This is a genomic window from Haemophilus parainfluenzae, from assembly GCF_014931375.1.
GTDB lineage: Bacteria > Pseudomonadota > Gammaproteobacteria > Enterobacterales > Pasteurellaceae > Haemophilus_D.
Window position 1 is genome coordinate 1,706,199 of the sequence record NZ_CP063117.1, and the last position, 57,671, is coordinate 1,763,869.

General features: G+C 39.7%; 53 protein-coding genes, 2 other RNA genes and 5 pseudogenes (2 of these 60 cut by a window edge). 26 read left to right on the plus strand and 34 right to left on the minus strand.

Annotation, left to right across the window (positions count from 1 at the left end):
- On the plus strand, positions 1-436 hold the 3' portion of the coding sequence (locus tag INP95_RS08245; RefSeq protein ID WP_197560503.1) for a peptide ABC transporter ATP-binding protein. Its footprint begins 368 nt before the window's first position; only the last 436 of its 804 coding nucleotides appear in the window; its start codon lies beyond the left edge, outside the window; its stop codon occupies positions 434-436.
- A gap of 95 nt (positions 437-531) precedes the next feature.
- Positions 532-1,464 (plus strand): bile acid:sodium symporter family protein, encoded by a 933-nt coding sequence (locus INP95_RS08250; protein ID WP_197560504.1) that lies wholly within the window; start codon positions 532-534, stop codon positions 1,462-1,464.
- Positions 1,465-1,525: 61 nt separating this feature from the next.
- Here INP95_RS08250 and sppA read toward each other — a convergent pair whose 3' ends face one another.
- Positions 1,526-3,388, minus strand: a complete 1,863-nt coding sequence (gene sppA, locus INP95_RS08255; RefSeq protein WP_065243705.1) for a signal peptide peptidase SppA — start codon at positions 3,386-3,388, stop codon at positions 1,526-1,528.
- 110 nt (positions 3,389-3,498) lie between these two features.
- Between sppA and INP95_RS08260 the strand changes: the two genes are divergently transcribed.
- The gene (locus INP95_RS08260; protein WP_065243704.1) at positions 3,499-4,053 is read left to right on the plus strand and encodes a nitroreductase family protein; all 555 of its coding nucleotides are present in this window, start codon (positions 3,499-3,501) and stop codon (positions 4,051-4,053) included.
- A 45-nt stretch (positions 4,054-4,098) separates the two neighbouring features.
- Here the strand turns inward: INP95_RS08260 and metX are convergent, their stop codons facing one another.
- The gene (metX, locus tag INP95_RS08265; protein WP_070592250.1) at positions 4,099-5,184 is read right to left on the minus strand and encodes a homoserine O-acetyltransferase MetX; all 1,086 of its coding nucleotides are present in this window, start codon (positions 5,182-5,184) and stop codon (positions 4,099-4,101) included.
- A gap of 156 nt (positions 5,185-5,340) precedes the next feature.
- Between metX and INP95_RS08270 the strand changes: the two genes are divergently transcribed.
- From INP95_RS08270 to yedE, 9 genes are all read left to right on the plus strand, one after another.
- Positions 5,341-6,039, plus strand: a complete 699-nt coding sequence (locus tag INP95_RS08270; RefSeq protein ID WP_083304363.1) for a SanA/YdcF family protein — start codon at positions 5,341-5,343, stop codon at positions 6,037-6,039.
- Positions 6,040-6,205: 166 nt separating this feature from the next.
- A complete protein-coding gene (gene lysC, locus INP95_RS08275; RefSeq protein WP_070592252.1) occupies positions 6,206-7,558 on the plus strand; it encodes a lysine-sensitive aspartokinase 3 in 1,353 nt (450 codons plus the stop codon).
- Between the two features lie 130 nt (positions 7,559-7,688).
- Positions 7,689-8,987: an adenylosuccinate synthase gene (gene purA / locus INP95_RS08280; RefSeq protein ID WP_070592253.1), complete on the plus strand. Its 1,299-nt coding sequence runs from the start codon at positions 7,689-7,691 to the stop codon at positions 8,985-8,987.
- A gap of 64 nt (positions 8,988-9,051) precedes the next feature.
- Positions 9,052-9,717, plus strand: coding sequence for a DUF484 family protein (locus INP95_RS08285; protein ID WP_197560505.1), 666 nt, complete (start codon positions 9,052-9,054; stop codon positions 9,715-9,717).
- A 163-nt stretch (positions 9,718-9,880) separates the two neighbouring features.
- Complete coding sequence (locus INP95_RS08290; RefSeq protein WP_049384949.1) at positions 9,881-10,876, plus strand: ABC transporter substrate-binding protein; 996 nt, start codon at positions 9,881-9,883, stop codon at positions 10,874-10,876.
- A 19-nt stretch (positions 10,877-10,895) separates the two neighbouring features.
- Positions 10,896-11,966, plus strand: coding sequence for an ABC transporter ATP-binding protein (locus INP95_RS08295; RefSeq protein ID WP_049365915.1), 1,071 nt, complete (start codon positions 10,896-10,898; stop codon positions 11,964-11,966).
- Between the two features lie 11 nt (positions 11,967-11,977).
- Positions 11,978-13,672, plus strand: coding sequence for an ABC transporter permease (locus tag INP95_RS08300; protein ID WP_014065220.1), 1,695 nt, complete (start codon positions 11,978-11,980; stop codon positions 13,670-13,672).
- A 17-nt stretch (positions 13,673-13,689) separates the two neighbouring features.
- Positions 13,690-14,748, plus strand: coding sequence for an ABC transporter ATP-binding protein (locus INP95_RS08305; RefSeq protein ID WP_049365916.1), 1,059 nt, complete (start codon positions 13,690-13,692; stop codon positions 14,746-14,748).
- A 208-nt stretch (positions 14,749-14,956) separates the two neighbouring features.
- Entirely contained in the window at positions 14,957-16,018 is a 1,062-nt protein-coding gene (gene yedE, locus INP95_RS08310; RefSeq protein WP_197560506.1) for a YedE family putative selenium transporter, read from the plus strand.
- A gap of 90 nt (positions 16,019-16,108) precedes the next feature.
- On the opposite strand, the gene ilvN is transcribed toward yedE, so the two are convergent.
- The 3 genes from ilvN to fabB all read right to left on the minus strand — a co-directional run bounded on the left by ilvN (position 16,109) and on the right by fabB (position 19,914).
- Complete coding sequence (gene ilvN / locus INP95_RS08315; RefSeq protein ID WP_005695880.1) at positions 16,109-16,600, minus strand: acetolactate synthase small subunit; 492 nt, start codon at positions 16,598-16,600, stop codon at positions 16,109-16,111.
- Positions 16,600-18,324 (minus strand): acetolactate synthase 3 large subunit, encoded by a 1,725-nt coding sequence (locus INP95_RS08320; protein ID WP_049369001.1) that lies wholly within the window; start codon positions 18,322-18,324, stop codon positions 16,600-16,602. Before INP95_RS08320 ends, ilvN begins: the two co-directional genes overlap by 1 nt.
- A gap of 369 nt (positions 18,325-18,693) precedes the next feature.
- On the minus strand, positions 18,694-19,914 hold the full coding sequence (fabB, locus tag INP95_RS08325; RefSeq protein ID WP_049362854.1) for a beta-ketoacyl-ACP synthase I: 1,221 nt from the start codon (positions 19,912-19,914) through the stop codon (positions 18,694-18,696).
- Between the two features lie 182 nt (positions 19,915-20,096).
- Here fabB and mnmC point away from each other — a divergent pair, with 182 nt between their 5' ends.
- On the plus strand, positions 20,097-22,106 hold the full coding sequence (mnmC, locus tag INP95_RS08330; protein WP_197560507.1) for a bifunctional tRNA (5-methylaminomethyl-2-thiouridine)(34)-methyltransferase MnmC2/FAD-dependent 5-carboxymethylaminomethyl-2-thiouridine(34) oxidoreductase MnmC1: 2,010 nt from the start codon (positions 20,097-20,099) through the stop codon (positions 22,104-22,106).
- 32 nt (positions 22,107-22,138) lie between these two features.
- Here mnmC and INP95_RS08335 read toward each other — a convergent pair whose 3' ends face one another.
- Positions 22,139-22,813: a tetratricopeptide repeat protein gene (locus tag INP95_RS08335; RefSeq protein ID WP_197560508.1), complete on the minus strand. Its 675-nt coding sequence runs from the start codon at positions 22,811-22,813 to the stop codon at positions 22,139-22,141.
- A gap of 1 nt (position 22,814) precedes the next feature.
- The gene (locus INP95_RS08340; protein ID WP_005695874.1) at positions 22,815-23,531 is read right to left on the minus strand and encodes a YwiC-like family protein; all 717 of its coding nucleotides are present in this window, start codon (positions 23,529-23,531) and stop codon (positions 22,815-22,817) included.
- Between the two features lie 111 nt (positions 23,532-23,642).
- Here INP95_RS08340 and INP95_RS08345 point away from each other — a divergent pair, with 111 nt between their 5' ends.
- Together INP95_RS08345 and INP95_RS08350 are read left to right on the plus strand one after the other, a co-directional pair.
- A complete protein-coding gene (locus INP95_RS08345) occupies positions 23,643-23,993 on the plus strand; it encodes a RidA family protein (RefSeq protein WP_049367496.1) in 351 nt (116 codons plus the stop codon).
- A 90-nt stretch (positions 23,994-24,083) separates the two neighbouring features.
- Entirely contained in the window at positions 24,084-24,494 is a 411-nt protein-coding gene (locus INP95_RS08350) for a Z-ring associated ZapG family protein (RefSeq protein ID WP_197560509.1), read from the plus strand.
- A 59-nt stretch (positions 24,495-24,553) separates the two neighbouring features.
- Here INP95_RS08350 and lolE read toward each other — a convergent pair whose 3' ends face one another.
- From lolE to INP95_RS08405, 11 genes and pseudogenes are all read right to left on the minus strand, one after another.
- Positions 24,554-25,804 (minus strand): lipoprotein-releasing ABC transporter permease subunit LolE, encoded by a 1,251-nt coding sequence (lolE, locus tag INP95_RS08355; RefSeq protein WP_197560510.1) that lies wholly within the window; start codon positions 25,802-25,804, stop codon positions 24,554-24,556.
- Positions 25,804-26,487, minus strand: coding sequence for a lipoprotein-releasing ABC transporter ATP-binding protein LolD (gene lolD / locus INP95_RS08360; protein WP_014065207.1), 684 nt, complete (start codon positions 26,485-26,487; stop codon positions 25,804-25,806). The genes lolE and lolD overlap by 1 nt, the downstream gene beginning before the upstream one ends.
- Positions 26,488-26,490: 3 nt before the next feature.
- On the minus strand, positions 26,491-27,672 hold the full coding sequence (locus INP95_RS08365) for a lipoprotein-releasing ABC transporter permease subunit (RefSeq protein ID WP_197560511.1): 1,182 nt from the start codon (positions 27,670-27,672) through the stop codon (positions 26,491-26,493).
- Positions 27,672-28,619 carry a 2-hydroxyacid dehydrogenase gene (locus tag INP95_RS08370; RefSeq protein ID WP_197560512.1) on the minus strand — a complete coding sequence of 316 codons (948 nt, stop codon included), beginning with the start codon at positions 28,617-28,619 and terminating at the stop codon, positions 27,672-27,674. The genes INP95_RS08365 and INP95_RS08370 overlap by 1 nt, the downstream gene beginning before the upstream one ends.
- 66 nt (positions 28,620-28,685) lie before the next feature.
- Positions 28,686-29,540 carry a 3-deoxy-8-phosphooctulonate synthase gene (kdsA, locus tag INP95_RS08375; RefSeq protein WP_065285372.1) on the minus strand — a complete coding sequence of 285 codons (855 nt, stop codon included), beginning with the start codon at positions 29,538-29,540 and terminating at the stop codon, positions 28,686-28,688.
- Between the two features lie 12 nt (positions 29,541-29,552).
- The gene (locus INP95_RS08380; RefSeq protein WP_197560513.1) at positions 29,553-30,356 is read right to left on the minus strand and encodes a SirB1 family protein; all 804 of its coding nucleotides are present in this window, start codon (positions 30,354-30,356) and stop codon (positions 29,553-29,555) included.
- Entirely contained in the window at positions 30,356-31,234 is an 879-nt protein-coding gene (gene prmC, locus INP95_RS08385; RefSeq protein WP_197560514.1) for a peptide chain release factor N(5)-glutamine methyltransferase, read from the minus strand. The genes INP95_RS08380 and prmC overlap by 1 nt, the downstream gene beginning before the upstream one ends.
- Positions 31,234-32,316: a peptide chain release factor 1 gene (gene prfA / locus INP95_RS08390; RefSeq protein ID WP_197560515.1), complete on the minus strand. Its 1,083-nt coding sequence runs from the start codon at positions 32,314-32,316 to the stop codon at positions 31,234-31,236. Before prfA ends, prmC begins: the two co-directional genes overlap by 1 nt.
- Positions 32,317-32,469: 153 nt before the next feature.
- Positions 32,470-32,986, minus strand: a pseudogene (locus INP95_RS08395) (tetratricopeptide repeat protein).
- A 202-nt stretch (positions 32,987-33,188) separates the two neighbouring features.
- The gene (locus INP95_RS08400) at positions 33,189-33,725 is read right to left on the minus strand and encodes an elongation factor P hydroxylase (RefSeq protein WP_197560517.1); all 537 of its coding nucleotides are present in this window, start codon (positions 33,723-33,725) and stop codon (positions 33,189-33,191) included.
- 181 nt (positions 33,726-33,906) lie between these two features.
- Positions 33,907-34,770, minus strand: a pseudogene (locus INP95_RS08405) (helix-turn-helix transcriptional regulator).
- A 130-nt stretch (positions 34,771-34,900) separates the two neighbouring features.
- On the opposite strand from INP95_RS08405, the gene INP95_RS08410 reads away from it, so the two are divergent.
- Entirely contained in the window at positions 34,901-35,119 is a 219-nt protein-coding gene (locus tag INP95_RS08410; RefSeq protein ID WP_118843686.1) for an OsmC family protein, read from the plus strand.
- Positions 35,120-35,227: 108 nt separating this feature from the next.
- Here the strand turns inward: INP95_RS08410 and INP95_RS08415 are convergent, their stop codons facing one another.
- The 11 genes and pseudogenes from INP95_RS08415 to INP95_RS08460 form a co-directional block, all read right to left on the minus strand.
- Positions 35,228-35,842 carry a CadD family cadmium resistance transporter gene (locus tag INP95_RS08415; RefSeq protein ID WP_003766668.1) on the minus strand — a complete coding sequence of 205 codons (615 nt, stop codon included), beginning with the start codon at positions 35,840-35,842 and terminating at the stop codon, positions 35,228-35,230.
- A 201-nt stretch (positions 35,843-36,043) separates the two neighbouring features.
- On the minus strand, positions 36,044-36,736 hold the full coding sequence (locus INP95_RS08420) for an ATP-binding cassette domain-containing protein (RefSeq protein ID WP_197560518.1): 693 nt from the start codon (positions 36,734-36,736) through the stop codon (positions 36,044-36,046).
- Positions 36,736-36,864, minus strand: a pseudogene (locus INP95_RS08425) (ABC transporter permease); the annotation flags it as partial. The gene INP95_RS08420 and the pseudogene INP95_RS08425, both read right to left, overlap by 1 nt.
- A gap of 304 nt (positions 36,865-37,168) precedes the next feature.
- Positions 37,169-37,363, minus strand: a complete 195-nt coding sequence (locus INP95_RS09960) for a helix-turn-helix domain-containing protein (RefSeq protein ID WP_197560519.1) — start codon at positions 37,361-37,363, stop codon at positions 37,169-37,171.
- 100 nt (positions 37,364-37,463) lie between these two features.
- Entirely contained in the window at positions 37,464-37,994 is a 531-nt protein-coding gene (locus INP95_RS08435) for a DUF302 domain-containing protein (RefSeq protein ID WP_048952635.1), read from the minus strand.
- A gap of 125 nt (positions 37,995-38,119) precedes the next feature.
- Positions 38,120-38,302: pseudogene (locus tag INP95_RS09970) on the minus strand (carboxymuconolactone decarboxylase family protein); the annotation flags it as partial.
- 12 nt (positions 38,303-38,314) lie between these two features.
- Positions 38,315-38,467 (minus strand): annotated as a pseudogene (locus INP95_RS09975) (RNA methyltransferase substrate-binding domain-containing protein); the annotation flags it as partial.
- Positions 38,468-38,594: 127 nt separating this feature from the next.
- A complete protein-coding gene (locus INP95_RS08445) occupies positions 38,595-38,855 on the minus strand; it encodes a branched-chain amino acid transport AzlD family protein (protein WP_226385942.1) in 261 nt (86 codons plus the stop codon).
- 443 nt (positions 38,856-39,298) lie between these two features.
- Positions 39,299-40,315, minus strand: a complete 1,017-nt coding sequence (locus tag INP95_RS08450; protein ID WP_065244871.1) for a YeiH family protein — start codon at positions 40,313-40,315, stop codon at positions 39,299-39,301.
- Positions 40,316-40,708: 393 nt separating this feature from the next.
- Positions 40,709-41,035: an IS3 family transposase gene (locus tag INP95_RS08455; protein ID WP_133253120.1), complete on the minus strand. Its 327-nt coding sequence runs from the start codon at positions 41,033-41,035 to the stop codon at positions 40,709-40,711.
- A gap of 332 nt (positions 41,036-41,367) precedes the next feature.
- Complete coding sequence (locus INP95_RS08460; protein WP_049371216.1) at positions 41,368-42,240, minus strand: MBL fold metallo-hydrolase; 873 nt, start codon at positions 42,238-42,240, stop codon at positions 41,368-41,370.
- A gap of 142 nt (positions 42,241-42,382) precedes the next feature.
- On the opposite strand from INP95_RS08460, the gene INP95_RS08465 reads away from it, so the two are divergent.
- A complete protein-coding gene (locus tag INP95_RS08465) occupies positions 42,383-43,336 on the plus strand; it encodes a GlxA family transcriptional regulator (RefSeq protein WP_197560521.1) in 954 nt (317 codons plus the stop codon).
- A 177-nt stretch (positions 43,337-43,513) separates the two neighbouring features.
- Here the strand turns inward: INP95_RS08465 and INP95_RS08470 are convergent, their stop codons facing one another.
- Entirely contained in the window at positions 43,514-44,092 is a 579-nt protein-coding gene (locus INP95_RS08470; protein WP_049384966.1) for an NAD(P)H-dependent oxidoreductase, read from the minus strand.
- A 200-nt stretch (positions 44,093-44,292) separates the two neighbouring features.
- Positions 44,293-44,658, minus strand: a transfer-messenger RNA (tmRNA) gene (ssrA, locus tag INP95_RS08475).
- A gap of 107 nt (positions 44,659-44,765) precedes the next feature.
- Between ssrA and INP95_RS08480 the strand changes: the two genes are divergently transcribed.
- Positions 44,766-45,263, plus strand: a complete 498-nt coding sequence (locus tag INP95_RS08480; RefSeq protein ID WP_049384967.1) for a hypothetical protein — start codon at positions 44,766-44,768, stop codon at positions 45,261-45,263.
- A 109-nt stretch (positions 45,264-45,372) separates the two neighbouring features.
- Positions 45,373-46,440 (plus strand): DNA polymerase IV, encoded by a 1,068-nt coding sequence (gene dinB / locus INP95_RS08485; protein ID WP_197561041.1) that lies wholly within the window; start codon positions 45,373-45,375, stop codon positions 46,438-46,440.
- Between the two features lie 84 nt (positions 46,441-46,524).
- Here the strand turns inward: dinB and rnpB are convergent.
- An RNA gene (rnpB, locus tag INP95_RS08490) (RNase P RNA component class A) lies at positions 46,525-46,901 on the minus strand.
- 124 nt (positions 46,902-47,025) lie between these two features.
- Here rnpB and INP95_RS08495 point away from each other — a divergent pair.
- Together INP95_RS08495 and INP95_RS08500 are read left to right on the plus strand one after the other, a co-directional pair.
- Entirely contained in the window at positions 47,026-47,961 is a 936-nt protein-coding gene (locus tag INP95_RS08495; RefSeq protein WP_070775477.1) for a KpsF/GutQ family sugar isomerase, read from the plus strand.
- On the plus strand, positions 47,961-48,506 hold the full coding sequence (locus tag INP95_RS08500; protein ID WP_070592280.1) for a KdsC family phosphatase: 546 nt from the start codon (positions 47,961-47,963) through the stop codon (positions 48,504-48,506). The genes INP95_RS08495 and INP95_RS08500 overlap by 1 nt, the downstream gene beginning before the upstream one ends.
- Positions 48,507-48,577: 71 nt before the next feature.
- On the opposite strand, the gene INP95_RS08505 is transcribed toward INP95_RS08500, so the two are convergent.
- Positions 48,578-51,235: a PqiB family protein gene (locus INP95_RS08505; protein WP_197560522.1), complete on the minus strand. Its 2,658-nt coding sequence runs from the start codon at positions 51,233-51,235 to the stop codon at positions 48,578-48,580.
- The gene (locus INP95_RS08510) at positions 51,219-52,472 is read right to left on the minus strand and encodes a PqiA/YebS family transporter subunit (protein ID WP_197560523.1); all 1,254 of its coding nucleotides are present in this window, start codon (positions 52,470-52,472) and stop codon (positions 51,219-51,221) included. Before INP95_RS08510 ends, INP95_RS08505 begins: the two co-directional genes overlap by 17 nt.
- Positions 52,473-52,641: 169 nt before the next feature.
- On the opposite strand from INP95_RS08510, the gene proQ reads away from it, so the two are divergent.
- The 5 genes from proQ to INP95_RS08535 all read left to right on the plus strand — a co-directional run.
- The gene (proQ, locus tag INP95_RS08515; RefSeq protein WP_049368979.1) at positions 52,642-53,289 is read left to right on the plus strand and encodes an RNA chaperone ProQ; all 648 of its coding nucleotides are present in this window, start codon (positions 52,642-52,644) and stop codon (positions 53,287-53,289) included.
- A 28-nt stretch (positions 53,290-53,317) separates the two neighbouring features.
- Positions 53,318-55,387, plus strand: a complete 2,070-nt coding sequence (gene prc / locus INP95_RS08520) for a carboxy terminal-processing peptidase (RefSeq protein WP_005698539.1) — start codon at positions 53,318-53,320, stop codon at positions 55,385-55,387.
- A gap of 79 nt (positions 55,388-55,466) precedes the next feature.
- Positions 55,467-56,936: a L,D-transpeptidase family protein gene (locus tag INP95_RS08525; RefSeq protein WP_197560524.1), complete on the plus strand. Its 1,470-nt coding sequence runs from the start codon at positions 55,467-55,469 to the stop codon at positions 56,934-56,936.
- Between the two features lie 74 nt (positions 56,937-57,010).
- Positions 57,011-57,571 (plus strand): peptidoglycan L,D-endopeptidase MepK, encoded by a 561-nt coding sequence (mepK, locus tag INP95_RS08530; RefSeq protein ID WP_049365945.1) that lies wholly within the window; start codon positions 57,011-57,013, stop codon positions 57,569-57,571.
- 64 nt (positions 57,572-57,635) lie between these two features.
- A protein-coding gene (locus INP95_RS08535) for an MBL fold metallo-hydrolase (protein WP_197560525.1) crosses the window boundary here: on the plus strand, positions 57,636-57,671 show its 5' portion. 594 nt of this gene lie beyond the right edge of the window; the window shows 36 of its 630 coding nt (coding positions 1-36); the start codon lies at positions 57,636-57,638; its stop codon lies beyond the right edge, outside the window.

Below are 57,671 nucleotides of genomic sequence, written 5' to 3' on the forward strand. Positions count from 1 at the left end.
GCGTAATGAAAAAATCTTTGAAACGCTTTCATTAGTCGGACTTTATCCTGATTATACGAATCTTAAAATCAAGCATTTATCTGTCAGTCAAAAACAACGGATCGCCTTGGCTCGTGCGCTGATTCTTCAACCTGAGATCATTATTATTGATGATGCATTGAGTACATTAGATGCCTCTGTGCGTATTCAATTGCTTAATCTGATTTTAGATTTACAAGAACATTTAGGGATTTCCTATATTTATGTTGGACAACATTTAGGCATTATCAAACATATTGCAGATCAAGTTTTGGTGATGGATGATGGTGAAATTATCGAATCTGGTAAACCAAGAGAGATCTTTTCTAATCCTCAAAACAATATTACTCGCTTACTTGTAGAAAGCCATTTTGGTCAATTGCTTGATGAAAATGCTTGGCAAACAACGACTTCCTAATTCTCTTTAAAATAAGTTAGGCATAGACATCTCAAAAAAACGTCTTTAAAATTGACCGCTCTTTTCACTCTTTTTAACAAAACAGGAAAGCAATTATGCAAGCGTTATTAAAACTCACTAACTTTATGAGCAAAACTTTCGCATTATGGGCGATTGTTTTTGCTCTTCTCGCCTTTCTCTTCCCTGAGCAATTCAAAATTTTTGCACCATGCATTCCTTACCTTTTAGGTTTGGTGATGTTTGGTATGGGAATTACCTTAACTTTTGCTGATTTCACTGAAGTGGCTAAACACCCTAAATCAGTATTCATTGGTGTAGCGGGTCAATTTATCATTATGCCGGCTATTGCCTTTGGATTAGCAAAAGCCTTTGATTTACCGGCTGATTTAGCGGTTGGTGTGATTCTTGTGGGGGCTTGCCCGGGTGGCACCTCGTCAAACGTAATGACCTATTTAGCGAAAGGTAACACCGCACTTTCTGTTGCTTGTACCACAATCTCTACCTTACTTTCACCAGTATTAACCCCTGCTATTTTCTATGTATTAGCAAGCCAATGGTTAGATATTAATGCGGGCGCGATGTTTATGTCTGTATTACAAATGGTATTATTCCCAATTTTCTTAGGTTTAGTCGTTCATGCACTTTTCAAAAAGCAAGTGGAACAAGCTAGCCAAACTATGCCATTAGTCTCTGTTATTTCTATCGTCTTAATCTTGGCAGCGGTAGTGGCAGTAAGCAAAGACAAAATCATAGAATCAGGCCTATTAATTTTCAGCGTGGTAGTTTTACATAACTGCTTAGGCTATTTAATTGGTTACTTTGCGGCAAAATTATTCAAACTTAATACGGCGGATAGTAAAGCGGTGGCAATTGAAGTAGGTATGCAAAACTCAGGTTTAGGTGCTGCATTAGCTGCTGCTCATTTCAACCCAATTGCGGCGGTACCAAGTGCTTTATTCAGTTTCTGGCACAATGTATCGGGTCCAATTTTGGCGAATATTTTCTCTAATATCAAAAATGAAAAATAAGCTATTTGGGTAAAAAAATAAGGGCGGAAATTACATTCCGCCCTTTTTATATTTTACTGTTTTACTTAACCGAACCACAATTTAAACAATACAAATACTGCCCTTTTGGATCATTAAATTTGGTTAACACATTCAGCTGTTTTTTCACTTGATGCACTTCCTGTGGCAGTCCCAACCAATTTGTCAGTAACGCTTGACCTTTTTGTTTAAGCTTGCGATCTAATTTAGCAAAGAAACTATTATCTTCATCCACCAACCATTGCACACTAAAATTATCCATGTATTTATCAGGATGTTGATTGACTAGTGCGACCACTTTATCAATGGCTACATCAATATCGCCTAATTCATCCACTAAGCCATTTTTCTGTGCATCTTGCCCTAACCAAACTTGGCCCTGAGCAATTTTATCCACTTTATCTTTTGATAATTGACGACCACGGCTTACCACATCTAAGAAGCGCTCATAACCATTTTCGATGCTAAGTTGATAAATATCCTGTGTATTTTTACCCAATGGACTTAAAGCTGACGTTTCCGCGAGATCCGTTGTCGCTACGCCATCAGTACTCATTCCCATTTTTTTGATTGTATTTTCAAAGGTTGGGAATAATGCAAAAATCCCGATTGAACCCGTAATCGTATTTTTATCCGCCACGATATAGTCAGCAGTTGAAGAAATCCAATAACCACCAGAAGCTGCCATGCCTCCCATTGATACTACAACAGGTTTGCCTGCTTTTTGAAGATTTTCGGTTTCCTGGCGAATAATTTCAGAGGCAAATGCACTGCCACCCGGTGAGTTAACACGGAGAACAACCGCCTTCACTTTCTCGTTATCGTAGGCTTGTCTCAATAACTTCGCAATGGTATCGCCGCCAGCTGATTCTTCATCGCTTTCACCATCAATAATGGTCCCTTCGACATTCACTACCGCAACAATATTTTTTTCATTTGGCTCAACAGAGAAACGATCGCCTAAATCAGATAAATAATCTTCAAAATCCACTAATTTGGCTTTGCCTTCTTCATCTTGACCGAAAAGTGCGGTCAATTTTTTATCTAAATCCAATCTTGTCGCAAACTGTGTCACCAACTGACGTTTTTTCACATAAGCCGTTTCATCACCTTTTAACGCTTTTAAATCACTAATGTATTTTTGTGCATTCGGTAATACATCATTGGCGGTAATATGACGATTAACCATTAATGTTTGCATATAGTTTTGCCACATGCCACCAAGCCATTTTTGCATATTTGCTTTTGCTTCTGGCGACATATCATCACGCAAGAAAGGTTCTACCGCGGACTTATATGTCCCTACACGGAAAATATGTGGTGTAATTTCAAGTTTTTCGAGCATAGATTTAAAGTAAAGGTTTTCCTGACGCAAACCTTGAATACCGACTTGCCCAATTGGATTGAGATAAATGTCATCCGCAAAACTCGCGAGGAAATATTGTGCCTGTGTGTAATTGTCAGCATAAGCAATAACCGGCTTTTCTGACTCTTTGAAGCTTTGAATCGCTTTCCCTACATATTCTAATGAGGGAAGATCGCCCCCTTCAAAGTCATTTAAATTCAGCACTAAACCACGAATTCGTTCATCATCTTTTGCAGATAAAATACTTTGTACCACATCAAAAGTGGAATATTTATAAGAGACCTTTTCATTATTTAAACGTTGAAATTCCTCTTGCCAACTCAGCATATCTTCCGTGTTATCTGCAAGATAGCCTGTTAAATTTAAATATAATGCGCCTTGATCGCCCGATAAAACTTGGCTTTTCTTACCATCACTAAAAAGGCTGACAAGCACAATCAATGCTAAAACAAACAGTAAGAACACAAAATTCATCACAAGATTTCGGATAAAATTGAGCGCTTTACAACAAAATTTCAATACGCTTAAGATGACATTCATGCGAAATTAAACCTTTAAAACGGAAATAAAAATTGTGCGTAGCCTATCATAAAGTCCCATGAAAAACTATGCTATAATCAACCGCACTTAACTAGAAGAAGGAAAATACTATGGATGCATTAACCCTTTTAACACAACGCAAATCGAATAAAAAATTAACTGCACCTGCACCTAGCCAAGTGCAATTAGAACAAATGTTTCAAGCCGCTTTACATACACCTGATCATGGTAAACTTGAGCCTTATCATTTCGTGGTAATCCAAGGCACAGGTTTAAGTAAATTGGAAAGCTTGCTCAAAGCGGCGGTGACTGAATTTGATTTAGGTGAAGAACGATTAAAAAAAGCAGAGAATTTTGCACGCCGTGCACCGATGGTCATTGCGGTGATTGCTAAAATTAATCATGAAGTGAAAAAAGTACCAGGTTGGGAACAAATGCTTACTGCAGGTGCAGCAACTTATGCGATTCAACTTGCGGGCAATGCATTGGGTTTTGAAAGTTTTTGGGCAACTGGTCCTCTCGTTGAGGGACGTGAATTACGTGAAGCATTTGGTTGTAACAAAAATGATAAGATCGTTGCCTTATTACAAATTGGTACAGCAGCTGAAAAATTAGAAAGAGACTGTAAACCAAAAGATTTATCACGTTTCGTGAGCCATCTATAAAGAAAAAATCAAAAAAGGCGGAAATTTCCGCCTTTTCTATTGTTCTTATTCAGACTCGCCTTCTAATCCACTTCTAATTTTATTTTCAAACGCTGTATAATCGACTAAAAAGGCATCATGTCCATAATCTGATGGGAATTCGTAAAATTTTAAATCGACTCCCGCTTGTTCTAAAAGCTGTTTACTTTTATGTAAATCAATAGATTTAAACAGTTGGTCTGTCGTCACAGAGACTAATGTATAACGTGCTTTAATTCGAGATAAAGCTTCTTTTACATCCGCATAACCAACACTTGGGTCATATAAATCCAGTGCACGTAATAAATGCAAATAAGTGTTGGCATCAAAACGATCTAAGAATTTTTTGCCTTGATAACTCAAATAGGATTCTACTTGAAAGTGATCGCCCCAAAATTGCCCTTCAGATTTAGTTGCACGACCAAATGCCTTAGCTAACTGCACATCGGTACGATAGGTTAACATTCCTAACATTCGTGCAATGGAAAGGCCTTGATTAGGTGGCGTGCCATCATAATAGTCACCATTATTGAAATTCGGATCATTAATCACCGCTTGACGCATGACATGGTTAAAACCTATGGCTTCCGCACTAAAGAAGATAGAAGAACAAAGATTGACAATGTTATCCATAAAATCTGGATAATCAATTGCCCATTGTGTCGCTTGCATACCACCAAAAGAACCACCTACTATCGCTTTCAAATGCCTAATGCCGAGATAGTCAAGTAAAGCTTTTTGTACTTTGATAATATCTTGAACAATAATATTCGGGAACTGGCTACCATAAGGCTTTCCCGTAGTGGGATTAATTGAGCTTGGTCCCGTTGTTCCTTTACAACCGCCTAATACATTTGAACAAATAAAAAAGTATTTAGATGTATCAAATGCGAGGCCATCCCCCATAAAATTTTGCCACCAACCATCTTTATTCGGTTCATCAAAATAAGGTTCTGCATCTCCCGTTAAGGCATGACAAATTAATACAGCATTGCTTTTATCTGCATTTAAAGTCCCGTAAGTTTGATATGCGACATTGATAGGCGAAAGCTTCCCACCCAATGTTAATTGGAGGGGATTGTCTTGAAAAAGCACGACATTTTGCACAGCCATTAAATGATAACCTTTTACGTTGATGATTTAACAATTATCAACAGCTCATGTTTTTTGTCAAGAAATTTTAGACGTTTAGACGTCTAAATATTTCCTTATCAATTTGGTAAACAAATTACACTTGAAATTATTTTGATTTTTCAGTATGTTAGCAATATGCAACTATCCAAAATGCGGTTAAAAATGACCGCACTTTCATGGCTCTCTCGCCTTCCTCTGAAAAAACTCCTCGGCTACGCCTTGGGGTTAGGTTTACTCGTCTTGATTGGTTGCTTCACCATTGATCGTGCTATTAGTTTCTATGTGCAAGATCGCGTTTATGAAGACATTGAAACGCTCCCGCATCGTCACTACGCACTAGTACTAGGTACATCCAAATATGTCGCTAAGGGAAAAACCAATAAATATTATGACTATCGCTTAGAAGCATCAAAATACTTAATCGATCAAAATAAAGTTGATTATCTACTACTAAGTGGCGATAACCGCACGCTTCAATACAACGAGCCGCGTACCATGTTTTTGGATCTACGTAAAATGGGCGTGTCTGAAAGCGTTATGTTTAAAGATTTTGCAGGCTTCCGAACCTTAGACTCTGTTGTGCGAGCAAATAAAGTTTTCCAAGTGCCCTCTTTTACTATTATCAGTCAAAAATTCCATTGTGAACGTGCTCTGCTTATTGCTAAACATTACGATATTGACGCAATTTGTTTCACCGCAAAACAGCCAGAAGTTTATTTTGGAACACGTGTCCGCGAAATGTTTGCTCGCGTGAAAGCCGTATTAGACTTAATTATCGGGGTAAAACCTTATTTTCTTGGCACGCCAGAGCCACTGCCAATGCCTGCTGAATAGTTAATGATTCTTTAATTTTTACCCTGTTAAATCAAAAAATATCTAAATAATTGGTTTTTTACTCTATTTTTTTAGAGTATTTATTTGACAATTTTTGATGAAATCGCTATTTCTAATACTCATCACAAACACAACATCTTACTTTTCATTTTTAGAGGATTATCTTATGTCTCATTTATCGGTAGCAAAATTTGGTGGTACATCCGTCGCGAACTATTCCGCTATGCAAGCTTGTGCCAAAATCGTCATTGCAGATCCTAATACTCGCGTTGTCGTGCTTTCTGCATCAGCTGGTGTAACAAACTTATTAGTTGCCTTAGCCAATGGTGTCGAAGCTGAAGAGCGCGCAAAATTAATTGGTGAAGTCCGACAAATTCAAGAAAACATTTTAAATGAATTAAAAGACGACAGCCGTGTTCGCCCTATCATTGAAAAATATTTAGAAAATATTACCGCACTTTCTGAAGCAGCTAGCCTTGCAACATCACTTGCTTTAACTGATGAGCTCATTAGCCACGGTGAAATGATGTCAACGCAAATTTTCATTGAAGTATTAAGAGAATTACAAACCTCAGCTACTTGGGTCGATGTGCGTACTTTAGTCGCAACCAATGATAACTTTGGTAAAGCGTCACCAGATGATGCTCAAACCCAAGCAAATTGCGATAATTTATTAAAACCATTAATCGACCGAGGTGAATTAGTCATCACCCAAGGTTTTATCGGCCGTGAACCAGGTGGTAAAACGACTACTTTAGGTCGTGGTGGTAGTGACTACTCTGCGGCACTTTTAGCTGAAGTATTAAACGCAAAAGATGTATTAATTTGGACGGATGTGGCGGGAATTTACACCACAGATCCGCGTGTCGTCCCTGAAGCAAAACGTATTGATACCATGAGTTTTGCTGAAGCAGCTGAAATGGCAACTTTCGGCGCTAAAGTATTACACCCTGCAACATTACTTCCAGCTGTACGCAGTAATATTCCAGTTTATGTAGGTTCAAGTAAAGCACCTGATGCAGGCGGTACTTGGGTAACACGCGATCCACAACCACGTCCAACATTCCGTGCAATTGCAGTTCGTCGCGATCAAACTTTATTGACGCTTTCAAGCTTAAGCATGTTACATGCCCAAGGATTCCTTGCAAATGTATTCAATATCTTAGCCAAATATAAAATTTCGGTGGACACGATTACGACTTCAGAAGTGAGTATTGCATTAACGTTAGATAAAACAGGCTCTGCTTCATCTGGTATTGAATTACTTTCACCAGAATTATTAGAAGAATTAAGTCAATATTGTACTGTGAAAGTCGATACAGGCTTATCACTTGTCGCATTAATTGGAAATGACTTACACCTCGCTTCTGGTGTAGCAAAACGTATTTTCGACACACTTGAAGGCTATAACATTCGCATGATTAGCTATGGCGCAAGCACGAATAACATTTGTATGCTAGCGCATAGTGACAAAGCGGATGACGTAGTACGTTCATTACATAAATCGTTGTTTGAATAATAAATTTAGAGAAAGTGCGGTTAAAAATAACCGCACTTTTTTACGTTTTGAATTTGAGATTAAGGCAAAAAAAGAGTAAAGTAATCGTTTGTCTGATTTATAAACTTACGCAAAACTTAAGGCGGAAATTATGGGAAAAAGTGTTGTTGTTCTTGGCGCTCAATGGGGCGATGAAGGGAAAGGCAAGATCGTTGATTTATTAACGGATCGAGTCAAATATGTGGTGCGTTACCAAGGTGGTCACAACGCAGGTCACACATTAATTATTAATGGTGAAAAAACTGTATTACGCTTAATTCCATCTGGTATTTTACGTGATAACGTGACCTGTTTAATCGGTAACGGTGTGGTACTTTCTCCTGCTGCATTAATGCAAGAAATGGGCGAATTAGAAAACCGTGGCGTAAAAGTACGTGAACGTTTATTAATTTCAGAAGCTTGTCCATTAATCCTACCTTATCACGTTGCAATGGATCACGCACGTGAAGCCGCATTAGGTAAAAAAGCCATTGGTACAACCGGTCGTGGTATCGGCCCCGCTTATGAAGATAAAGTCGCACGCCGCGGTTTGCGCGTAGGTGATTTATTCAATCGTGAAGCCTTTGCTGAAAAATTAAAAAATCTGCTTGAATACTATAATTTCCAATTGGTGAACTACTACAAAGTAGAACCTGTTGATTATCAAAAAACATTAGACGATGTGTTCGCGGTAGCTGATATCATCACTGGCATGGTAGCAGATGTGACAACCATCTTAGATACTGCTCGCAAAAATGGCGACAACATTTTATTTGAAGGTGCCCAAGGTACCATGCTTGATATCGACCACGGCACCTATCCGTATGTAACCAGTTCTAACACTACAGCAGGCGGTGTAGCAACAGGTTCAGGTTTTGGCCCTCGTAACCTTGATTATGTCTTAGGTATCATCAAAGCATACTGTACACGTGTTGGTGGCGGTCCATTCACCACAGAATTATTCGATGAAACTGGTGCTGAAATTGCTCGTAAAGGTAATGAATTTGGTGCAGTAACCGGTCGTCCACGTCGTTGTGGTTGGTTTGATGCTGTAGCGATTCGCCGTGCGATTCAACTTAACTCAATTTCTGGTTTCTGTATGACCAAATTAGACGTATTAGATGGCTTTGATGAAGTAAAAATCTGTACGGCTTACAAAATGCCAAATGGCGAAATTGTTGAATATGCACCATTAGCAGCAAAAGATTGGGAAGGCGTAGAGCCAATTTACGAAACCCTACCTGGTTGGAAAGAAAACACCTTTGGTGTGACTGATGTAAATAAACTACCGCAAACTTGCCGTGATTACATCAAACGTATCGAAGAAGTAACTGGCGTACCAGTGGCTATCCTTTCAACGGGCCCAGATCGTGTTCAAACAATGATTTTACGCGATCCATTTGCGGCCTAAAACAGCATAAAAATAAACCGCACTTTGGTACAACCAAGTGCGGTTATTTTTTAAGGAGTTTTTGATGACTGAACAAGATATTGCTGACTACCTAAAAAATCACCCAGATTTTTTTACTCATCACCCAGAACTACTTCAACAGCTTACCATTCCACATAGCCATGAAGAAGGGACAATTTCATTAGTCGAAGCACAACTTGCTCAGCAACGAGAACAGATCAAAAAGCTTACTCAACTCCTCGAAAAATTTCATCAACTTGCTCATCAAGAAGCAGATATCTTCTTTGCTCTCTTACCTTTGCAGAAAAAACTGTTTCAAGCAGAAGACTTCATTGCCATCAATGAAAAGCTTGATGACTGGGCAAAAGGCTATGAGCTAGAAGGTGTCAAAATCTTACTTTTCACTGACAGCTGGCAAAAAAAAGACACCACTCCTGAACAATATTGGCTAGACAGAAAAGCCTTTGAACTCATTCGCCTAGAGCGCATGGGCTTACGCCAATTCTATTTAGGCGATCTCTCCAATAAAGAAAAAGCCCTTATCTTCCTCCCTGAAGAACTCCCTATCGGCTCTGTGGCGATTTGCCGCTTAGGCGGAACACCACAAAAACCAACCGCACTTTTACTCTTCAAATCTCGAGACACAGACCGTTTCCACAACGACCAAGACACCACATTTCTTCGACATTTAGTTGATATTGTGGAATTGCATTTGGGAAGATGGATTTAGACATTATTAAGTGATCTCTATCACAAATCTGAAAATTATTTAAATTTAGACTTTTATATTCAAATATTTAAGCGTATTTTGTAGGTTAGATGTTTTGGTATAAATGTCGATCGTAGTTTGATCTCATTTACTGATTTTATCCCTATCTCAGTGAGGTTTCATTATGAATAAAAAAATGTCTTTAACATTGATTGCTATTGGACTAGGTATGTCACTTAGTAATATTGCTGCAGCACAAGAAAAATTAATTGTGTACACATCAATGAAGGAATCATTAATTGGAGCATTAAAAGCTAAGTTTACTGAAAAATATCCAGATGTTGAAATGGATTATCAGTCTGCTGGTGCCGGAAAATTGATGGCTAAAATTGCAACGGAAAAAGAATCCGGGAAAATTATGGCTGATGTAATTTGGACAAGTGAAGTACCTGACTTCTTCCAAATGAAAAAGAACGGCATGCTCGAAGCTTATGTTTCCCCTGAAACAAACAATATCGTTAATCCTATCCCTAATTTCGATGGTTCTTTTACCCCAATCCGCCTCGGCACACTAGCAATCGCCTACAATACGCGTTTCGTTAAAGATAATCCACCTGCTGAATGGGCTGATATCTTAAAACCTGAATATAAAGGTGCATTTGGTATTGCAAACCCTGCATTATCAGGTACGTCATATATGAGTGTTTCTCTATTAAAAGATAAATTTGGTTGGGAATTCTTTGAAAAATTAAAATCAAATAAAGCTAAAGTAGGTAAAGGCGCAGGACAAGTTATCGATGATACTGCATCAGGTGATTTGTTAGCTTCCTTAGCGGTTGACTATATTACCAATGATAAAATCAAAAAAGGTGCGCAATTAAAATTGGTCTATCCAAAAGAAATGCTTGTCATTCCTAGCCCTGCTGCAATCTTAAAAGGCACTGAACACCTTGCAGCTTCACAAAAATTTATTGACTTCTTACTTTCTGAAGATGGACAAAAAATCATTGCTAACGAAGGGACATTACCAGTTAGAAAAGGCGTTGAACTTGATGCTAAATTTGGTATGCCATCTCTAGAAGATGCTGTATCAAGAGCAATTCCTATTGACTATGAAAAATTAATGTCAGAAAAAGAAGAAACAATTAAACATTTCACTCAAATTCTTCAAGGTCGTTAATCAGTAAGGAGTTGTGATTATGGCAACAATTACATTTGAAAACATATGTAAAAAATTCGGTTCAAATGAAGTGTTAAAAGATCTTTCTCTAGTTGTAAAAGATGGAGAGTGCTTTACGCTTCTTGGCCCATCCGGCTGTGGAAAAACTGTCTTATTACGCCTGCTTGCAGGATTTGATGTGCCAGATAGTGGCCGTATTTTAATTGACGATGTGGTTGTTGCCGATCCCGCTACAAACACGGATGTTCCACCAGATCAACGTGGTCTAGGTGTCGTCTTCCAAGATTATGCTGTTTGGCCACATATGACTGTCTTTGACAATATCGCCTATCCTCTTAAATTAAAAAATATTGAAAAACAAGCTCTCCATAAACAAGTGATGGAAGTTGTCGAATTAGTCAATTTAACTGGCTTAGAAGAACGTTTACCTTCTCAATTATCAGGAGGACAACAACAGCGTGTTGCTCTCGCAAGGGCATTAGTTGCTAAACCATCTTTAATGCTCTTAGACGAACCTCTCAATAACCTAGATGCTAATCTTCGAGAAGAAATGCGTTTCGAAATTAAAGAGTTACAGAAAAAACTCGGCATTACTATTCTGTACGTAACACATGACCAAGAAATTGCCCTAGCAATATCAGACCGTTTGGCCATTATGAATGAGCATGGCGATATCCAACAAATTGGCACACCATGGGACATTTACGAACGTTCAGAAAATGAGATGGTGTTTAAATTTATGGGGCTCGCAAATTTCATTCCTGTGAGATACCAAAATAATCATCATTATATTGGAGAAGGTAATCAAATTTTAAACTGGAAAAACTTGCCACCTAACTCAGGGAAATTAGGATGTCGACCTTCCGATATCATACTAAGCAAAAACAATGAAGGTTTACTAGGAAAAATATCAAGAGCCAGTTTTCTTGGCGCGGTAATGGATTATATGGTAGAGATTGATGGTGTAACACTACGAACAGAAATCCCAACTAATAAAGCATTACGTAATAATTTAATGTTCAATGAAGGTGAAAATTGCTTTATCAGTTTTCATGATTTGCTTTGGTTTGATTCTGCTAAAGAAATCTAGAGGGGTTTATTATGGCTACAACTATTCAAAATAATCATCCATTCAATATTGCTAACGTTATTCTAGCCTTATCTATCGGTATCTTAGTTATCGTTGTTGCGGTTCCTGTTTTACTTATTTTCCTCAATTCTTTTTGGGTTGATGGACAATTTAATATCACCGATGTGGTGAATATTCTTAAGCAAGAAGAAACCTATGAAGCATTACTCAATTCACTTTTCATCGCATCTGGCGTAACAGTGATGAGTACGATCATTGGTACATTTTTTGCTTGGTTAGTAACTCGAACAGATCTACCTTATAAAGGTTTTATGAAAGTGATGTTCCTTGTACCTTTTATGCTTCCTTCTTTCATTGGAGCCTTAGCTTGGAAAATGTTACTTTCACCACGTTCTGGTTATATTAACCAATTCTTCATGGATTTAGGATTTGATGGACCTATTTTTAATATCTATAGCTACGCTGGTATTATGGCTGTAGAAACAATGTATCTTTTCCCATTCGTCTTTATCCAAGTCTGTGGTGCATTAGAGCGCATGGACCCGACATTAGAAGAATCAGCGAGAATCTCAGGCGCAAGCCTCTTTACCATTACACGTAAAATTACCATTCCACTCGTCATGCCTAGTATTCTTTCTGGTGCATTACTCATTATGCTCTATTCTATGGCTCACTTTGGTACTGTTGCCGTACTGGGCGTAGAAAATGGTATTTTTAACATTCCAACCCTCATTTATGAACGTATTCACCAAAGTGCGGGTAGCTTTGAAGCAATTCGTACCGGTACTGTACTTGCAACTGTTTTAGTATTCACTGCGGCACTTATTATTTGGTTACAAAACAAAATCTTAAATAAAGGCCGATTCCAAATTATTGCCGGTAAAAGCTTTAGACCTATTGAAGTAAAACTTCGTGGTTTGAGAAAACCGTTGCTTGTTATTTGCTTACTCTACATCGCCTTTACAATCGTATTGCCTACGGTCACGATTTTCCTTGTTGGTGGATTAAAAACCTATGGATTACCAATTACATGGGAAAACCTCACATTAGATAACTATAAATTCATCTTATTTGAATGGCAGTTAACAAAAGATGCAATTCGCAATAGTGTGACTCTCGGTCTCGCGGCAGCACTTATTACCATGTTTGCAGGGGTAATGATTTCTTATGTTATCGTTAAAATGCGTGTTCGCGGAAAAGGTATTCTTGAGTTCTTAGGGATGTTACCATTCTCCGTACCTGGCTCTGTAATTGCTCTTGGGGTGATCCTTGCCTGGAGTGGTAAATTTGGCATCAATCTCTACAATACAGTTTGGATTATTTTAATTGCTTACATTGCGCGTTATATGGCTTTCTCACTCAAAGCTAACTCTGCAGCACTTGAGCAAGTACATGATTCATTAGTTGAAGCTTCTCGAGCATGTGGAGCAAGTATGTGGCAATCCTTAAAAGATATTGTTATCCCACTCGTAAGACCAGGGATGATTGCTGCTTTCTTCCTGATTTTCCTTCCAGCCCTACGTGAATTGACTGTTTCTGTTATGTTATATGGTCCTTCTACACGAACCATCGGTGTCGCAATTTATACTCTAAATGAAGACGGTGAAACGGTTTATTCTGCAGCATTAGCGGGTATTGCCCTAATAATCATTGTGTTAGGCCAAACTGTTATTAAACGTTATGCTGAAAAGAAAACTCAAAAATAGAAGGTTAGGAGTAAAAGATGAGCTATATTCAATTAAATCATGTCATGAAAAAATTTGGTGATGTTATTGCCATTGAAGATCTTAACCTTTCTATCGAAAAAGGCGAATGTTTCTCTATGCTAGGGCCATCAGGTTGTGGAAAAACAACTACCCTACGAATGATTGCAGGCTTTGAAGACTTAGATGGTGGGGAAATTAAAGTCGGTGATAAATTACTGTCATCGAAGAAAAACAATTTCTATCTCCCGCCAGAGAAACGCAATTTTGGCATGGTCTTTCAGGCCTTTGCGGTATGGCCACATATGACGGTATATGATAACGTTGCCTTTCCGTTAAAACTCAAAAATATTTCAGCCCAAGAAATTGAAAAACGAACAACCGATGCGCTAAGACACACTAATTTACTTAGTGTTGCCAAGAAAAGCCCTGATGATTTATCTGGTGGTGGAAAACAACGTGTGGCACTTGCTAGAGCATTAGCAATTAACCCAGACGTCATGTTACTAGACGAACCATTATCAAGCTTAGACCCACATCTTCGTGAAGAAATGCGGTTTGAAATTAAGGCATTACAGAAAAAATTTGGGTTCTCAATTATTTATGTGACTCATGACCAATCTGAAGCGATGGCACTTTCAGATCGTATTATGGTTATGAAGAAAGGGGCGGTACAACAAATTGATACCCCATTAAATATTTATAACAACCCAGCTAACAAGTTTGTCTTCAATTTTATCGGGTTATCAAATCAATTAAATGTAAACCTGTCATCACAAGGTATTCATATTGATAAAGTTGATGGTATTTTCAATCTTCCAGAAATGCCAAATAATGACTTACTTTCACAAGGGAAAGCCATATTAGCAAGCCGTCCATCCGACATTGAATTTGTTCAACAAGGTGGAATCCCAGGTGTTGTAAAACGTCGTTCCTATCTTGGTGAAGTGACGGATTATAATATCCAAGTTGGAGATCAAGATATTCGTGTTCAAATTGGACGACGAGATTCTGGCCCGAAAGAAGGGGAAACATGTCAGATAGCCTTTGAACATCTGCATTGGTACCCTGCTGAATAACATATCTTAAGTGCGGTTAAATTTAACCGCACTTTTATTTTTTATGATAATTAAACAAGCTTTTCTCATTATCAACTAATCTTTGATCCCGCTCACAATTTCAAAAAAATAAACTTTCTTTATTTTTCAACTCTTTCTACAATACCTTTGTTTTTATTATTAAAAACACACAATTCAATTTAACTTCAGATATCACAAGGGTCTAATTATGAAAATTTTAACTTGGCCTGTGGTTGCAGGTGCTGCACTTGGTATCGTTGCGCCACTTCTCACTTACAATGGCAATCCTGGTAATATGGGATTTTGTGCGGCTTGTTTCTTACGCGATACAGCCGGATCGCTTGGATTACATCACGCTGCCCCATTGCAATACCTTCGCCCAGAACTCATTGGATTAGTTTTAGGAGCACTCGCCAGTGCATTATTATCTAAGGAATTTAAACCTCGTGGTGGATCTGCCCCACTTGCTCGTATTAGCTTAGGCTTTTTTGCGATGCTTGGTGCACTCATTTTCTTAGGTTGTCCATGGCGTGCTTATTTACGATTAGGTGGCGGTGATCTCACTGCAATTGCAGGTATCGTAGGATTGTTTGCCGGTGTATTAGGCGGCATTTTCTTCGCTAATCGAGGATTCTCATTAGGTAAATCTAAGGAACAAAGCCAATCTTCAGGTTTAATTGGTCCAATCTTTGCCGTAATTTTGCTTGTTTTAGCCTTAACCCAATTTAAATTTGGTGAAAATCTAGCGATTTACACCTCTGAAAAAGGCCCGGGTGCACAACATGCGGCTATTTGGATGTCGCTTACGGGCGGATTACTTCTCGGTGTACTGATGCAAAAATCGCGTTTTTGCACAATTGGGGCATTCCGAAACTTTGTCCTCTTCCGTGATGCGCATTTATTAAATGGCGTGATTGCATTGATTGTCTTTGCGGCAATAACCAATGCCTTATTAGGTCAATTCCATTTAGGCTTTGAAAAACAACCTATCGCACATAATGACTATCTCTACAATTTCCTTTCTATGGCGCTTTGCGGACTTTGCTTTGCATTAGGCGGTGGTTGCCCAGGCAAACAATTAGTCAATATTGGTGAAGGAAATAATGACTCAGCATTATTTGTGCTCGGTATGTTACTGGGCGCAGCAGCGGCACATAACTTTGGTTTCGCGGCTGCCCCTACTGGCGTTCCAACCTTTACACCTTATGTTTTAATTGCCGGTTTTGCAGTTTGTTTATATATCGCATTCACTAATAAATCGGAAGCTTAATATTTATTCAGAATAAACAAAAAGGAAGTCAATCATGACTTCCTTTTTGTTTCAAAAGTGCGGTCATTTTTAACCGCACTTTTCACAGCATTAGAGAATATTTTTCTCGCCACGGGAAAGACTAATTAAGCCTGAACGAACAATCTCAAGTAATGTACTTTCTTCCTTCACCGCCTCAACAAAAGCATCTAATTTGTCTTTTGTACCCGTTAATTGAATCGTGTAGGATTTTGTTGTTACATCCACAATCTGACCACGGAAGATGTCTGCTAAACGTTTTAGCTCATCGCGTGATGAACCCGTTGCTCGCACTTTCACTAACAACACTTCACGCTCAACGTGCTCATGTTCACTCAAGTTAATAACTTTAAACACATCCACTAATTTGTGAAGTTGTTTTTCGATTTGTTCGAGCACTTGCTCATCACCCACAGCTTCAATCGTCATACGAGAAAGGGTTGGATCATCGGTTGGTGCCACAGTTAAGCTTTCAATGTTAAATGCACGTTGGGAAAATAAGCCGACCACACGAGATAATGCACCGGATTCATTTTCTAATAAAACAGATAAAATTCTACGCATTATTCTTTCTCCTCTTGTGGTTTGCTTAAAATCATCTCATTCATCGCCCCGCCGCGAACTTGCATTGGGTAAACGTGTTCGGTTTCATCAACGTTAATATCAACAAAGACCAATTTATTTTTAATGCTGAAGGCTTCTTGTAATTTGCTTTCTAATTCATCTGGTGTTGAAATTTGAATTCCCACATGCCCATAAGATTCTGCTAACTTCACGAAATCTGGTAAAGAATTCATATAAGTTTGAGAATGGCGGCCTGAGTAAATCAAATCTTGCCATTGTTTCACCATTCCTAAGAAGTGGTTGTTCAAACAAATCACCACTACTGGAATACCATATTGCGTTGCTGTTGAAAGCTCTTGGATATTCATTTGAATACTGCCATCACCCGTTACACAAACCACGGTTGCTTCAGGATGCGCAAGTTTTACCCCTAATGCAGCCGGTAAACCGAAGCCCATCGTACCTGCACCACCTGAGTTGATCCAACGACGCGGTAAATCAAATGGATAATGTAATGCGGCAAACATTTGATGTTGGCCTACATCCGATGCCACATAAGCTTGGCCTTTTGTAATACGATATACCGCTTCCATCACTTGTTGCGGTTTAATTACGCCTGAAGTGCGGTCGAAATCCAAGCATTTTTTCGCTTTCCATTCATCAATTTGTTTCCACCAATCTTCTAATTGGTTTTGAGGACGTGAACCAATTTCTTCACCTAATAAGCTTAAGAACTCATCCAATACATTTTTCGCGTTACCTACAATTGGAATCGCAACAGGGACGTTTTTAGAAATAGAGGTTGGATCAATATCAATCTGAATCACTTTTGCATTCGGGCAATATTTATCTAAGTTGTTAGTGGTTCGGTCATCAAAACGAACGCCAACACCAAGGATTAAATCACTTTCATGCATGGCTGTATTGGCTTCATAAGTTCCGTGCATCCCAAGCATACCTAAGAATTGTTTATCGGTACTTGGATATACACCTAAACCCATTAACGATGAAGTTACCGGTAAATTTAAACGTTGTGCAAATTGTGTTAATTCTTCATGACAGCCTGCAGCAACTGCACCACCACCGACAAATAAAACTGGTTTTTTAGCCACTAATAATGCTTTTAATGCTTTCTTAATTTGACCTTTGTGACCATTTACCGTTGGATTATAAGAACGAAGCTCAACAGATTTTGGATATTCGTAAGGATATTTTAAAGTTGGATTTACGGTATCTTTTGGAATGTCTACGACAACGGGACCTGGACGGCCTGTTGAAGCAATATAAAAGGCTTTTTTCAAGATACCTGGAATGTCTTCTGCTTTCTTAACAATAAAGCTATGTTTAACCACTGGGCGAGAAATCCCCACCATATCACATTCTTGGAACGCATCACGGCCGATTAAGCTACTCATTACCTGACCAGAAATGATCACCATTGGTACTGAATCAGTATAAGCGGTTAAAATACCCGTAATCGCATTGGTTGCACCTGGTCCTGATGTCACTAACACACAACCTACTTTACCGGTCGCTCGTGCATAACCATCAGCCATATGCACCGCAGCTTGCTCATGACGAACTAAAATATGTTCAATCCCACCAAGAGTATGGATTGCATCATAAATATCCAATACGGCACCGCCTGGATAACCAAATAAATACTCAACGCCTTCGTCACGCAAAGACTGAACCACCATTTCCGCACCGGATAATTTCTTCATATTTTACTCCTAAAACTGACCGCACTTTTATTACTACGATTCGTTGTCAAAACAATGGAACCATCATACCGAAAGAAAACAACTTGTCTAGCATTGCAAAAGTCTAAAAAAACAAATTTAAAAGAATTAAAATCCAGAAAAATATAAAAATAAAGTTTTAAATAAAGATTAAATTCAAAAAACAAAGAGAATTGCATTTTTATATAGAGTTTTATAAAAATAAAAAAATTTTATTCTTTTGTTCAGAAATTTGAACTAGATCACATTTTAAATGTTGTTTTCTCTTATGAGTGAAAGGAAAAGAATCGATGACAAGAAAAAACCGCACTTGGAAGATCCAAAGTGCGGTTAGATTTTAAAACGTTTTAATTAGCCGTTATAGCGTTTGAACACTAAAGTTGCGTTTGTACCACCAAAACCAAAGCTATTTGACATCACAGTTTGTAAGCCTGCATTTTCTTTTGTTTCAGTCACGATATTGCAGCCTTTTGCCGCTTCGTCTAATGTTTCGATATTAATGCTTGGTGCAATGAAGTCATTATGTAACATTAATAAGGTATAGATTGCTTCGTGTGCACCTGCTGCACCTAAAGAGTGACCGGTCATTGATTTGGTTGAAGAAATCGCGGGGATTTTGTCACCAAATACATTTTTGATTGCACCTAATTCTTTCACGTCACCAACTGGTGTTGATGTACCGTGTACGTTGATGTAATCAATTGGGGTATCTACCGTTGCCATTGCTTGTTTCATGCAACGCTCTGCACCTTCACCACTTGGCGCTACCATGTCGTAACCATCAGAGGTTGCACCGTAGCCCACGATTTCTGCGTAGATTTTTGCGCCACGTGCTAATGCGTGTTCTAATTCTTCAACCACTACAACTGCACCACCACCTGCGATAACGAAACCATCACGGTCAGCATCGTAAGCACGAGACGCTTTTTCTGGGGTATCATTGTATTTAGTTGAAACCGCACCCATTGCATCGAATTCAGTTGCGCATTCCCAAGATAATTCTTCCGCACCACCAGCGAAAACCACATCTTGTTTACCTAATTGAATTAATTCAACTGCGTGACCGATACAGTGTGCAGACGTTGCACAAGCAGAGCTGATTGAGTAGTTCACACCACGGATTTTGTAAGGGGTGGCTAAACAAGCTGACACACTTGAAGCCATGGTTTTAGTTACTGCATAAGGACCAATTGCTTTCACACCGCGTGGACCACGCACTGCATCACAAGCCACTAATTGGTTATGTGCTGAACCAGTACCTGCACCGATTACAAGACCTGTACGGTCATTTGAAACTTGATCTTCTGTTAAACCTGAATCTTCAATCGCTTCACGCATAGAAAGGTATGCATAAGCTGCCGCATCACCCATAAAACGATACACTTTACGATCGATATGCTCGCTTGGATCAAGTTTGATTGTGCCGGCAACATGGCTACGCATTTTCATTTCAATAAACTCAGGCACGACTTCAATACCAGATTTACCTGCTTTTAATGAAGCCAAAACTTCTTCTTTGTTGTTACCGATACTTGAAATAATACCAAAACCAGTAATTACAGCTCTTTTCATTCTTTATTCCTTATGAGTTAGGGGAAATTTAATTCAACTTACAGTTGTTAGCTGAACGCAATTTACTATGAAATGAAAATATTGCAAGCAATAATTCATTTGTTCGACCAGTTAAGTTTTAACCGACTCAAAATTTCCGTGCTATTATAAAAGAATTTGATAAGGCAAAAAAGGGCTAACACATGTTCACCATTCAGCACGCAAAAATTCATTTTAACCAAGAGAATACGCCTGTTTCGGATAAATTTGATGATGTGTATTTTTCTAATCAAGATGGTTTAGCGGAAACGCATTATGTGTTTTTAGAAGGTAATCAGTTGTGGGAACGTTGGGTTAATTATCAAGAAGCCCACTTTGTTATTGCTGAAACGGGGTTTGGCACAGGATTAAATTTCTTTGCGGTGACTACGCTATTCCGTGAATTTCGTCAAAAATACCCTGATTTGCCTTTAAAACGCCTTTATTTTATCTCTTTTGAAAAATACCCTTTGCTACTTGATGCATTACAACAAGCCCATTTAGCTTATCCGCAATTTTCTCATCTTGCTCAGCATTTACAACAGCATTGGCTTAATTCTATTCAAGGTTGCTATCGTTTTCATTTTGATGAAACCACGTTAGATCTTTGGTTTGGCGATGTGGCTGAAAATCTGCCACAACTGGGCGATTATATGAATAGCAAAATTGATGCCTGGTTTTTAGATGGTTTTGCACCAAGTAAAAACCCCGACATGTGGAATGATCAGCTTTATCAGCAAATGTTTCGTTTTACCAAGCTACAAGGCACCTTTGCGACCTTTACTGCGGCAAGTGCAGTGAGAAAAGGCTTAGAAAATGCGGGCTTTAATATTAAGAAACGCAAAGGCTTTGGTAAAAAACGGGAATGTCTTTCTGGTCAAAAAACGCACGAAAAACTGACCTCACTTTTTACGCCCTGGTTTCATAGTCAGCCAGCCAATCTAAACAAACAAGATATTGCCATTATTGGTGGTGGGATAGCCTCGCTTTGTACAGCCATTTTATTGGTTAAACGTGGGGCTAAAATCACGATTTATTGCGAAGATGAGCAAACCGCTCTCAATGCATCTGGCAATAAACAGGGTGCCTTTTATCCGCAACTGAGCGATGATAACGATCGCAATATTCGTTTTTATATTCATGCCTTTGCCTATGGCCATCAATTTCTACAATGGGCAATTCAACAACAAATCGAATTTGAACATGAGTTCTGTGGTGTCGCACTTTGTGCTTACAATGAGAAAGCTGAAAGTAAATTAAATAAAATCGCTGAGCTGAATTTGCCTTCTGATTTATATCAGCCATTAAGCCAATCTGAATTAAGTGAAAAAGTGGGCTTACCGTTACCTTTTGGTGGTGCTTTTATCCCTCAAGGCGCTTGGCTTGCACCTCGTCAGTTAGTTCAACACACTTTTGCCTTTTTAGAAAAACAGGGGGTCCATATTAAAACCTCACAAAAAGCAACCGCACTTTCGCAAACAGAAAATGGTTGGCAAATCACCACTGCTGAAAATGAAACTTTCTGCCATGAAGTGGTTGTTTTAGCAAACGGACATAAACTCACTGAGTTTGAACAAACACAAAAACTGCCACTCTATCCTGTTCGAGGACAAGTGAGCCAAATTCCAACATCCGCAAACTTGCTTAAACTCAAAACTGTGTTGTGCTATGACGGCTACCTGACGCCAGTCGATCAAGCGAAAACCAGTCATTGTATTGGTGCCAGTCATGTTCGTGATAATGCGACTCGTGAATTTAGCCTAACTGAACAACAAGAGAATCAACAAAAAATTCAGCAAAATATACCTGAAGAGTGGACAAAAGAAGTGGATACATCGGGTAATCTTGCTCGAATCGGTGTGCGTTGTTCGGTGCGTGATCTTACGCCAATGATGGGCGCTGTTCCTCATTTTTCTGCTCAGCAAACACAATATCAGAATTTGTTTAATTTACGCCGCCGTAAACAGCCAATAGAACAAGCTGAAAACTACCCTAATCTCTACTTAATCGGCGCATTAGGCTCTAGAGGATTAACTTCTGCGCCATTTTTGGGTGAAACACTGGCTTCCTTAATTTATGGTGAACCCTTACCGATGAGTGAAGATCTGATTCATAACTTAATGCCAAACCGCAGTTGGGTCAGACGCTGGTTGAAAGGGGCTAAAGTGAAATAAAAAAGTGCGGTTAAAATCAACCGCACTTTTTCTTAATACAAGCTTAAACGTTGTAATCGCTGTCTGGCGATTTCTTTGATTTCATCCTTTTTCGCCGTATTCATAATTTCCAAATAAAGCAATTTGGCCAAACCAATATTGACTTGTGTCCCAATCCCTTCTTCATACAAACGAGCCAAACGGAATCGCCCCTCATTGCTGCCCGCATTCGCCGCTTTTTGGAACCATTCAAAGGCTTTGGTAAATTCTTTCTGATTGGTATAAATTTCCCCTAATGTAAGCATGGCATCAGGATCTTTTGTCGCACTTGTTTCAAATAATTTAATCGCTTGAGCGGTATCTTGTTTTACATAGTTGTTGCCGTTGAAATACATGACCGCCAAATTATTGATAGCTTTAATACTGCCTTGCTCAGCAGCTTCGCTAAACCACCAATAAGCCAACTCTTTATTTTCATCCACTCCGCGGCCTAAATTATAAAGCATCCCTAAATTGCTTTGAGCTTGTAAATTACCTTCCAAAGCTAAAGGATACATAATTTCAAAAACGGCTTTCCAATCTTGTTTCTCAGCCAGTTTTTGTGCCAGATCCATTTTTTGCTGCTCCGTCATTTGCGCTTTATCGACCAAATCAATGGTTTTCATCGCAAATGCTGAACTGCTTAAGGTGAGCATGGTGAGGAGTAAAAGTTTGGCTAATGTCTTCATCTTATAATGTCGCTATCAATAAAATAATCAAAAAAATGGCGGATGTTCCGAATTCTATTAGACCGACTTGCTTAACCGAAAGTTTCTTGGTTGGTAAATAAATGGCACGAATTAACGCCGGCACAAAAGCAAGTGATAAGACATATTGTTGGGTAAACAAGCAACCGAGTACACAAAGCACGTGGAAAATAATAGAGGCTTTGAGATAAAGCGGATTTTTACGTTCACGCATCATTGATTTGACATAAAGCGTCGTGCCTATAAAAAAGAGACTTGGATACAGCGCCACCCACCAGATTTTTTCGTCAAAAGTGCGGTCAGAAAAATAATAGGATCCCATACCTGCAAGGGCAAAAATCGCAATACCCGCTAAATCATTGAGAAGATTACGTTCATCTTTTTTCTTGGTGTAATAGATACTCACCAATACAAAAGGAAACATGGCTGCAATAAAGAAAAGAATTTGCCAGTTATAAAAAATGGCAGGAAGCGCAAATAAAAAAGCTGCGACACCATAGATGATTGTCCACTTTTTATATTCCGCCATATTTTTGCCTTTAAAGAGACTCAGCATTGGATAACTCAGCAAATACATGGTGAACCAAGCTAACAGCAAAAAGAAATGCGCCCAAACAGGTGAAGCTAATAACATACCGTAAACAAAAGGCAATAATGCCATCACAATGGCGCCATATTGATTCGAAATCAGGAGTTTCATAGTTTCCTTTAGTTGATAAAAATTCTCAATTATTTTATCTCACAATTTCTTGATTTACAAAGTCTAAAACCACCTTTAGAATGGAATTATCTTCATCAAAAAGGAGCCATTATGTCGATTCAACGCATTCAACCAAGCAAACGCTTTTCTGAAGTGGTCATTCATAACAATACTGCCTATTTTGCAGGCCAAGTACCGGAAAAAACCGTTAAGCAAAATGCTTACGAACAAACCAAAGAAGTCCTTTCACTGATCGATAAATTATTGGCAGAAATTGGTTCTGAAAAAAGTAAAATCCTTACCTCGCAAATCTTCCTTGCTGATATGGCGGATTATGCTCAACTCAACCAAGCATGGGATGAATGGGTAGATAGCCAAAACCCACCAAGCCGAGCAACGGTAGAAGCGAAACTTGCAGATCCTGATTGGAAAGTTGAGATCGTAATTATTGCAGCTGTGTAAACAATGCTTTTTCAAAATGTGATCAACCGCAAAGAAAGTTTTTCACTTTTCCTTTAAACTAAACATTGAATTCAAAAGAAGGAGTAATGTATGCAATCATGGACACCAGAAATGTGGCAAGCCGCTGTGATTGGGCTTGTGGTTGGCGTAATCTTAGGCTATTTATTATTACGTTTAACGAAAGGCTCAGTTAAAAAACAAGTTCAGACAGAAGCTGAGCTAAAAGAAGTGAAAACACAGTTAAGCGATCAACAAGCACAACTTGAAAAACATTTCGCGGAAAGTGCCGAGTTATTTAAAACCTTAATTGGGGATTATCAAAAACTGTATCGTCATTACGCGGTTTCCTCTGAAGTTTTACTCGGTAACAAACCTGCCAATAAAGGTTTATTTACTCAACAGCTAGTGACTGCCTCATCAGAAAGTAAATCTGAAGAGCCTCCACGTGATTATTCCGAAGGTTCATCTGGCTTATTAAAAACAGATAAAGAAAACCAATAATAATTAACGGTTGAATAATAAAAAAATCAGGGATTAAATACTTAATCCCTGATTTTTTATTAGTGATTACTCAATACTTGAGCCGGTTGTAACTTCGCGGCTCGACTAGCTGGATAAAGACTGGCAAGTAAACTCAATACCAATGCCGCCACGAGAACCAATACAACATCGAACCAATGTAATTCACTTGGTAAGAAATCAACGAAATAGATACCATCTGATAACAATTTTTTACCGAGTAATCTCTCGATGCCTTGAATAATCGGCGTGAGATTCAGTGCGAGTACAACACCTAATACGATACCAATTAGACACCCTTTCATCCCTGCAAGTAAACCATACCAAATAAAGATTTGTTTAATAAAACCATTATTTGCGCCAAGGGTTCGCATAATTGCAATATCACCTTGCTTATCTTTTACCGCCATAATTAAGGTTGAAACGATATTAAAACATGCTACCCCAATTACAAGCACCATCGCGATATACATCACGGTACGGATAAGCTGAATATCTCGATACATATAGCCAAATTTTGCCACCCAGTTTTGAATATAAAGCAGTTGCGGATAATCATTCAGCATCGAATAATCCATTTCTTGTACTTTGAATGGATCATCCACTTTCAATTCAACACCGGTGATTTGATCTTCGCGATACCCCATTAATTCTTGTGCTTGAGGTAATGCCAGTAAGGCATAACTGTGGTCTAGCTGACCATCTAAACGTAAAATAGCAGTCACTTGAACACGCTCACGATTAGGTTGAGCCATTTGATCTTCGCCATTTGGTTGAGAGATTAATAATGACACCCAATCGCCAGCTTTAACATCTAACGCTTTGGCAATACCAGAGCCCAACACCAATCCGCCTTCTTCTGCGAATTTTTGCCAGCCATCCCCTTCCACAAACTTACCAAGAGAACTCACTTGATCTTCAGCTTGTTTATCTACCCCTTTCACTTGCACAACTTTAAGTTTATTGCCATTTTCGACTAAGGCAGTAAAACTCACAAAAGGCGAAAGTGCGGTAATTTTTTTGTTTGTTTTTAGACGTTCCGCTAGGTTCCGCCAATGGTTCAATGTGGCTTCATTGGCATGTGGATTAACGGTGATTTCCGTATGTGGCACCACAGCCAAAATACGTGAATTCAATTCACGCTCAAAACCATTCATCGCACTTAATCCCACAATCAATACTGCCACGCCAAGGGCGATACCGATAGCAGAGAATTTTGAAATTAACGCCACCAACGGATTCTTTTGCTTACCCCGTTGATAACGCCAACTAATGAAAAAAGGCGTATTCATTATGCACCTTCCTTCAAAATACCATCTTGCATGGTTAAACAACGAGACAGTTTTTGCGCTAATGACATATCATGTGTCACCAATAAAAACGCAATGTTTTGTTCCGCATTCAAGGTTTGAATTAATTCAAAAATACTTTCTGTAGTTTTATGATCTAAGTTACCCGTTGGTTCATCGGCCAAGACGAGAGCGGGATTATTCACTAATGCACGAGCAATTGCCACACGTTGACGTTCACCGCCAGAAAGTGCAGATGGACGATGAGTAATGCGATGACTTAAGCCTACTGCGCCCAATATTTTTTCAGCACGATCTTTTGCTTCTGTTTTATTCTGGCGACCAATTAACATCGGCATCATCACATTTTCTAATGCGGTAAAATCTGCCATTAAATGGTGAAATTGATACACAAAACCTAGATTTTGGTTGCGTAATTTGGCCAATTCACTTTCAGACGCTTTTTGCAAAGATTGCCCTTTAATAAAGACTTCCCCACTACTTGGCTGATCTAAACCACCCAAAGTGTGTAATAAAGTACTTTTTCCTGAACCAGAACTCCCCACAATCGCCACTAATTCTTGTGGTTTCATGGCAAAGCTTACGCCTTTTAATACTTGGGTTTGGTTCTCGCCTTCTTGGTAAAATTTATTAATATTTTGGCATTCTAATAAGTAGTTATTCATATTTTACTCATAACGTAATGCTTCCGCCGGCTCTGTTTTTGCCGCGCGATAAGCTGGATAAATGGTTGATAATAAAGATAACAGTAAAGAAAAGGCAATCACAATAATGACTTGCACAAGCTCAATAGATGTCGGCAAGAAAACACCGTTCGGATTGACCGCACTTAAAATTGCCCCAAGGTTCAAGGTGATTAATACGCCCAGTACAGTACCAATCAAGGTGCCCACTAGTCCCACCAGTAAACCTTGATAAATAAAGATCGAACGTACTTGGGATTTAGTGACACCTTGCGTTTGCAAAATAGCAATTTCCCCTTGTTTATCCACCACCATTAAACTTAATGAGGTGACGATATTTGAAATCGCCACAACGATAATTAAGCTAATCAACAAGCCCATCATATTTTTTTCCATACGAACCGCTTGGAAAAACTCCCCTTTTTGGACACGCCAATCGCTGATATGACTCTCTTTGAAATAGGTTGGTAATTCTGTGATTTGGAAAGGATCATCTAGGAATAAACGATAGCCTTGCGCCTCACCTGGTTGAATACGCATTAGACGACCAATATCGGCTAAATTAGCAAAAACTTCATAACCTGATGCTTCACCATAATCATAGTAAATCTCACTCACCGTAAATAAACGCTGAACCGGCACGCGACCAAATGGGGTGTATTGGCTGTTTTCCGTAATCATTAAGCGAACTTTATCGCCCACTGCTAAACCTAATTTTTGAGCCAGATTATCACCAATGATCAACTTAAACTCACCTTGCGGTAAAAGTTGATTAAACTGGCTAGGATCGAAACCTTCCAGTAAAGGATCATCTGAAAAAGACTGAATACCAATTACTTGTCCGGCACTCACGCCTTTTGCTGTTTGAAACACAACATTTGTCGTATTAATTGGCACCGCTTTTTGCACAAAGTGCGGTGTATTTTCAAGCTTTTTTTCTGCCGAAATAGGCGCTTCTTGGCTAACAATTGCGTGCGGAATTGTCGAAAGCACCTGTTGTTTTTGATAGCCTTCTAATCCATTCATGACAGAAAGCACAATAATCAATGCCATCACACCCAGTACGATGCCAAAGCTTGCCAAATTAGCAACAAGTCGCCCAAAACGATCGGCGCTTTTTGCACGCCAATATCGCAGAGCGACATATAAAGAAATAGGTAAATTCATTATTTTTGATTTAATTGTTGAACGAAATCTTCGATATTTTGCGTCACTTTTTTCGTTAGCGTGGTTACCGCGCTATCACTCGCCCAAGCAATATGAGGTGTGATAATTAAATTCGGCATCGTTTTCGCTAATTCAATCAGTGGATTGTTTTTCTCTGGTGGTTCTTTCACTAACACATCTAATGCGGCGCCACCTAATTGTCCTGACTGTAATGCGTCACAAACTGCTTGCTCGTCAATCAATGGACCACGACCAGTATTGATTAAATACACTCCCTTCTTACAAAGTGACAAGGTTTCTTGATTGATTAAATTTTTGGTTGTTTCGGTCAATGCACAATGTAATGTGAGAATATCGGCTTGTTTTAGCACCTCTTCAAAAGGCGTGTAACCTTCACGGCACGTTGTGGCATTTCGATGTTCAGCATAAAGGACTTTCATGCCTAAAAGCTCACCTAAACGCCCTACTTCTGTACCTAAACAGCCTTTTCCAAACACACCTAACGTTGAACCTTTAACATCTGTAATGGGATAATCAAAGTAGCAGAACTGTTTACTCTCAGTCCATTTGCCGGTGATTTGATCGCGTTGCCAGCCAGCCAAGCTGTGTTTTAACGCAAAAATCATGCCTAATACATGTTCAGGTACTGTCGTTGCAGAATAACCTGTCACATTTTTAACTGCCACACCCAATTCTTTTGCTGCGTCTAAATCCACGTTATTGGTGCCCGTTGCAGTGATAGCAATCAATTTTAATTTAGGTAATTGTTGCAACACCTCACGGCTTAAAATCACTTTACTGGTGATAATAATATCTGCGTCTTTTGCTCGCTCAATGGTTTGCTCCGCAGAAGTATATTCATACTCTACCCAGTTATGCGGAAAGCTTGGACGAGGAATAGAAATATGTTTTGGAATTGCCGTGCTGTCTAAAAATACGATATTCATTGTTATCACCTTTTACAGAACAAAAGTGCGGTCAAAAACAACGCTGTTTTCAACCGCACTTCTCCATTAGATAGACGTATCTAATTCAGGGAAAGACTTCACTAAATCATCAATGGCTTTCATCTGTGAGACAAAACCTTCTAATGCTGAAAGTGGCAATGCAGAAGGGCCATCACATTTTGCTTGATTTGGATTTGGGTGCGCTTCTAAGAACAAGCCTGCAATGCCAATTGCTAAGCCAGAACGCGCTAATTCGGTCACTTGTTCACGACGTCCACCTGAAGCAGCACCAAACGGATCACGACATTGTAATGAATGAGTCACGTCAAAAATAATTGGGCTACCTTTAGACACTTTTTTCATTACGCCGAAGCCTAACATGTCCACCACTAAATTATCGTAACCGAAGTTTGAACCACGATCACAAAGGATAATTTTATCGTTACCACATTCTTCAAACTTATCTACAATGTTCCCCATTTGACCTGGGCTTAAGAATTGTGGTTTTTTCACGTTAATTACCGCACCGGTTTTTGCCATGGCTTCGACTAAATCAGTTTGACGAGCTAAGAATGCCGGTAACTGAATCACATCCACCACATCGGCAACAGGCTGACATTGATAAATTTCGTGCACATCGGTAATTACTTTCACGCCAAAGGTTTCTTTTATCTCTTGGAAAATTTTTAAACCTTCTTCCATGCCTGGACCACGGTAAGAATGAATTGAAGAACGGTTAGCTTTATCGAAAGATGCCTTAAAAACATAAGGAACGCCCAACTTTTCAGTCACTTTCACGTAAGCTTCACAAACTTGCATCGCCATATCGCGACTTTCAAGCACGTTCATCCCGCCGAAAAGCACAAAGGGTTTGTCATTTGCGACATCAATATTGCCAATTTTTACAATTTTATTTTGCATAATATTTCCTTTTTAATGGATGGCATTGGCATCTTTCAATGCTTCGCCTTTCAGTTCTAAAAGTTGAGTTTTTAACAGAGAAGAAGTGGGATCATTTGGACATTGATCCACAAAATATTCTAAATCCTCAATGGCTGAAGGATAAGCGCCCATTTGCGCCAACACTAAGCCACGATCGCGAATATCGTAAGGATCTTTTCTTCCCGCTAACAAGAATTGGATATAATTAAAAGCCAAATTGTTTTGTTCTTCACGAATTAAGGCATTCTTGGCGAGCTGACGGAAACGTGCGGTCAGCATCGGAATATCTGCTCGGGCTAAATCTTCAGGTTGAATTTGAGCCCCAAAACCAAAGGCGCCTTCATAGAGCTTTTTCAATTCATCCACTGAAATGTATTTTCCACTCCAAGGATCAATAAACGCCACTTCACCATCGACTTCTGCACGTAAAATCAGTTGGGTCGGGAAATTCACAGGATAAATCGGCAATTTTAAACTTGCGGCCAAATAAAGTATTAAGGCGCCAAGACTCACTGGCATTCCTTCACGTTCTTCTAAAATATACGGAAGGTATAAATTACGAGCATAGAAATAATTATCCGAATCGCAATGAAAGCCCCAATCACCATAAAATAACTGCAAGAGTTGATGAATTTTAGCTTTATCATCCCATTCTTCTGGAATAGCTTGGCGAGCTTTGCGCACCAAGCTTCCAACAAGCCCTCTTATACGAGGCTCATCAAGTTGCTCTTTCTCACAAATGCTCAGATAAAAATGAGTCAGTTCAGCATATAAGGCTTTTTGATCGTATTTCATTACCGCTTCCAATATCCCAATGTTACGCGCTCATTGTCGCCATAATCCCGTATGGTTGCAACCCCTTGCCAATGATTTTGCCAGAAAATTGACCGCACTTCTTCGCCCTGTTTCCAGCCGTGCTCTAACAATAAATAGCCGTTATCTTTTAAATGTCCTGGCGCATACTCAATAAGATGACGTAAATCAGCTAAACCGTTTTCGCCCGCCACCAACGCCGAACGAGGCTCAAAACGCACATCACCTTGGAAAAGATGTTCATCAGCTTCATTAATATAAGGCGGATTACTCACAATAATATCAAACTGCCCTTCAACATTTTCAAACCAACGACTCTGTAAAAATTGCACATTGAGCTGATTTTTTTCTGCATTGGATTGCGCTAATTTGACGACTTCAGACATTAAATCAACACCGATGACATCCAATTGAATATGCTTTTTTTGACAAATAGGAGAAAGCTCAGAAGCCAACGCCAACGCAATGGCGCCAGTGCCTGTACCAAGATCTAAAATACGAAAGTGCGGTGGATTTTCTTCCAGTTTTTCTAACGCAATTTGTAATGCTTTTTCTACGAGAATTTCGGTATCGGGGCGAGGAATTAATGTTCCTTCAGACACATTTAAAGGCAAGGACCAGAATTCCTTTTCGCCGAGGATATAAGCGATAGGTTCGCCTTTTAAACGACGATCTAAAAGTGCGGTCAATTTTAACCGCACTTTTTCATCAATTTCCGTTTCATCGAAAGCTAAAATTTGCGTTCTTGATTTTCCCGTTGCGTGTTGCAATAGCACTAACGCATCCACTTTGCCATTCTCTGTTGGATTTACCTGATTTAAGGCTTGCGCAGCATCGGCAAGCCATTGTTGATAGGTCATTAATTATTCTCAGATAACGCTGCTAATTGATCCGCTTGATATTCAGTGATAATCGGCTGAATAAGCTCGTCAATTTTGCCGTTCATCACTTCATCTAAGCGATAGAGCGTTAAGTTGATACGGTGATCGGTTACACGACCTTGTGGATAGTTATAAGTACGAATTTTATCTGAACGATCGCCTGAGCCTAATAAGTTACGGCGGGTATCCGCTTGCTCTGCCGCTTGACGCTCTTGCTCGGCTTGAACAATACGTGAAGCCAATACAGACATCGCTTTAGCTTTGTTTTTATGTTGTGAACGTTCATCCTGACATTCCACAACAATACCTGTTGGAATGTGAGTAATACGTACTGCAGAGTCTGTTGTATTAACGTGCTGACCACCTGCACCAGATGAACGATAGGTATCAATACGTAAATCTGCTGGATTGATTTCCGGCATTTCAGATTCTGGTAATTCAGGCATTACCGCAACAGTACAAGCAGAGGTATGAATACGACCTTGGCTTTCTGTTTTTGGTACACGTTGTACGCGGTGGCCGCCTGATTCAAATTTCAACTGACCATACACGCCATCACCGCTTACTTTAACGATCACTTCTTTATAACCGCCCTGCTCGCTTTCATTTGCACTGAGCATTTCAACACGCCAGCGTTTACTTTCTGCATAACGGCTGTACATACGGAATAAATCGCCGGCAAAGATACCCGCTTCATCACCACCAGTACCCGCACGAATTTCTAAATAGCAGTTATATTCATCATTTGGATCTTTCGGTAATAAAAGAATTTGAAGTTGTTGCTCCACTTCTTCAATTTCGGCTTTGGATTCTTCAATTTCCATTTCTGCCATTTCTTTCATTTCAGGATCATCTAACATCAATTCTGCCTCAGCAATGTTAGAATTAAGCTGATTCCAACGATTAAAACATTTCACCACATCTTCAAGTTGTGCATATTCTTTAGAATACGCACGGAATTTATCCTGATCTGAAATCACCGACGCATCACCTAGCAATGCCTCTAATTCTTCATAACGTTCTTTTAAACTTTCAAGTTTTGCAATAATAGAATCTTTCATATTTTTATAAAGTTAAAGCCAAAAATAAAATCGGCCTATTCTAGCCGATTTTAAGGAAAATTGACAGCGAAGGAGATTAAGAATCTCAGACGCTTTGTTGGTGACTTACTCACTATTTATGAGTCTCTCCTTTTTAATTGCCAATTTTCATTATTACAATTCCCCTCTATTTTAGCTTACCGTAATATTCACATCCTTTTTGTTCTCCATTATCACAAGCCTTACCAAGCCATTCTTTAGCTAAAGATTTATTTACTTGAACTCCTCGCCCATTATAGTACATCACGCCCAAATTAAATTGGGCCGGTGCAAATCCTTGCTCCGCGGCTTTGCGAAACCATTTCAACGCTTTAACATCATCTTGTTTTACGCCTTGTCCGCTAACATACATATTGCCCAAATTAAATTGGGCCTCTGCAATTCCTTGCTCCGCCGCTCGGCTATACCATTTTACCGCTTTAACATTATCTTGTTTTACGCCAACCCCCTCTTCATACATCCTTCCCAAAAGAGCTTGAGCATTCGCATCACCTTGCTCTGCCAAGGGGGGAACAATTTCCAATATCGCTTTGAAGTCTTTTTGTTGTTCTATTGCCCAAGCAGTAGATTGAAGAGAAAATACAGAAGCACCGAAAAGTGCGGTGGTAAAAAGTGTTTTTGTGAATCGCATAGAAATCGTCCATTTATTAATCAATGATTGAAACAACCAAACATTTTTTGTTTAGCATTATGTTTTGTTGTACTCTCTGTAAAGAGAGTACAACACCCAGTATACTGGGTGTGAAATGATTAAAAATTAGACTATTTAGTTAGGGGAGAATTAGGGGGTATTAAGACTGAAAAAAGTGAGCCATCTTGATCACTTTCTGCTATTAAATACGCGCGACATCAAACTTCACCAAATTAATTTCATCTTCTGTGCCATAAAATGCCACTAACGCCTTGCGTAACGTTTCCGCTCGTTTTGGTAAACCTTTTTCCGCATAGATTTTCACTTGTTCATATACGGCTTGTTTAAAAGGCTGTGTATCGCCTGGATTGCCATTCAAATTATCCGCGCTGGCAAAATAACGGAATCCCGCCGCTGTGGCTAAAATCCATTCCAATGCTTGAGGCTTCACTTCCACCTTTTCAAAATCACGCTGACGCTCTTCAGAACGACCATCCGGCTCATACCAATAGCCAAAATCTTCTAATTTACGGCGCTCTTTCCCTGCCACTAACCAATGGGCAATTTCATGTAATGCACTGCTGTAAAAGCCTCTCGCAAAGTAAATCGCGTGATAAGGCACCTCATCATTTGCAGGAATGTAAATTGGCTCATCCCCACCTTTAACCAATCGCGTATTATATTCTTCTTCAAAACATTGATTAAAAATCGCAATGATATCCTCAAGTTTGTGTTCCATGCTTTCTCCAAATATTTTTATCAATAAAGCCTCTTAAAAGGTTTGAGAATTATCTCATTTTTAATGTTTTTCACAAAATCTTGGTTAAATAAAAAACGTCTGAAATTAACGTTTCAGATTTTTTTCATCATAAAGTGCGGTCAAATTTTTAGGTGTTTTTAAACCTATCTTTAAGCCCCATCTATTTAATATCCCCCTTGGGCGCATGCCCGAAATACCGTTTGTATTCACGGCTGAATTGGCTAGGTGACTCGTAGCCGACTTGGTAAGCGGTTTCGGTTATAGCTCTTCCTTCTTGAGCAATTAGGCGTCTGGCTTCCACCAAACGTAAGGATTTTTGATATTGCAGCGGTGAAAGGCTGGTTATCTTCTTGAAATGGCTATGAAAGCCAGATAATGACATACCACTTAAATTTGCCAAGGTTTCCACGGTGATGGTTTCACTAAAATGTTGTTACAGATAGTAAGTGGCTTGGGCGATTTTTTTGGTGTGAGATCCATTGCTTACCATGGCTTTAAATTTGCCACCTTGTTCGCCTGTAAGGAGTCGATAATATATTTCTTGTTGGATAAGCGGTGCAAGAAACCCAATATCTTTTGGATTTTCGTGCAAGAATAATAAGCGTTCAACAGCATTTTTGAGAGATTCATCCAAATGCCATTGTGCAAAATCTTCGTCGCCCGGTTGAAGAGCATCTGCAAGGTTTGGATTTGCTAATAAAATCTTGCTAACGCTCTCAATATCAATTTTCATCGACATCACTAAAAACGGCTTTTTCGGCTCGGCATATTTAATTTCGCCGCGCATCGGCACATTGACAGGGCAGAACATAAAGTGTTGATTGTCAAAACGGTAGCATTGTTCGCCTAGTTGTATTTCACGTTCCCCACTTAACACGATGCAAATGCTCGGTTCTTGAATAATACCCTCGTAGCAAAACGGCTGATCGGCATGGCGAATCACCAAGCCTTTAATTGGAGATGAATAGGTTTCGTTATGTGGAATAACTTTTAATAAGCGTTCTATCGTTTCAGTTGAGAACATTATTTTGTAGGAATAGGCAAGTAATTTGGATAAGTCATATAACACTTCATATTGCCGTTCAATATAATGAACTCACTTTTAACGGCGGTACGCCAAACCATATTAACCAACATTAAATGAGGAAAACATTATGAAAATTTTCTACAAAACATCAGCAACAGCAACCGGCGGACGTGATGGTCGTACCCAAGTGGACGATGGTTCAATCGACTTTGATTTGGTTTCATTTCAAAATGACGGCACCGGAGCTGATGAAAAACACCAACGCGCCGAGTATGGCAAGCACCGCCGCACCGACGAAAAACGGCCGCATGGGGTGGGTGAAAAACTTATTCATGGTTTGGCTTAATTCTGCATGAAGATGCTTTCGGATATGGATTTATTGGGCGGACAGGGTTGTATCTTGTATTGAAGAAGCAAGCCGAAGGTTTGTCAGATACTCAAATGCCCGTATCATTCATATTATTGATATTATTGTTTGAATTGTATTATTTTCAATAATAATAAATAACCCTAAACCAATATAAATAACAGCCATTATCCAACGACTAAACTTCTCTACAATTTCACCAACACCTGAAATATTAGCCAATCTTTGTGCTGTATATACTAAAACAAAAATCAATATTAAAAATACAAGAAGAGTAACTAATAAGTCGACAAGATCTAAAGTCACAAAGTAAGGAACAAAAAGTCCAATATTATCTGCACCACAACTAGCAACTGTAACCAAAGCAACAATACCGACTAATTTTGACAACCCTTTTTCATCCAATTCTTTTTTAGCTCTTTTTTCGCCCTCACAATCGTCGTAAATAGCAACTTTAATACCTAAGTAAATCGGTATTAAACCTAATAAACCCAACACCCATTTTTCCGGAACATAATTCAAAACAAAAGCTAGAAATAAACTAACTAATATTAAAATTACAGAACCTAAATATTGTCCGATATAAATATCTCGATATTCTTTTCTAGTATTTGCTCTAGCAAAAAATATTAATAGTATTACCAACAAATCTACTGCTGTAGCAATATATAAAACAGCAGCAGTAATCACAGTCGAAAACATAAAGCACCTCATAATGAATCCCCTGCCCCCTTGGCACCACGGCTTTTTCAAAAACCGAATTGCGTTCGGATAACAGATTCGTATCTTTCGCTAAAGAGGCAAGCCTGCGGCTTGCTTACCCTCTCCCTAGCCCTCTCCCACGGGGAGAGGGCTAGGGAGAGGGCAACGAACCGCAAGGTTTGTCAGAAATTTAAATTCCTATCACTCATAATAATGAATCCCCTGAAACTCTCTTGCCACCACGGCTTCTTCAAAAGCCCAATCGCGTTCAGACAGCGGCGTAGGCAGGGTAATCACGTTTTGCACGTTCATGCCCTTAGTGGAAAGCAGCATGATTTCATGGCTCAGGCGTGCGACTTCGAAGCGGTCGTGCGTTACCAGCATACACGCCATGCCCTGCTGCTCGATTTTTTCCACCAGCATGGCGACCAAAATATCGCGCAAATCGCGGTCCAAACCGACGAACGGCTCGTCCAGCAAGGCAAGGTCGCAGCCGCACAGCAGTAGGCGCAAAAATGCTACCCGTTTCGCCATGCCGCCGGACAATTCGGTCGGATATTTGTTCAAATCGCCCGCAGTCAGCCCGACTTTCGCCGCCAGCGCGATGATTTCGCCTTCATCGGGTTTGTCCATAAAAATAGCGATATTCTGCATCGCAGTCAAGTTTTCCGGCAGGCGGTTTTCCTGAAACAGAAAACCCGTTTTGCGGAAAGTATTGCGTATCGTGCCCGATTTCGGCGTTTCCAAGCCCGCAATCAAACGCAAAACCGTCGTCTTGCCACAGCCGCTCGGCCCGAACAAAGCTTTCACTTCGCCATGTTGCAGGTTCAAACTGAAATCGTGCACGATGGGGTCACGGAGAATTTCAAAACGCACGTTTTCAAGACAGAGCATCACCTTCTCCACGGCATAAACAAAATTTCCAAAGGCTTGGTAATCAGGTATTCAAACAGTGACACAAACACGATAACCAACACCACATAAGCCATCACCGTCGAAGTCCCCCTGATAGCGCAAGCGTCCTCGCTTGTGCCATTACAATCTATTGTGGTTTCGGAGTTAGCAAAATCCCGAGGCAAGCTCACGAATAAAGTTTACCGGAAAAGTGATATTTGGCGATAAAGTGATTACCTGTTTAAGTTCTTCAATTTTCTTCTAATGACAAAAAAGTGCGGTTATAAAATCAAAAGGATTCTGAACGTTGGCTTTGCCAACGGCTCCCCAGATAGCCCCTCCTTCTGACGCGTAGTTTTATCTATCTAAAAAATAAGCAAATTGAAGTTATTCATGAAAATAGTAAAAATCTGAATCAAACGAAATTGATTTTCAGGCACGCGTTAGGAAACGCGCGCTATCGCGGGGATGTTCGAGTGCGCCGATGCCGCCTTCTTGATAGGCGCGTATCCATCGTCGCAGGTGGGTTCGGGAGATGCCGTAATGATCTGCGGTACGCTGTTGGCTGCGTATATGCAGGTAGTGGAGTACGGCTTGGTATTTGAAGTGTAATGTATATTTGCTCATAAAAAAACTGCACCTTGTGAGTTGGAGGGGATGTCCAACTTTTGGGGTGCAGTTCAGGGTTTGCTCAGGTTTTCAGACGACCTTCGGATTTGGGCGAACCTTATTCCGTTACCGTTTTACGGATGAGCTTTTCCGCATTGGCGAGTGTGTTTTCCACTTCGGCGAACTCTATTTTGCTGCCCGACACCAGCGCGCGCGTATCGTTGAATACGACTTGGACTGCGCCGTCAGCTTCGGTAACGAGGACGCGCAACGGCAGTTGCAGGGCGAAGGCGGGGTCTTTTTGCATCAGCGGTGTGCCGGCTTTGGGCGTGCCGAAAACGATGACTTTCGCGGGCTGCATGTCCAAACCACTTTGTCGCGCTGCGGCTTGGTGGTCGATGACGGCGAACACGGTCATGCCTTTTTCTTTAACGGCGGTTTCCAAACGGCGGACGGTATCGTCGAAGCTGTATTTGCTGACGGCGGTATGGGTTTGATTCATGGCTGAACTTTGTCGGGAATCGGTTTGTCGGGCGGCATCGCCGCTATGTGAAGCGCTGGCGGCTTTAGCAGCGGGCGCGGCATAGGATACGGCGGCAGGAAGGACGAGTGCGGCGGCAGTCAGCGCAGCAGTCAGTAATTTTTTCATGGTTGTTTCTCCAAACGGTTGAATAAAGACATCAATCTAAACGGTTCGGCGGCAAAAAGCAATGCCCGTCAGCAAAAGGGTCGTCTGAAACGGGAGTGGTTTTCAGACGACCCTTTGAGACAAAATCAACGCTGCGCATCAACCGCTTCCAATGCGCGCAGGGCGTAAGTGTAGGCTGCGCCTGCGTTCAGGGCGATAGCGGTTGCCAGCGCGCCGGCGATTTCGCTTTCAGTCGCGCCCGCTTTGGCGGCTGCGGCGGCATGTACGCTGATGCAGCTTTCGCAACGGGTAGTGATGGCGACGGCGATGACAAAGTATACGCGCACGTTTTCGTTTGCCGCTTTATCCAACACGTCGCGCGTGCGGGCATCGTTTTTGCCTTCTTGGACGTAGAGTTCGGTAATCGATTTCGGGTTTTGCCACAGGCGGGCGTTGACGGCGTGGAAGCCGTAGATGAGTCTTTGGTTTGCCATGATTTTGCTTTATAAAAAATTTCAGACGACATTATAACAAGATAAGGTCGTCTGAAAGAGAAAGGTCGTCTGAAAACAAGTGTAACCGGTATCACGAAAACGCAGTCGACTACCGCATCAAATACCCCTACAGCCCAGAACTGCCGACGCCGATCAACACGGTAACCAACATGGAAAACCTGCTTGCGGCAAGCACGGTCAGTGCAATGGCAATCAATTCGTGCGGTTTGTTGGACACGAAATAAGGCGCGATGACGTAAATCAACATGCAACCCGGCGCAGCTTCCATCACGATTTGTGCGCGGCGGCTTAAGGTACGGTTGCGCAAGGCGAAAAAACCAATAAGGCGGGTGGAATACGTTACCGCCAGCATGCCGGCAAACAGCAGGAACGACTACCAAGAGAGCAAATCCTTCATTCTTTCCCCCTGATAGCGCAAGCGTCCTCGCTTGTGCCATTACAATCTATTGTGGTTTCGGAGTTAGCAAAATCCCGAGGCAAGCTCACGAATAAAGTTTACCGGAAAAGTGATATTTGGCGATAAAGTGATTACCTGTTTAAGTTCTTCATTTTCTTCTAATGACAAAAAAGTGCGGTCATAAAATCAAAAGGATTCTGAACGTTGGCTTTACCAACGGCTCCCCAGATAGCCCCCCCTTCTGACGCGTAGTTTTATCTATCTAAAAAATAAGCAAATTGAAGTTATTCATGAAAATAGTAAAAATCTGAATCAAACGAAATTGATTTTCAGGCACGCGTTAGGAAACGCGCGCTATCGTGGGGTCCAGGTTTTGGGGTGCAGATCAAAGTGCGGTCAATCTTAAGTGAATTTTATATTAATTTTGATATTCCATAATTCACTAAAAATCCACCAACCACTAGCCATAAATAAATTAGTATTCCTAAAATCAGAGGTTTTAATCCTGCTTTCTTGATTGCGCTTGCTTGTGTAGTTAAGCCGAGCGCAGCCATCGCTGAAATTAATAAGAAAGAATCGATTTCAACTAATAAGTTTACAAGTTCTTTTGGTAATAAATCAAAAGAATTAAAAATCGCAACACCAATAAAAAGTACAGCAAACCAAGGAATTGTAATTTTGTGTGATGTATTTTCTGATACTCCATTACTACGTGTTAATAACCAAGAAAGCATTAATAAAAATGGGGCGAGCATCATCACTCGGATCATTTTGGAAATGACGGCAGTATTTGCCACGATAGGATCAATATTTTCCCCAATCGCATAAACTTGAGCCACCTCATGCACGCTAGAGCCAACATAAATACCGAATTGATGAGCATTAATTAAATGTTGTGACCAAGTGTAGAAAAAGGGGTAAGTAAAAATAGCAAGCGTCCCGAAAATGACCACTACGGCAATCGCTACTGAAACTTTATGAGATTCTGCTTTGGTAACAGGCTCTGCCGCCATAACCGCTGCCGCACCACAAATACTACATCCAGCCCCAGTGAGATAAACTAATTGTTTATCCATTTTTAGATAACGAATGCCTAAAAGTGCGGTAAAAAAGAAGGTTGAAATTAGCATAATCGCATCAGTGACAACAGCATTTAATCCTACATCGGCAATATCGCCAAAAGTGAGGCGGAAACCATACAACACAATGCCAGTGCGAAGAAGCGTGCCTTTCGCAAATAACACGCCTTTTTCCACTTGTGTTGAAAATTGCGGATAAATGGTATTGCCGATTGCCATTCCCAGCAAGATGGCAATAATTAAAGCACTGATATGATAATGATGGGAAAAATCAGTGTTTCCTAAATAGTTAGCAAGTATAGCGATAATCGCAATAAATATAAGTCCGAAATAAAAGGGACGAGTGTTCATTTTTCCTTTCCTTAGTGAGTCAAGCGGTTTCATCTAAAATTTTGCCAAAATAGCTTTCGACTAAGCGACGAGTAACATCAGTTTGTGGATTAAATGAAAAACCTGAAGCGTGGGTGCAATAAGTTAAGCCATTTTCAGTTAAAAATGTTGGAATACTTGGCGCAGCCTGTAATTCTACACTTTAGCTTATGCAGAGCAGAAAATATAAAAATCTCAGATTTAGACGTAACATAACAAATGCATTGTAATAAATTATGTGCCAAATTGTAAGGCATATTAGTAAAAATGGCTAGGATATTGAATGTTTAATAGGGTTCAAAAGGAAATCAATCAAATTATTAATCGTGGTTTTGACCGCACTTTGATCTGCCCCCCAAAAGTTAGACAGGTTAGTTAACTTAAATATTGAGCTCGGTATTGCACCGGGCTCAACCCTTTGAAAGCAAGTTTAATTCGTTTTTGGTTGTAATACACTAAATATTCTTCAATTTCAGCCTGTAATTCAGCAATTGAATGATAAGTCCGAGAGTAAAAGCACTCTGATTTTAGTATCGCAAAAAAACTTTCAATCACCGCATTATCGTAGCAATTTCCTCGGCGACTCATACTTTGCACCGCTTTACCCTCCAACATCTTTACCCATTCCGCCGTGCCATACAATACACCTTGGTCGCTGTGAATAATCGGGCATTCTGTCGGTTTAAGAATTGTAGCGTGCAACTTGTTGCACGAAATCGTGAATGCCCGAAAGGGTTAAATAACGTTCCGTGCGTGATTCGGTCGTGCATCAAGATGCACGCTACGAGGGGTAAATAATCCTCCTATATGTTGAATTTTGGTTGTCAGCCTTGTTCATTATATAGCGAGGATTTTTTTCTGTTCATCGCTTAAGCTATTTGTCTCCATACGCATAGCGTATGGTTTTTATAGCCTGACTTTGCCTGGCTATAATCAAAGGCCGTCTGAAAATTCAGACGGCTTTTATATAACGAAGTGCGGTTAAATTTTTAGGTGTTTTTTGTGAATTATCCTAAGAACTCAACCGCTTGTTTTTAAAACTTCACTGTTTCACCATCTTCTGGAATTGCTACATTTTCAAGCTTGTTTGCTTGGACAAATTGGCGTAAATCCTTACGGTAAACGGACATATGGTTTACCGCATCCATGTGCACTGTGATAAGTTTTGTATTTGGTAGCATGTTACGAGCATGAGCAACATCTTGTAACCCCATAATAATGCCGTCATTCGGAAAAGCTAAGGTACGCGCATCACCGGTGTTCATAATCATTACATCTGGTTTATAACGATTAATGGCTTTGTTTACTTCGGCAGTCCAAACTGTGTCACCAACCAAGTACACCGTTGGATGACCTTTCGCTTGGAATGTTACGCCCATCGCCTCATCTAAAATCTCAGCCAATTGTGGCACAGCGTACATTTCCGTTGTGCCGTGAGAACCGCCGGTTTTATTTAAAATAATACCTTCGAACTCCACCGGTTTTTCTAGCGATAAACTGGTTATGTTAGTAAAACCTTGCGCTTTGAGTAAGTCGCCATCCCGTTCATGTTGCACAAAAATTTTGATGGATTTAGGTAAAATTTTTTGTGCAACCTCATCCCAATGATCTTCATGTGTATGAGTCAAAATAATGGCATCAACATCTTTGAAAGTATCTTCTGCTTTCATCGGTAATTCCACAAGTGGATTACGCAAATGGCTATTTAATGTTCCTTCAAAGCCTGCATAACGTCCTTTTTCAGCAAGCATCGGGTCAATTAAAAAAGTTTTCCCTGCATAGTTCAGGCGACCAGTAGCATTGCGGATATGTTGGTAGCTATCAGTGTTTTTAGAGGCAAGATCTACAGCGAAAGTATTTGCGCTAATAGCCAATGCTGTAGTGCTAATTAAGGTTTTTAAGTTCATTGTTTTTCCCTTTCTATATACGTTATTGAATGAATAAACATATTATAGTGAGAACAAAATTGCGTAAAAATAGACAAAAAATCAATAAACATAATAATCAGGTCATTTTGTGCTATGCTCATATCAAAATAGGAGAAATAAAATGAATAAACCCACAGTTGCTTTAATTGTATATGAACAAATGATGCCCATTCATTTTGCGATGGCATATTCCGTTTTTTCTATGTCGGATTTAAACGGCAAGCCGTTATTTGACTGTAAAATCGTTAGCGATTCGGACAACCTGACAAACTCGCTATTTCACATACATTTAGATGGAGGTTTAGAATGGTTGGAGAATGCTGATATTGTTGTGATGACTGGATGGCATAATACTCAAGTAATGCCGTCTGAGGCTTTATTAACAGCATTACGGCAAGCATATCAACGTGGTGCGACAGTAGTGGGTTTATGTTATGGTGCCTATGTGTTAGCGTGCAGTGGTCTACTTAACGGCAAAAAAGCAACCACACATTGGCTAGGAGATAGTGATTTTACTAGTCGCTTTCCGCAGGTGAAATGGGATTTAAATCCTATTTATTTGGAACAAGATCGACTGATTACCTCAGCAGGAACGGCAGCTTCCATGGATTGTTGTCTTTCTATTGTCCGTAAATTATATGGTGTGAAAATTGCCAATCATATTGCCCGAATACTGGTTATCCCTCCTCATCGTGAAGGCGGACAAGCACAATTTATCGAACGCCCTATTTCTCGTTCGACACCTAATCATAATATCAATGCGTTGCTTGCTTATTTAAATGAAAATCTGACCGCACTTCATTCGACTGATAGCCTTGCCGAACGTTTGTCAATGAGCCGTAGCACTTTCACCCGACATTTTCGCAAAGCAACCGGAATGCCATTAAATCAATGGTTAATTGAAGCAAGGCTACAACGAGCAAGAGAGCTTTTGGAAAGCACAGATTTATCTATCACTGACATTGCAGAACAAAGTGGATTTCATAGCGATACCGCCTTGCGTCAGCACTTCTTGAAAAAACATAAGATTTCACCTAATCGCTGGCGTAAGCAGTTTCAAATTGAGGATGTTTAGATCTTTTTATTTTAAAGTGCGGTCAGATTTTTAGATGTTTTTACAAATTCAATTCAAAATTAAAACCGCTTGTTTGATCTAAACTCAGTCTATTCCTCTCCCTATCAAAAAGTTTGATAAGCGTTTGAAATAAAAAGGTGAGCCAAAATGCTCACCTTCTAAACTCATATTTTGTAATTATCCGAACACTTTTTCCAAATGTGCTTGGTAGTCTGCTAAGTATTGTTCTACTTGTGGATTTTTAATCACATCGTTACATAAGAATGTCGGCAGACGGGTCAAACCGATAAACTCGTTGAGTTTGTGAAAGTGCATGTATAACGCATCCACGCCTTTGCCTTCGAAGAAGTCGCCTTCACGGGTGAACGCTTCAATCGGCGCATTCCACGTAAGCGAAAGCATGTGTTTTTTGCCTTGCAACAAGCCACCTGTGCCGTAGCCTTCTGTCGGATTGACACGATGACGGCCGTCACTGTGGTAAAGCTTGCCGTGTCCAGCGGTTAATACTTCGTCTATGTATTTTTTCACTGTCCAAGGTTCGTGCATCCACCAACCTGGCATCTGCCAAATCACGGCATCCATCCACAAGAATTTTTCGATTTCTGCTTCAACATCATAGCCGTCATCAATCACGGTTTCTTTTACATTGTGTCCAAGTGCGGTCAAAACTTCTTTCGCTTTTTTGTGAAGTGTGTGATTTAACTCACCATGTGAATGTCCGAAATCTTTACCACCGTCTAATAATAAAATATTCATTTTTTCTCCTTTAGCTGATAATTTACCGATTACTAAGCACTTTACTAATGCAACAATTTAACCAATCAATAAGCGCCAACTATTAAACGTACTACTCAAATTCGAGAGTTTGATAGAAGTTAAAAGCGCAATAAAAAAGCCTTGAAGTCATTATTTTCAAGGCTTTAAAGTCTTTAATAGGACTTGATAGGTTTATTTTGTGGTGGAGCTGGCGGGAGTTGAACCCGCGTCCGAAATTACTCTACCTTCAGCACTACACGTTTAGTCTCGTCTTTAATTTCACTTAAGCATGCGGACAGACACGCTAAACTTAAGCTAGTTTGATTCAATTTAGTGCTTCGATCCTCAAACAGCGGCTTCCACACGATCTCGTTTTGGTTTGACTCCGCTTTATCCCCGTCTTACGAGCGGAAGCTGGGGAGCGAAGGCTATGAGCAGGTTATTAAGCTGCTAAAGCGTATTGTTCGTCGTTTGCGACTATTTTTTTGCGGTTTATTTACGAGGCCTACCGCACCTCGACGTGCACCTTGGGCTTCGCTAATCCCGTCGAATCCAGAATCAGCCCCAAAATCGTTCGGCAGTTTATCAAAAAATCTAAGAAAGGAAAAGAAGCTATTTATTAACCTGAGAAGTTAGGGTAAAATTTTGCCACTTTTTTATAAGGAATCGAATAATGAAAACATTAAAATCTCTGACCGCACTTTCATTAGGTGCATTATGTTTAGCATTTAACACACAAGTTATTGCAAAAGAAGCAACACCCGCAAAAGCATCACAAGCAACTCAACAAGTGGCAAAAGCGAGTGATAACATCGACAAATATCTTGCCATCAATATTGGTAATCGTGAAATGGTGGTTGACGAAAATGGCCAAGCATTAAGTGCATTCAAACATGAAATCACTAACATTGGTCAAAAACCAATCAAAAATATTCAATGGGTGGGCGTGTATGTGAATAACCGCAAAGTGATTTACAGCCAAGATATGCAAATCAACTTAGAAACCCCATTACAACCGGGTAAATCCATCAATATTAATTTACAAATTCCGTTTGTTCAATTGGCTGAAGACGCACGCAAAGTCTTTATGAACCAACAAGAAAAAATTGATGTTTATCCTATTGAACGCGTTATCCTGTTTGGTGATAAAACCGTTCTCTCTGATCGTTAATTCTCTTATCTAGCCCACGTAATGTGGGCTTTTTAACAACTGTATGCTTGAACAGTTATTTTCTTTTAGATATACTAAAAACACGCCTAATTTTGACCGCACTTACCGCATGAATTCCACCCGAAAAATTATTCACATTGACATGGATTGCTTTTATGCCTCTGTTGAAATCCGTGAAAATCCAACGCTACAGGGCAAACCTGTTGCGGTGGGGGGAAGTTCTCGACAACGTGGTGTGCTTACCACCTGTAATTATGAAGCTCGAAAATTTGGACTACACAGTGCGATGCCTACTGCACAAGCCATCAAAAAATGCCCTAACCTGATTTTAGTGCCAGTCAATATGCCGCTTTATAAACAGGTATCCGCACAAATTCATCAAATCTTTCAACGTTACACTTCTATCATTGAGCCACTTTCCTTAGATGAAGCTTATTTAGATGTCACAGATTGTACACAATGTTCAGGATCCGCCACGTGGATCGCACAAGAAATTCGCCAAGCGATTTTTGATGAATTAAAACTGACCGCCTCTGCCGGTGTAGCGCCCCTTAAATTTCTCGCCAAAATTGCTTCCGATATGAATAAACCGAACGGACAATTTGTGATTCAACCTCATGAAGTGGAGCAATTTGTAAAAACACTGCCATTGAAAAAAATCCCTGGCGTGGGCAAAGTCACCTCTGAGCGTTTATTGAAAATGGGGTTAGAAACTTGCGAAGATGTGCAAAAACTCGATCAATCTATTCTGTTAAATATCTTCGGGAAAATGGGTAAGCGAATTTGGGATTTTAGCCATGGCATTGATGAGCGAGAAATCCAAGCACATCGTGAGCGAAAATCTATCGGCGTAGAACGCACTTTATCCGAAAATATTAGCCATGTTGAACAAGGTATAGCATTGCTAGATAATCTCTATGCCGAGCTTATTCGTCGCATTGAACGAAGCGCGTCGAATATCCCCTTAACCGCTTTTCGCAAAATTGGGGTGAAATTAAAGTTTGAAGATTTTCAGGTCACAACCTTAGAAAAAACTGGCTTCACTTTATCGTTAGAAAGCTTTCAACAATTACTGGAACAAATTTGGCAACGTAGCCATGGGAAGTCTATTCGTCTCGTGGGGTTACACGTGACGTTACCGGAAGAAAGCCATTTAGAACAAATGAGCTTGTGGTAAAACACAAAAGAAAATGACCGCACTTTTATTCATTCCGTTCAAATTAGAATTGAAAAAACAAAAGTGCGGTCATTTTTGATGAATTTGTTGAGTTGGTCGATAAGCCGAGTTCTGTCGTGGACAATCATTCCTCTAGGCGACAAATTACTCTGCCGCTCAAGCAACCTACCCGAACTCTGGACGGGCCACCCATTGAGTTCCTATTTGGTCTTGCTACGAGTGGAGTTTACCTTGCTGCACGTTGTTACCAACGGCACGGTGTGCTCTTACCACACCCTTTCACCCTTACCGTTTTCACGGCGGTCTGCTCTCTGTTGCACTGGTCGTCGGCTCACGCCGCCCGGACGTTATCCGGCACTCTGCCCTTTGTAGCTCGGACTTTCCTCTCGTTTACTTGTCCCACTAGGTCGTGCGAACACGGTTAAGGGCTTCAATAAACCAGCGATTGTCTAACCAACTCGCGGCGTAGTATAGGGGGAATTCAAAGGGCGGTCAAATTTTCATTCTTATTTTTAATAACTTCCGTTAGAATAGCCCCATAAAACACGGTTATTTTCAACCGCACTTCTATCATAAGGATCTCCTATGAATTATTTACAAATCGCACGAGAAACGCTTTCTGTTGAAAGCCAAGCGCTCGCACAATTAAGCCAACGCTTGGATGATGAGTTTTCTCAAGTTGTGGATCTTATCCTTGCTTGTGAAGGTCGTTTAGTCATCGGTGGTATTGGTAAATCAGGGCTAATTGGCAAAAAAATGGTGGCGACTTTTGCCTCAACGGGAACCCCAAGTTTCTTCCTGCACCCGACTGAAGCCTTTCATGGCGATTTAGGTATGTTAAAACCCATCGACATTGTGATGCTGATTTCTTATAGTGGTGAAACCGATGATGTAAATAAACTCATTCCAAGTTTGAAAAACTTTGGCAATAAAATTATTGCCCTAACTAGCAATAAAAACTCAACGCTTGCTCGCCATGCTGATTATGTTTTGGATATTACTGTTGAACGCGAAGTCTGTCCAAATAACCTCGCCCCAACCACTTCTGCGTTAGTGACTTTAGCCTTAGGCGATGCCCTTGCGGTTTCATTGATTACTGCTCGCCATTTCCAACCAGCTGATTTTGCGAAATTCCATCCGGGTGGAAGTCTTGGTCGTCGTTTGTTATGCAAAGTAAAAGATCAAATGCAAACTCGCCTACCAATTACGACACCAGAGACCAGCTTCACTGATTGTTTAAGCATTATGAATGAAGGTCGCATGGGTGTGGCATTAGTGATGGAAAACCAACAACTTAAAGGCATTATTACCGATGGTGATGTGCGCCGAGCATTAACGGCTAATGGTGCAGATACCCTTAACAAGACTGCGAAAGAACTGATGACCTCGTCACCGAAAACGATTCATGAAAACGAATTCTTAGCGAAAGCAGAAGACTTGATGAAAGAGAAGAAAATTCACTCACTTGTTGTGGTCAATGATGAAAATAATGTTGTGGGTTTAGTGGAGTTCTCAAGCTAATGATTAACGAAAAATTAAAGAAAATTAAATTGGTCATCACCGATGTCGATGGCGTATTAACTGATGGTCTACTCCATTACGATGCGAATGGTGAAGCGATTAAGAGTTTCCACGTTCGTGATGGTCTTGGTGTCAAAATGTTGATGGATGCAGGTATTCAAGTCGCCGTATTATCGGGCAGAGATTCTGCGATTCTACGTAAGCGAATTAGTGATCTCGGAATTAAATTGTTCTTTTTAGGCAAGCTTGAGAAAGAAAGTGCTTGTTTGGAACTCATGAAACAAGCAGGAGTTACAGCAGAGCAAACAGCCTATATTGGTGATGACAGCGTCGATCTCCCTGCTTTTGCAACCTGTGGCCTTTCTTTTGCTGTGGCAGACTCTGCGCCTTATGTGCAAAATGCTGTGGATTATATACTTTCACTTGGCGGCGGGAAGGGTGCATTCCGTGAAATGTCCGATATGATTTTACATGCTCAGGGCAAAGATGAAGTCTATACTTCAGCCAAAGGCTTTTTAAAATCAGTCAAAAATATGGGGCAATAGCACTATTCAAAATACCTAAAAAAATAACCGCACTTTGATTATTCAAAAGTGCGGTTATTTCTTTTTATGTTTTATTGATTTGCCGGTAAAGCACCCGAATTCCAAGTTGGTGCTTCAGCTGGTTTCTTCACTTGCAACATAAAACGCTGATTTGCCGTTGCTTGCGGTTGAACGATCGTACCCGATGGAGTCGAGAACGAAATGCCCCCTTTCAACAATTGCTGTACGCTACCGGTATTAAATTCTGCGCCTTTCCAACCAAGGTTGAAATCATAACCTGATGAAACCCAGAACTCTGAATTTTTACGTACCAAATGTTGATACTTCGGTGTAATCGCAATATGTACCAATACACGATCACCTAAAGAATTCAATTCAAACTTACGAACGGTTCCCACTTCAACACCTCGATAAAGCACAGGTGAGCCTTCCGTTAAATTCATCGCATCACTGGTTTCCAAAATAAATGGCACGCCATTGCTGTATTTATTTCGAGGTTGTGCGGTTTGCGCTAAATTAAACTGTGTTTTTGATGGACCTTTACCTAATTCAATATCAATGTAAGGCTGTAAAAGGCTATCTAAGTTTTCAATTCCACCCGCTGAAATTTGTGGGGAAATCACTTTAAATACCGTACCTTCTTTTGCAATCATCCCCATATAACTTGGGTTAATTAATGCTTTTGCTGTGATACGATTTGTTTTTTGATCAAGGGCAATCTGCTCAACTTCACCAACATTCATACCAAGATAACGCAAGCTCATTCCTTTACTTAAAGCCGTTGCATCATCTGTTATTAACGTAATCACTTGCCCTGCTGATTTAGCTCTCAATTCACTTGGATAAAGTGTTTTATTTTTGCCTGATCCCGTATTATCAAAACTAATTGCGCCTTTCAATGAACGAGCAACCGGTGAAGCCTGGATACTAATGCCTTTCGGCGTAATATCAATCTGTGCCGCACTTTCAACCCAGAATACGCTTTTATCTGTTAGAAGATCTTGATAAGCCGGATAAATATACACATCAATATCAAAATTATTGGCTTTCGGTCTTACGTTAATAATTTTACCCACTTCAAACTGGCGATAAAGCACCACAGAACCTTTGCTAATACTTGGCAAATTAGTGGAATGTAACACAATCGTTGGATTCACTAAGTTGCCCGTAACGCCTGTTTCTGCACTGCTAATATCTTTATAAAGTGGATAAGTGGAATGTGGTGCACCACTTCCTTTTTTCGCTAATACTCGCACGCCACCTTGCAACCATTTTGATGGTGTCGCAGATTCAAAACGTAAACCATCAATCCCCAAGCTCACATCAAAATTAGAGGCAGCAACAAACTGGGTGTTTTCATGAATAAGATTGCGATACTCTGACGCAATTGCCACTTCAAATTTGACGCCATCAACATTTAAATGCTGCTTCACAATTTGACCGATGGCAATATTGTTATAAAACACGGATTGTCCTTCTGCAATCCCATAAGTCTCTGGTGCGGTTAAGGTTAAAACCAAGGTATTTGGTGCCTTGAGCAATAACTCATTTTCTCGAATGACTTCGAATTGCGTTCTGCTTTCTCCACTTCCTGGAATAATTTCGAAATAATCACCACGGAAGAATTTCTGTGGATTGGCAATATCACCTAAATCTAACTTGCGACTTTTCAACACAATGCGCGTATTGGTTTTTAAGAGATTAGCCTGGCTTGGCTCAATTAATAATGTCCCTTGTAAAATATCTTCATTGTTTTCGACGGTTCTTAAAGACGAAAGCAAACCAACTTGTTCATCACCATAATAAACTGAAGTTTGTCCTGCTTGTAAACCGGCTGAAACAGGTAGAGTCACCTCAACTTCAATCCCGCGTTTAGCCGCTTGCAAATTAGAATAAAGAATATAGTTGCTGTTAGTCACAGCTTGAGGGCTATCTGATGGCGAGTCGAATGATACGGCACCTTGCACTACCGCATTTAAACTTTCCACCGACACATTCATACCGGATGAATTAATATTAGCGTTAATACCGCTAATATTCCAGAAACGTGAATCTTTCTTCACAAAATGCGCGAAGGCTTTATCAATTACTACATCAATTTCAACTTTATTGTCTTTATTGAATCGGTAATCATAAATTTTCCCGACTGGCATTTTTTTGAAATACACAGAAGCACCAATCGAAATTGAACCTAAATCATCTGAAATTAAATGAATTAATAAATCGCCAGGATTGACTTGTGCAATAGGGCCTTGCTCTTCCGCAATAAATTCATCTTCTGAATCACCATCACCTGGTTGGAGGGTAATATAATTTCCTGAAACCAAAGAATCTAAGCCTGAAATCCCTGCAAGAGACACGCTTGGTTGAACAAGCCAGAACTTGGTATTTTCTTTTAACACCTCTGTCGCTTCAGAATAAATATTTGCCTCAACTTTCACTTTTTGCATATTGTCGGTAAAGTTAACCTTCTTCACGACACCAATTTGCAAACCTTGATAGCGAATAGGGGTTTTATCTGCAACGAGCCCTGCCCCATTAGAGAACGTGATCGTAATGGTCTTTCCTCGTTCTTGTACAATTTGGAAAAATAAAATGGCACCAATACATAATGCAATAAAGGGCAATAACCAAAACGGTGAGATGCGTTTATTCTTACGTAATAACGCTGCCACATTATTAGATTGCTCATCAATAGATTGAGATTCTGGTTTATTGTTTTCTGTCATAAATTTTCCAAATTAATCGACTATCAAACTGAGAAGTTGAAATCATAGTTAAAAACACTGCCGCACCGAAATAAAATGCCGCAGGGCCTACGGTAAAATTAATAATCTGTCCGCGTGTTACTAGAGACATCATCAAGGCTAGCACAAAAAGATCCAGCATTGACCAGCGTCCTACAAAGTGAACGATATGTAATAGCCGCATTTGCCATTTAATTGAATGTCGCCATTTAAAATGCACGCTTGCCAGTAAATACAACATAATCAGGATTTTGCTTACGGGCACAAAAATACTGGCGAAGAATACCACGAAAGCAACAAAATAGCTGCCCATGCTTATAAATGACATTACACCCGACATCAAGGTATCTTGTGACAAACTTCCTGTTAAATAAACACCGGATATTGGGAGTAAGTTTGCGGGGAAAAGCATGATAATCCCTGCCACTAATGTCGCCCAAACGCGTTGTAATTTTACACTGTCAGGTGTTTCAATAAGCGATGCACAACGTGGACAAATTGCACGATGACGGTAATCGTATTCTTGATCTTCTTTTAAAAAAGTGTAATCACAGGCGGTACAAAGTTCTAACGGTTTATCGCTTTTGGTAACCGGTTTCTGATCGGGATAAAAATCATGCCACAAGTCATCTAAATTAATTTTAATGAATAATAAAGTGGTTAAAAGTGCAGTAAAAACAAAAGCAATTAAATATACATCCACTTCTAATGTGGCATATTCGCGCACTTTAAACATGGTGACAGCCAGTGCAACTAAATACACATCAAACATGACCCAAGGCTTAATATAACCCACAAATAATAAGACATTACGAGGCTTAATTTTGAGTAATTTAGAAATCTGCAACATAATGACTAAAATCGCAAAAGACACCGGCATTAAAATCGCACAGATAAAAATCATAAATGCAGTATAGGAATATCCCTCCACTGCCATTTTCCAAATTCCTTTCCAAACAGAAGCATCAATTTTAGTACCCAGTAAATCTAAGCTCAATAAAGGATAGCCTAAAGCAAATGGCATTAAAATTAAGATAGAAAGGGCGATTAATGAACAACGTTTAAGTGACCAATGACTTCCTGATTGCAATTTATGATGGCAACGCGGACATTGCGCGTATTCCCCTTCTTGCGGACGACAAACAGACACCGTTGCATCGCATCCTATGCAACGCACTAGTCTATAAGTGGCATGAGTAAAATCAGGTGTTTTTGTCATTATGTTTTCAGAAATTATAAAAGTGAACTATTTTAGCCTGAATTAAGGGAATTTGTGAAGTTATTCATTAGAATTAGAAACGGAATTATTCTGTCCAACCATTGTCAATCCTTATAAAAGTGCGGTAAACTGTGCAAGTTTTTATTTTTTATCCTAGGAAAACTCAGAAATGACAGATTCTCAAGTTGAAGCCCAAGTTGAAAATAATGCTGAAGGCGTTCAAAAATTAACTGATACAAAAGCGATCATTGCATATCTTGTAGAAAAATTCCCACTTTGCTTTATTGCTGAAGGTGAAGCAAAGCCATTAAAAATTGGGCTTTTCCAAGATCTTGCTGAAGCATTAAAAGATGATGAACGTGTCAGCAAAACTCAATTACGTCAGGCTTTACGTCAATACACCTCCAACTGGCGCTATTTACACGGCTGCCGCGAAGGTGCTGAGCGTGTGGATTTATACGGTAACCCTGCTGGTGTATTAGACGCAGAACATGTTTCTCATGCGACTCAACAATTAGCAGATGCAAAAGCTAAATTTGCAGAAAAACGCAAAGCAGAATTAGCAGCCAAAAAAGCACAACAAAAACGACCTGCTCGTAAACCAAATTCAAATCAAGCAACTCGCAAACCAAAAGCCCCGCAAGTAAAACTAAGTGCGGTTGATTTCACAACACTTTCTGCAGGTAGCAAAGTGAAAGTGAAAGTAGCAGAACAAGCGAAAAATGCGACCGTATTAAATGTGGAAAAAGATGGCGCACGCGTAGAACTTGAGAATGGTTTAGTGATGACAGTCACCGCAGATCGTTTATTTGCCTAATAATTTATTTCTTATCGGGAAAGGTTAAATGAAATTACATACAACCAAAAGTCTTATTGCGACAGCAATTTTAGGTGCGTTATTTCTTCATTCGTCTGACACATTTGCCGTGCAGCCGAAATTAAAGCAAAGCGATATTACGATTCCTTCGGCAACTGACGCAAATCAGTTGGCAACAAAACGTGCAACAACGCGTTTAACCCAATCACATTATCGTAAATTCCAGCTTGATGACGCCTTTTCCGAAAAGATTTTTGATCGTTACATTAAAAGCTTAGATTACAGCCATAACACCTTTTTAAAATCAGATATTGATGATTTACGTGCTAAATATGGTTCTAAATTAGATGACCAACTTAATGAAGGCGATCTTTCTGCGGCATTTGCTATTTACGATCTGATGATGAAACGCCGTTATGAGCGTTATGCTTATGCATTATCTTTATTAGATAAAGAACCTGATTTAAAAGGTAATGATCAAATTGAGATCGATCGTGAAAAAGCTGCGTTCCCAGCAACGGAAGAAGAAGCCAATAAGCTTTGGGAAGAACGTGTCAAAAATGATGTAATCAGCCTGAAATTAAAAGATAAAAAATGGCCTGAAATTAAAGAAAAACTGACTAAACGTTACAATTTAGCGATTCGTCGATTAACTCAAACTAAAGCGGATGACATTGTTCAAATTTATATTAATGCTTTTGCTCGAGAAATCGATCCACATACAAGCTATCTAGCACCACGTACTGCAAAAAGCTTTAATGAAAGTATGAATCTTTCTTTAGAAGGGATTGGTGCAACATTACAATCTGAAGATGACGAAACTAGCATCAAGTCTTTAGTACCTGGTGCACCGGCTGAACGCAGTAAAAAATTACAAGCGGGCGATAAAATCATTGGTGTAGGCCAAGAAAAAGGTGAAATCGAAGATATTATCGGTTGGCGTTTAGAAGATATCGTTGACAAAATTAAAGGGAAAAAAGGAACAAAAGTTCGTCTTGAAATTGAACCTGCAAAAGGTGGAAAAAGCCGTATTGTCACTTTAGTGCGCGATAAAGTCCGTATTGAAGACCAAGCTGCAAAACTCACTGTTTCTAAAGTAGAGGGGGAAACCGTTGGCGTCATTAAAATTCCAAGTTTCTACATTGGCTTAACTGATGATGTGAAGAAATTATTAGTGGATGCTGAAAAGAAAAAAATTGGTGCTTTAATTGTGGATCTTCGTGAAAATGGCGGCGGTGCATTAACGGAAGCCGTTGCATTGAGTGGTTTATTCATTACTGATGGTCCGGTGGTTCAAGTTCGTGATGCTTATCAACGTATTCGTGTACACGAAGATGATGATAATGCTCAGCAATATAAAGGTCCATTATTGGTGATGATTAATCGTTTCAGTGCGTCTGCTTCTGAAATCTTTGCTGCAGCAATGCAAGATTACAACCGTGGTATCATCATTGGGCAAAATACCTTTGGTAAAGGTACGGTACAACAAAGTCGTTCATTAAACTTTGTTTATGATTTAGACCAAACACCACTTGGTGTGTTGCAATACACTATCCAAAAATTCTATCGAATTAATGGTGGTTCAACCCAATTAAAAGGTGTAGCAGCTGATATTAATTTCCCTGAAATTATTGATGCCAAAGAAATTGGTGAAGAAAAAGAAGATAACGCCTTACCTTGGGATAAAATTCCGCCGGCGACTTATTCTGAAACCAATAAAGCGCGTAAAGATGTTGAAGCATTAAATGAAAAACATCTAGAGCGTATTGCAAAAGATCCTGAATTTATTGCTTTAAATGAAGATCTTAAGATTCGTGATGAACGCCGTGAGCGTAAATTCTTATCATTGAATTTCCAAGAGCGAAAAGCGGAAAATGATAAAGATGATGCGAGACGTTTAAAAGATCTCAATGATCGTTTTAAACGTGAAGGTAAAAAAGCATTAAAAGACATTGATGATTTGCCAAAAGACTATGAAGCACCTGATTTCTTCTTAAAAGAAGCGGAAAAAATGGCAGCTGATTTAGTGAAACTTAATGCGAATCAACAAAAAGTGGATGCTGAAATAAAACAAGAAGCGGCAAAAGCAACAAAATAACGATTATTTTGACCGCACTTTAGCAGATGAAAAAACTGAAGTGCAGTTATTTTTTATGAATATTTTTAAAGGTAAAGCAATGTTAAAAGGAACAATGAAATTAAGCGCATTAGTCTTATCATTATCAATGATGACGTCAGGTTGTGCGTTAGCTGAATGGGCCAAAACAGTTGGGCAACCTCAACAAGCCGAAAATAAAGGCGTTGATATGTCTAAATTAAGTCCTGAAGAGCGAGCAAAACTTGAAGCTGAAATCAAAGAAGATCAAGCTCGTTTAGCCGCTGAAAAGCAAGCGATGCTAGAGATGTCATTAACGCATGAAATTGGTGAACAAAATCTACAGTTCAAACCAATTTTGGCTAAATTATATGCCGATAATAAATATGACTTAATGTGGAAAGACAAGGCTGCAGAGAAACAATTCCTACGTGAATATGCAGCAATGGTAGCGTCTGGTATTTCTAAACGTTCAGCGCAATCATTAGTTAATTTACATAACGCTGAAAAAACGGGCGGGCTCACCTATGATGTATTATTAAGTGATGCTTTCCTTGATTACTTGTATTACAGCAAGAATGTAAATCAACAAGCACAACGTTGGTTATACGCAACGAATGCTTATAAGCCAGAATTACCAAATCAAGAAATTATTGACCAATGGCAAAGTGCGGTTAAAAACAATGCTGTTTCTGGTTTTGTGAACGGATTATCTAACCATAATCGTTTATACCGTGAAACCGTACAAGCACTCCCATCAATGATTTCAGCTTCAGGTATTTCTGCAATGGGTAAAAAACTTGCCCTTAATGCACAACGTTTACGTGTTATTCCAGATTTTGAAAATGGAATCTTTGTTAATATTCCAAGCTATCAATTGAAATATTATCGTGATGGTAAAGCAATTTTAGAATCTCGCGTTATTGTAGGGAAAAATGAACGTCGTACACCGGTGATGTACAGCCGTTTGAGCAATGTGGTTGTTAATCCGCCTTGGAATGCCCCTACACGCTTAATTAATGAAGATATTTTACCGAAATTAAAACGTGACCCAGGCTATGCAGCTGCACACAACTACTCTATTTTAGATAGCAAAGGTAACACTATTGATCCTTACTCGATTAATTGGAGTAGCATCGGTGATAAATTCCCGTACCGTATCCGTCAAGCCGCTGGTGACAGTGCATTAGGTAACTATAAATTTAATATGCCAAGCTCTGATGCGATTTATCTTCATGATACACCAAATCATAGCTTATTCAGCAAAAAAGACCGTGCATTAAGCTCAGGTTGTGTGCGTGTAGAAAAATCCGATCAACTTGCCTCTATTCTGTTACAAGAAGCTGGCTGGTCAGAAGATAAAAAACGTAATGTTTTAGAAAGTAAGAAAACAACATCTGCGAACATTCGTACAAATGATCCTGTATTCTTGTATTATGTGACTGCATGGGTTGAAAACGGTCAAACACAAGTTTTACCGGATATTTATAAATACGATGATGCAGCAACTTTTAATGGCATAGACTGGGCAGTTGTAAAAAAATATCTTTAAATAATGTTCACGCTAGAACTTTTTAAAGAAAAAATTGTCTAGGGTGAGAGATGGGTAATAAAAGAGACTAAAAAATGGGTAACATTGACAAAAATCGTCGTAAATGGCTTTCATTAGGCGGCATCGTTTTAGGCGCAAGTATGATGCCGAGTACGGTGTTAGCGATGGTCTCTACCCCTAAACCTCGCATTCTCAGTTTCTATAATGTCAACACCAATGAACGATTAAGCGGTGAGTTCTCTGCTACGACTGGATTTAATCGTTCACTACTTGGTAAACTTGATTACTTCATGAGAGATCGTCGTACAGACCAAGTACGCCGAATGGATCCGAATCTCTTCATGAAGTTTTATCATTTACAAAGTGATTTGGGCTTACGTACTGCACAAATTGATGTGATTTGTGGCTATCGTAGTGCTGCGACAAATGCCATGCGCCGTAGACAAAGTCGTGATGTAGCAAGCAACAGCTATCATATTAAAGGCCAAGCGATTGATTTTAAAATCCCTGGTGTACCTTTAGCAAGATTACGCCAAGCGGCTGAAAATCTTGATAGCGGTGGTGTAGGATATTATCCGTATAGTAATTTTATTCACGTGGATACTGGCCCTGTAAGAACATGGCGTGGTGCATAAGAAACAGTTTAATTTTAGACCGCACTTTAGTGCGGTTTTTTGTTATCAACGATAAGGAAAAAAGATGAATATTGAAATTATTCCAGTTACAGCCTTTCAG

Excerpts from the sequence above, each read along its gene's own strand:
- INP95_RS08300 (WP_014065220.1), top strand. The coding sequence starts at position 11,978 with ATGGCTACAACTATTCAAAATAATCATCCATTCAATATTGCTAACGTT.
- purA (WP_070592253.1), top strand. The coding sequence starts at position 7,689 with ATGGGAAAAAGTGTTGTTGTTCTTGGCGCTCAATGGGGCGATGAAGGG.
- fabB (WP_049362854.1), bottom strand. The coding sequence starts at position 19,914 with ATGAAAAGAGCTGTAATTACTGGTTTTGGTATTATTTCAAGTATCGGT.
- INP95_RS08495 (WP_070775477.1), top strand. The coding sequence starts at position 47,026 with ATGAATTATTTACAAATCGCACGAGAAACGCTTTCTGTTGAAAGCCAA.
- INP95_RS08350 (WP_197560509.1), top strand. The coding sequence starts at position 24,084 with ATGCAATCATGGACACCAGAAATGTGGCAAGCCGCTGTGATTGGGCTT.
- lolE (WP_197560510.1), bottom strand. The coding sequence starts at position 25,804 with ATGAATACGCCTTTTTTCATTAGTTGGCGTTATCAACGGGGTAAGCAA.
- INP95_RS08505 (WP_197560522.1), bottom strand. The coding sequence starts at position 51,235 with ATGACAGAAAACAATAAACCAGAATCTCAATCTATTGATGAGCAATCT.
- INP95_RS08380 (WP_197560513.1), bottom strand. The coding sequence starts at position 30,356 with ATGAAATACGATCAAAAAGCCTTATATGCTGAACTGACTCATTTTTAT.
- INP95_RS08285 (WP_197560505.1), top strand. The coding sequence starts at position 9,052 with ATGACTGAACAAGATATTGCTGACTACCTAAAAAATCACCCAGATTTT.
- INP95_RS08410 (WP_118843686.1), top strand. The coding sequence starts at position 34,901 with ATGAAAATTTTCTACAAAACATCAGCAACAGCAACCGGCGGACGTGAT.
- INP95_RS08335 (WP_197560508.1), bottom strand. The coding sequence starts at position 22,813 with ATGAAGACATTAGCCAAACTTTTACTCCTCACCATGCTCACCTTAAGC.
- INP95_RS08340 (WP_005695874.1), bottom strand. The coding sequence starts at position 23,531 with ATGAAACTCCTGATTTCGAATCAATATGGCGCCATTGTGATGGCATTA.
- prmC (WP_197560514.1), bottom strand. The coding sequence starts at position 31,234 with ATGACCTATCAACAATGGCTTGCCGATGCTGCGCAAGCCTTAAATCAG.
- ilvN (WP_005695880.1), bottom strand. The coding sequence starts at position 16,600 with ATGCGTAGAATTTTATCTGTTTTATTAGAAAATGAATCCGGTGCATTA.
- INP95_RS08370 (WP_197560512.1), bottom strand. The coding sequence starts at position 28,619 with ATGAATATCGTATTTTTAGACAGCACGGCAATTCCAAAACATATTTCT.
- proQ (WP_049368979.1), top strand. The coding sequence starts at position 52,642 with ATGACAGATTCTCAAGTTGAAGCCCAAGTTGAAAATAATGCTGAAGGC.
- INP95_RS08460 (WP_049371216.1), bottom strand. The coding sequence starts at position 42,240 with ATGAACTTAAAAACCTTAATTAGCACTACAGCATTGGCTATTAGCGCA.
- INP95_RS08270 (WP_083304363.1), top strand. The coding sequence starts at position 5,341 with ATGCAACTATCCAAAATGCGGTTAAAAATGACCGCACTTTCATGGCTC.
- INP95_RS08525 (WP_197560524.1), top strand. The coding sequence starts at position 55,467 with ATGTTAAAAGGAACAATGAAATTAAGCGCATTAGTCTTATCATTATCA.
- INP95_RS08480 (WP_049384967.1), top strand. The coding sequence starts at position 44,766 with ATGAAAACATTAAAATCTCTGACCGCACTTTCATTAGGTGCATTATGT.
- mepK (WP_049365945.1), top strand. The coding sequence starts at position 57,011 with ATGGGTAACATTGACAAAAATCGTCGTAAATGGCTTTCATTAGGCGGC.
- INP95_RS08450 (WP_065244871.1), bottom strand. The coding sequence starts at position 40,315 with ATGAACACTCGTCCCTTTTATTTCGGACTTATATTTATTGCGATTATC.
- INP95_RS08500 (WP_070592280.1), top strand. The coding sequence starts at position 47,961 with ATGATTAACGAAAAATTAAAGAAAATTAAATTGGTCATCACCGATGTC.
- prfA (WP_197560515.1), bottom strand. The coding sequence starts at position 32,316 with ATGAAAGATTCTATTATTGCAAAACTTGAAAGTTTAAAAGAACGTTAT.
- INP95_RS08260 (WP_065243704.1), top strand. The coding sequence starts at position 3,499 with ATGGATGCATTAACCCTTTTAACACAACGCAAATCGAATAAAAAATTA.
- lolD (WP_014065207.1), bottom strand. The coding sequence starts at position 26,487 with ATGAATAACTACTTATTAGAATGCCAAAATATTAATAAATTTTACCAA.
- INP95_RS08420 (WP_197560518.1), bottom strand. The coding sequence starts at position 36,736 with ATGCTCTGTCTTGAAAACGTGCGTTTTGAAATTCTCCGTGACCCCATC.
- INP95_RS08415 (WP_003766668.1), bottom strand. The coding sequence starts at position 35,842 with ATGTTTTCGACTGTGATTACTGCTGCTGTTTTATATATTGCTACAGCA.
- prc (WP_005698539.1), top strand. The coding sequence starts at position 53,318 with ATGAAATTACATACAACCAAAAGTCTTATTGCGACAGCAATTTTAGGT.
- INP95_RS08400 (WP_197560517.1), bottom strand. The coding sequence starts at position 33,725 with ATGGAACACAAACTTGAGGATATCATTGCGATTTTTAATCAATGTTTT.
- yedE (WP_197560506.1), top strand. The coding sequence starts at position 14,957 with ATGAAAATTTTAACTTGGCCTGTGGTTGCAGGTGCTGCACTTGGTATC.
- INP95_RS08435 (WP_048952635.1), bottom strand. The coding sequence starts at position 37,994 with ATGAAAAAATTACTGACTGCTGCGCTGACTGCCGCCGCACTCGTCCTT.
- sppA (WP_065243705.1), bottom strand. The coding sequence starts at position 3,388 with ATGAATGTCATCTTAAGCGTATTGAAATTTTGTTGTAAAGCGCTCAAT.
- INP95_RS08470 (WP_049384966.1), bottom strand. The coding sequence starts at position 44,092 with ATGAATATTTTATTATTAGACGGTGGTAAAGATTTCGGACATTCACAT.
- INP95_RS08510 (WP_197560523.1), bottom strand. The coding sequence starts at position 52,472 with ATGACAAAAACACCTGATTTTACTCATGCCACTTATAGACTAGTGCGT.
- INP95_RS08305 (WP_049365916.1), top strand. The coding sequence starts at position 13,690 with ATGAGCTATATTCAATTAAATCATGTCATGAAAAAATTTGGTGATGTT.
- kdsA (WP_065285372.1), bottom strand. The coding sequence starts at position 29,540 with ATGCAAAATAAAATTGTAAAAATTGGCAATATTGATGTCGCAAATGAC.
- mnmC (WP_197560507.1), top strand. The coding sequence starts at position 20,097 with ATGTTCACCATTCAGCACGCAAAAATTCATTTTAACCAAGAGAATACG.
- INP95_RS08465 (WP_197560521.1), top strand. The coding sequence starts at position 42,383 with ATGAATAAACCCACAGTTGCTTTAATTGTATATGAACAAATGATGCCC.
- INP95_RS08295 (WP_049365915.1), top strand. The coding sequence starts at position 10,896 with ATGGCAACAATTACATTTGAAAACATATGTAAAAAATTCGGTTCAAAT.
- INP95_RS08345 (WP_049367496.1), top strand. The coding sequence starts at position 23,643 with ATGTCGATTCAACGCATTCAACCAAGCAAACGCTTTTCTGAAGTGGTC.
- metX (WP_070592250.1), bottom strand. The coding sequence starts at position 5,184 with ATGGCTGTGCAAAATGTCGTGCTTTTTCAAGACAATCCCCTCCAATTA.
- lysC (WP_070592252.1), top strand. The coding sequence starts at position 6,206 with ATGTCTCATTTATCGGTAGCAAAATTTGGTGGTACATCCGTCGCGAAC.
- dinB (WP_197561041.1), top strand. The coding sequence starts at position 45,373 with ATGAATTCCACCCGAAAAATTATTCACATTGACATGGATTGCTTTTAT.
- INP95_RS09960 (WP_197560519.1), bottom strand. The coding sequence starts at position 37,363 with ATGAGCAAATATACATTACACTTCAAATACCAAGCCGTACTCCACTAC.
- INP95_RS08320 (WP_049369001.1), bottom strand. The coding sequence starts at position 18,324 with ATGAAGAAATTATCCGGTGCGGAAATGGTGGTTCAGTCTTTGCGTGAC.
- INP95_RS08290 (WP_049384949.1), top strand. The coding sequence starts at position 9,881 with ATGAATAAAAAAATGTCTTTAACATTGATTGCTATTGGACTAGGTATG.
- INP95_RS08365 (WP_197560511.1), bottom strand. The coding sequence starts at position 27,672 with ATGAATTTACCTATTTCTTTATATGTCGCTCTGCGATATTGGCGTGCA.
- INP95_RS08250 (WP_197560504.1), top strand. The coding sequence starts at position 532 with ATGCAAGCGTTATTAAAACTCACTAACTTTATGAGCAAAACTTTCGCA.